Source organism: Acidiphilium sp. PA (assembly GCF_026191915.1).
Classification (GTDB): Bacteria; Pseudomonadota; Alphaproteobacteria; order Acetobacterales; family Acetobacteraceae; genus Acidiphilium.
The window spans coordinates 1-55345 of record NZ_JAIMBY010000001.1 but is presented as its reverse complement, the minus strand read 5'-3'; the positions used below and the strand labels follow the sequence as shown (position 1 = coordinate 55345).

At 65.0% G+C, this 55345-nt stretch carries 56 protein-coding genes and 1 tRNA gene (1 of these 57 cut by a window edge); 30 read left to right on the top strand and 27 right to left on the bottom strand.

The window, feature by feature from the left end; all coding sequences use genetic code 11:
* The 4 genes in view from ribB to thiL are tightly spaced (each overlapping or abutting the next) and all read left to right on the top strand, a layout consistent with a single transcriptional unit that may run on beyond the window.
* Positions 1-497, top strand: the final stretch of a protein-coding gene (gene ribB, locus AruPA_RS00285) for a 3,4-dihydroxy-2-butanone-4-phosphate synthase (RefSeq protein ID WP_265635094.1). The gene continues 631 nt to the left of window position 1, outside the view; 497 of the gene's 1128 nt are visible here — the last part of the coding sequence; the start codon falls outside the window, past its left edge; its stop codon occupies positions 495-497.
* Positions 494-976, top strand: a complete 483-nt coding sequence (ribH, locus tag AruPA_RS00280; protein WP_265634071.1) for a 6,7-dimethyl-8-ribityllumazine synthase — start codon at positions 494-496, stop codon at positions 974-976. The genes ribB and ribH overlap by 4 nt, the downstream gene beginning before the upstream one ends.
* Entirely contained in the window at positions 973-1467 is a 495-nt protein-coding gene (gene nusB / locus AruPA_RS00275; protein ID WP_265634070.1) for a transcription antitermination factor NusB, read from the top strand. The genes ribH and nusB overlap by 4 nt, the downstream gene beginning before the upstream one ends.
* Entirely contained in the window at positions 1464-2405 is a 942-nt protein-coding gene (gene thiL / locus AruPA_RS00270) for a thiamine-phosphate kinase (RefSeq protein ID WP_265634068.1), read from the top strand. Before nusB ends, thiL begins: the two co-directional genes overlap by 4 nt.
* A gap of 6 nt (positions 2406-2411) precedes the next feature.
* Here the strand turns inward: thiL and AruPA_RS00265 are convergent, their stop codons facing one another.
* Genes AruPA_RS00265 through AruPA_RS00255 form a run of 3 tightly spaced genes read right to left on the bottom strand, consistent with a single transcriptional unit; the run spans position 2412 to position 5541 of the window.
* The gene (locus AruPA_RS00265) at positions 2412-3287 is read right to left on the bottom strand and encodes an SDR family oxidoreductase (protein WP_265634066.1); all 876 of its coding nucleotides are present in this window, start codon (positions 3285-3287) and stop codon (positions 2412-2414) included.
* Entirely contained in the window at positions 3284-4258 is a 975-nt protein-coding gene (locus AruPA_RS00260) for an NADPH:quinone oxidoreductase family protein (protein ID WP_265634064.1), read from the bottom strand. Before AruPA_RS00260 ends, AruPA_RS00265 begins: the two co-directional genes overlap by 4 nt.
* Positions 4258-5541 (bottom strand): acyl-CoA dehydrogenase family protein, encoded by a 1284-nt coding sequence (locus AruPA_RS00255; protein WP_265634061.1) that lies wholly within the window; start codon positions 5539-5541, stop codon positions 4258-4260. The genes AruPA_RS00260 and AruPA_RS00255 overlap by 1 nt, the downstream gene beginning before the upstream one ends.
* Before the next feature lie 146 nt (positions 5542-5687).
* Between AruPA_RS00255 and AruPA_RS00250 the strand changes: the two genes are divergently transcribed.
* From AruPA_RS00250 to AruPA_RS00240, 3 genes are all read left to right on the top strand, one after another.
* Positions 5688-6761, top strand: coding sequence for a phosphotransferase family protein (locus AruPA_RS00250; protein WP_265634060.1), 1074 nt, complete (start codon positions 5688-5690; stop codon positions 6759-6761).
* Positions 6762-6875: 114 nt separating this feature from the next.
* Positions 6876-7367 carry a zinc-ribbon domain-containing protein gene (locus AruPA_RS00245; protein ID WP_265634057.1) on the top strand — a complete coding sequence of 164 codons (492 nt, stop codon included), beginning with the start codon at positions 6876-6878 and terminating at the stop codon, positions 7365-7367.
* A gap of 45 nt (positions 7368-7412) precedes the next feature.
* Positions 7413-8411: a dipeptidase gene (locus tag AruPA_RS00240; protein WP_265634056.1), complete on the top strand. Its 999-nt coding sequence runs from the start codon at positions 7413-7415 to the stop codon at positions 8409-8411.
* Between the two features lie 162 nt (positions 8412-8573).
* Here the strand turns inward: AruPA_RS00240 and htpG are convergent, their stop codons facing one another.
* The 3 genes from htpG to secD form a co-directional block, all read right to left on the bottom strand.
* Positions 8574-10385, bottom strand: a complete 1812-nt coding sequence (htpG, locus tag AruPA_RS00235; protein WP_265634054.1) for a molecular chaperone HtpG — start codon at positions 10383-10385, stop codon at positions 8574-8576.
* Positions 10386-10593: 208 nt separating this feature from the next.
* Positions 10594-11568, bottom strand: coding sequence for a protein translocase subunit SecF (gene secF / locus AruPA_RS00230; RefSeq protein ID WP_265634052.1), 975 nt, complete (start codon positions 11566-11568; stop codon positions 10594-10596).
* A gap of 10 nt (positions 11569-11578) precedes the next feature.
* The gene (gene secD, locus AruPA_RS00225) at positions 11579-13159 is read right to left on the bottom strand and encodes a protein translocase subunit SecD (protein WP_265634050.1); all 1581 of its coding nucleotides are present in this window, start codon (positions 13157-13159) and stop codon (positions 11579-11581) included.
* Between the two features lie 109 nt (positions 13160-13268).
* Between secD and AruPA_RS00220 the strand changes: the two genes are divergently transcribed.
* From AruPA_RS00220 to AruPA_RS00210, 3 genes are all read left to right on the top strand, one after another.
* The gene (locus tag AruPA_RS00220; RefSeq protein ID WP_265634048.1) at positions 13269-14237 is read left to right on the top strand and encodes a Gfo/Idh/MocA family protein; all 969 of its coding nucleotides are present in this window, start codon (positions 13269-13271) and stop codon (positions 14235-14237) included.
* 245 nt (positions 14238-14482) lie between these two features.
* A complete protein-coding gene (ada, locus tag AruPA_RS00215) occupies positions 14483-15544 on the top strand; it encodes a bifunctional DNA-binding transcriptional regulator/O6-methylguanine-DNA methyltransferase Ada (protein WP_265634047.1) in 1062 nt (353 codons plus the stop codon).
* Positions 15541-16233, top strand: a complete 693-nt coding sequence (locus AruPA_RS00210) for a 2OG-Fe(II) oxygenase (protein WP_265634045.1) — start codon at positions 15541-15543, stop codon at positions 16231-16233. The genes ada and AruPA_RS00210 overlap by 4 nt, the downstream gene beginning before the upstream one ends.
* 10 nt (positions 16234-16243) lie before the next feature.
* On the opposite strand, the gene AruPA_RS00205 is transcribed toward AruPA_RS00210, so the two are convergent.
* Both AruPA_RS00205 and AruPA_RS00200 read right to left on the bottom strand, forming a co-directional pair.
* The gene (locus AruPA_RS00205; RefSeq protein ID WP_265634043.1) at positions 16244-16582 is read right to left on the bottom strand and encodes a hypothetical protein; all 339 of its coding nucleotides are present in this window, start codon (positions 16580-16582) and stop codon (positions 16244-16246) included.
* Positions 16583-16782: 200 nt separating this feature from the next.
* On the bottom strand, positions 16783-17514 hold the full coding sequence (locus tag AruPA_RS00200; RefSeq protein ID WP_265634041.1) for a hypothetical protein: 732 nt from the start codon (positions 17512-17514) through the stop codon (positions 16783-16785).
* 379 nt (positions 17515-17893) lie between these two features.
* On the opposite strand from AruPA_RS00200, the gene minC reads away from it, so the two are divergent.
* The 7 genes from minC (at position 17894) to AruPA_RS00165 (ending at position 23615) form a co-directional block, all read left to right on the top strand.
* A complete protein-coding gene (minC, locus tag AruPA_RS00195) occupies positions 17894-18625 on the top strand; it encodes a septum site-determining protein MinC (RefSeq protein WP_265634038.1) in 732 nt (243 codons plus the stop codon).
* 71 nt (positions 18626-18696) lie between these two features.
* Positions 18697-19512, top strand: coding sequence for a septum site-determining protein MinD (minD, locus tag AruPA_RS00190; RefSeq protein ID WP_265634036.1), 816 nt, complete (start codon positions 18697-18699; stop codon positions 19510-19512).
* Positions 19509-19769, top strand: coding sequence for a cell division topological specificity factor MinE (minE, locus tag AruPA_RS00185; protein WP_265634035.1), 261 nt, complete (start codon positions 19509-19511; stop codon positions 19767-19769). Before minD ends, minE begins: the two co-directional genes overlap by 4 nt.
* Positions 19770-19868: 99 nt before the next feature.
* Positions 19869-19944 (top strand) — tRNA-Phe (locus AruPA_RS00180).
* Between the two features lie 41 nt (positions 19945-19985).
* A complete protein-coding gene (locus AruPA_RS00175) occupies positions 19986-20564 on the top strand; it encodes a DUF4337 domain-containing protein (RefSeq protein WP_265634033.1) in 579 nt (192 codons plus the stop codon).
* A 206-nt stretch (positions 20565-20770) separates the two neighbouring features.
* Positions 20771-21040, top strand: a complete 270-nt coding sequence (locus AruPA_RS00170; protein ID WP_265634031.1) for an HU family DNA-binding protein — start codon at positions 20771-20773, stop codon at positions 21038-21040.
* An 895-nt stretch (positions 21041-21935) separates the two neighbouring features.
* Complete coding sequence (locus AruPA_RS00165; RefSeq protein WP_265634029.1) at positions 21936-23615, top strand: Hint domain-containing protein; 1680 nt, start codon at positions 21936-21938, stop codon at positions 23613-23615.
* A 16-nt stretch (positions 23616-23631) separates the two neighbouring features.
* Here the strand turns inward: AruPA_RS00165 and AruPA_RS00160 are convergent, their stop codons facing one another.
* Positions 23632-25296 carry an NAD+ synthase gene (locus AruPA_RS00160; protein ID WP_265634027.1) on the bottom strand — a complete coding sequence of 555 codons (1665 nt, stop codon included), beginning with the start codon at positions 25294-25296 and terminating at the stop codon, positions 23632-23634.
* A gap of 171 nt (positions 25297-25467) precedes the next feature.
* On the opposite strand from AruPA_RS00160, the gene AruPA_RS00155 reads away from it, so the two are divergent.
* The 3 genes from AruPA_RS00155 to AruPA_RS00145 all read left to right on the top strand — a co-directional run bounded on the left by AruPA_RS00155 (position 25468) and on the right by AruPA_RS00145 (position 26793).
* Positions 25468-25782, top strand: a complete 315-nt coding sequence (locus AruPA_RS00155) for a hypothetical protein (protein WP_265634026.1) — start codon at positions 25468-25470, stop codon at positions 25780-25782.
* A gap of 82 nt (positions 25783-25864) precedes the next feature.
* On the top strand, positions 25865-26233 hold the full coding sequence (locus AruPA_RS00150; protein ID WP_265634024.1) for a YidB family protein: 369 nt from the start codon (positions 25865-25867) through the stop codon (positions 26231-26233).
* Positions 26227-26793 (top strand): NADPH-dependent FMN reductase, encoded by a 567-nt coding sequence (locus tag AruPA_RS00145; RefSeq protein ID WP_408858558.1) that lies wholly within the window; start codon positions 26227-26229, stop codon positions 26791-26793. The genes AruPA_RS00150 and AruPA_RS00145 overlap by 7 nt, the downstream gene beginning before the upstream one ends.
* A gap of 17 nt (positions 26794-26810) precedes the next feature.
* Here the strand turns inward: AruPA_RS00145 and AruPA_RS00140 are convergent, their stop codons facing one another.
* The 5 genes from AruPA_RS00140 to AruPA_RS00120 form a co-directional block, all read right to left on the bottom strand.
* Positions 26811-27593 carry a PEP-CTERM sorting domain-containing protein gene (locus AruPA_RS00140; protein ID WP_265634022.1) on the bottom strand — a complete coding sequence of 261 codons (783 nt, stop codon included), beginning with the start codon at positions 27591-27593 and terminating at the stop codon, positions 26811-26813.
* 180 nt (positions 27594-27773) lie between these two features.
* Complete coding sequence (locus AruPA_RS00135) at positions 27774-28937, bottom strand: nicotinate phosphoribosyltransferase (RefSeq protein ID WP_265634020.1); 1164 nt, start codon at positions 28935-28937, stop codon at positions 27774-27776.
* Positions 28937-30343, bottom strand: coding sequence for a class II 3-deoxy-7-phosphoheptulonate synthase (locus AruPA_RS00130; protein ID WP_265634019.1), 1407 nt, complete (start codon positions 30341-30343; stop codon positions 28937-28939). Before AruPA_RS00130 ends, AruPA_RS00135 begins: the two co-directional genes overlap by 1 nt.
* Before the next feature lie 48 nt (positions 30344-30391).
* Positions 30392-31765: a glutathione-disulfide reductase gene (gorA, locus tag AruPA_RS00125; RefSeq protein WP_265634016.1), complete on the bottom strand. Its 1374-nt coding sequence runs from the start codon at positions 31763-31765 to the stop codon at positions 30392-30394.
* Positions 31766-31947: 182 nt separating this feature from the next.
* Positions 31948-32949: an SDR family oxidoreductase gene (locus AruPA_RS00120; protein ID WP_265634014.1), complete on the bottom strand. Its 1002-nt coding sequence runs from the start codon at positions 32947-32949 to the stop codon at positions 31948-31950.
* Between the two features lie 153 nt (positions 32950-33102).
* Between AruPA_RS00120 and AruPA_RS00115 the strand changes: the two genes are divergently transcribed.
* Positions 33103-34908 (top strand): monovalent cation:proton antiporter-2 (CPA2) family protein, encoded by a 1806-nt coding sequence (locus AruPA_RS00115; RefSeq protein ID WP_265634013.1) that lies wholly within the window; start codon positions 33103-33105, stop codon positions 34906-34908.
* Between the two features lie 129 nt (positions 34909-35037).
* On the opposite strand, the gene AruPA_RS00110 is transcribed toward AruPA_RS00115, so the two are convergent.
* Both AruPA_RS00110 and gloB read right to left on the bottom strand, forming a co-directional pair.
* A complete protein-coding gene (locus tag AruPA_RS00110) occupies positions 35038-36219 on the bottom strand; it encodes a metallophosphoesterase (RefSeq protein ID WP_265634011.1) in 1182 nt (393 codons plus the stop codon).
* Positions 36220-36312: 93 nt separating this feature from the next.
* Complete coding sequence (gene gloB, locus AruPA_RS00105) at positions 36313-37044, bottom strand: hydroxyacylglutathione hydrolase (protein ID WP_265634008.1); 732 nt, start codon at positions 37042-37044, stop codon at positions 36313-36315.
* A gap of 32 nt (positions 37045-37076) precedes the next feature.
* On the opposite strand from gloB, the gene AruPA_RS00100 reads away from it, so the two are divergent.
* The gene (locus AruPA_RS00100; protein WP_265634006.1) at positions 37077-37784 is read left to right on the top strand and encodes a methyltransferase domain-containing protein; all 708 of its coding nucleotides are present in this window, start codon (positions 37077-37079) and stop codon (positions 37782-37784) included.
* A gap of 11 nt (positions 37785-37795) precedes the next feature.
* Here AruPA_RS00100 and AruPA_RS00095 read toward each other — a convergent pair whose 3' ends face one another.
* Positions 37796-38314, bottom strand: a complete 519-nt coding sequence (locus AruPA_RS00095; protein WP_265634005.1) for a Spy/CpxP family protein refolding chaperone — start codon at positions 38312-38314, stop codon at positions 37796-37798.
* A 227-nt stretch (positions 38315-38541) separates the two neighbouring features.
* Between AruPA_RS00095 and AruPA_RS00090 the strand changes: the two genes are divergently transcribed.
* Genes AruPA_RS00090 through AruPA_RS00075 form a run of 4 tightly spaced genes read left to right on the top strand, consistent with a single transcriptional unit; the run spans position 38542 to position 40779 of the window.
* A complete protein-coding gene (locus AruPA_RS00090; protein WP_265634002.1) occupies positions 38542-39099 on the top strand; it encodes a NifU family protein in 558 nt (185 codons plus the stop codon).
* Positions 39096-39689 (top strand): malonic semialdehyde reductase, encoded by a 594-nt coding sequence (locus AruPA_RS00085; protein WP_265634001.1) that lies wholly within the window; start codon positions 39096-39098, stop codon positions 39687-39689. The genes AruPA_RS00090 and AruPA_RS00085 overlap by 4 nt, the downstream gene beginning before the upstream one ends.
* Positions 39689-40348: a tRNA (adenosine(37)-N6)-threonylcarbamoyltransferase complex dimerization subunit type 1 TsaB gene (gene tsaB, locus AruPA_RS00080; RefSeq protein WP_265634000.1), complete on the top strand. Its 660-nt coding sequence runs from the start codon at positions 39689-39691 to the stop codon at positions 40346-40348. The genes AruPA_RS00085 and tsaB overlap by 1 nt, the downstream gene beginning before the upstream one ends.
* An 8-nt stretch (positions 40349-40356) precedes the next feature.
* A complete protein-coding gene (locus tag AruPA_RS00075) occupies positions 40357-40779 on the top strand; it encodes a GNAT family N-acetyltransferase (RefSeq protein ID WP_265633997.1) in 423 nt (140 codons plus the stop codon).
* Here AruPA_RS00075 and AruPA_RS00070 read toward each other — a convergent pair.
* Positions 40757-41020 (bottom strand): sulfurtransferase TusA family protein, encoded by a 264-nt coding sequence (locus AruPA_RS00070; RefSeq protein WP_265633995.1) that lies wholly within the window; start codon positions 41018-41020, stop codon positions 40757-40759. The two genes, AruPA_RS00075 and AruPA_RS00070, sit on opposite strands and share 23 nt — an antisense overlap.
* A 156-nt stretch (positions 41021-41176) precedes the next feature.
* On the opposite strand from AruPA_RS00070, the gene AruPA_RS00065 reads away from it, so the two are divergent.
* Positions 41177-41635 (top strand): MucR family transcriptional regulator, encoded by a 459-nt coding sequence (locus AruPA_RS00065; RefSeq protein ID WP_265633993.1) that lies wholly within the window; start codon positions 41177-41179, stop codon positions 41633-41635.
* A gap of 98 nt (positions 41636-41733) precedes the next feature.
* Here the strand turns inward: AruPA_RS00065 and AruPA_RS00060 are convergent, their stop codons facing one another.
* The 3 genes from AruPA_RS00060 to glpD all read right to left on the bottom strand — a co-directional run bounded on the left by AruPA_RS00060 (position 41734) and on the right by glpD (position 45937).
* Positions 41734-42750 carry an MIP/aquaporin family protein gene (locus tag AruPA_RS00060; protein WP_265633991.1) on the bottom strand — a complete coding sequence of 339 codons (1017 nt, stop codon included), beginning with the start codon at positions 42748-42750 and terminating at the stop codon, positions 41734-41736.
* A gap of 25 nt (positions 42751-42775) precedes the next feature.
* Positions 42776-44275 carry a glycerol kinase GlpK gene (glpK, locus tag AruPA_RS00055; RefSeq protein WP_265633990.1) on the bottom strand — a complete coding sequence of 500 codons (1500 nt, stop codon included), beginning with the start codon at positions 44273-44275 and terminating at the stop codon, positions 42776-42778.
* 138 nt (positions 44276-44413) lie between these two features.
* Positions 44414-45937: a glycerol-3-phosphate dehydrogenase gene (glpD, locus tag AruPA_RS00050; RefSeq protein ID WP_265633988.1), complete on the bottom strand. Its 1524-nt coding sequence runs from the start codon at positions 45935-45937 to the stop codon at positions 44414-44416.
* A 264-nt stretch (positions 45938-46201) separates the two neighbouring features.
* Here glpD and AruPA_RS00045 point away from each other — a divergent pair, with 264 nt between their 5' ends.
* From AruPA_RS00045 to AruPA_RS00035, 3 genes are read left to right on the top strand one after another with little or no spacing between them, the layout of a single operon-like run.
* Positions 46202-46996, top strand: a complete 795-nt coding sequence (locus AruPA_RS00045; protein ID WP_265635092.1) for a DeoR/GlpR family DNA-binding transcription regulator — start codon at positions 46202-46204, stop codon at positions 46994-46996.
* A complete protein-coding gene (locus AruPA_RS00040; RefSeq protein ID WP_265633986.1) occupies positions 46993-47742 on the top strand; it encodes a sulfite exporter TauE/SafE family protein in 750 nt (249 codons plus the stop codon). The genes AruPA_RS00045 and AruPA_RS00040 overlap by 4 nt, the downstream gene beginning before the upstream one ends.
* Before the next feature lie 14 nt (positions 47743-47756).
* Positions 47757-48425: an SDR family NAD(P)-dependent oxidoreductase gene (locus AruPA_RS00035; protein WP_265633984.1), complete on the top strand. Its 669-nt coding sequence runs from the start codon at positions 47757-47759 to the stop codon at positions 48423-48425.
* A 6-nt stretch (positions 48426-48431) separates the two neighbouring features.
* Here AruPA_RS00035 and AruPA_RS00030 read toward each other — a convergent pair whose 3' ends face one another.
* From AruPA_RS00030 to AruPA_RS00005, 6 genes are all read right to left on the bottom strand, one after another.
* Positions 48432-49628: a hypothetical protein gene (locus AruPA_RS00030; protein ID WP_265633983.1), complete on the bottom strand. Its 1197-nt coding sequence runs from the start codon at positions 49626-49628 to the stop codon at positions 48432-48434.
* 38 nt (positions 49629-49666) lie between these two features.
* Positions 49667-50776 carry a chorismate synthase gene (gene aroC, locus AruPA_RS00025; protein ID WP_265633981.1) on the bottom strand — a complete coding sequence of 370 codons (1110 nt, stop codon included), beginning with the start codon at positions 50774-50776 and terminating at the stop codon, positions 49667-49669.
* A gap of 6 nt (positions 50777-50782) precedes the next feature.
* Positions 50783-53380 (bottom strand): hypothetical protein, encoded by a 2598-nt coding sequence (locus AruPA_RS00020; protein ID WP_265633980.1) that lies wholly within the window; start codon positions 53378-53380, stop codon positions 50783-50785.
* A complete protein-coding gene (locus AruPA_RS00015; protein WP_265633979.1) occupies positions 53377-53895 on the bottom strand; it encodes a GNAT family N-acetyltransferase in 519 nt (172 codons plus the stop codon). The genes AruPA_RS00020 and AruPA_RS00015 overlap by 4 nt, the downstream gene beginning before the upstream one ends.
* A gap of 109 nt (positions 53896-54004) precedes the next feature.
* Positions 54005-54712, bottom strand: a complete 708-nt coding sequence (locus AruPA_RS00010; protein WP_265633978.1) for a PEP-CTERM sorting domain-containing protein — start codon at positions 54710-54712, stop codon at positions 54005-54007.
* Positions 54713-55121: 409 nt separating this feature from the next.
* Positions 55122-55345 (bottom strand): hypothetical protein (locus tag AruPA_RS00005; protein WP_265633975.1); only part of this gene is annotated, 224 nt, incomplete at its 5' end.

The window sequence follows — 55345 nt, the reverse complement described above, 5'->3', positions numbered from 1 at the left end:
GGGTCGAAAAACTGGTCCGCCGGACCGGCGACGGCGCGCTGACCGATGGTGCCGGCCAGCAATGGCGCATGGTCAGTTTCGAAAACACCATCGATCATGTCGAGCATCTCGCCCTGGTGAAGGGCGATGTCGCGGCCAACGAGCCGGTGTTGGTCCGCATGCACGCCATCAGCACGATCGACGATATTCTGGGCGGCGAACATATTCGCGATCTGCGCCGCGCGATGGCACAGATCGCCGAGGCGGGCAGGGGGGTCGTCGTGCTGATCCGCGAGGCAAGGCCCGATGCGATCTCGACCCGCCTCGCCCAGATCATGGGCGGCGCGCGCACCGGCACCGTGCTGCGCGACTACGGCATCGGCGCACAGATTCTGACCGATCTCGGCGTGCACGACATGATCCTGCTATCGAACCACAAACGCGCCGTTATCGGGCTGGAGGGCTACGGGTTGAACATCGTCGATCAACTGCCGATCGAGGGCAAGGCAATCCCATGAGCACCGCCGATGCAATGGCACCCATTGTGCCGGTCGTGCCGGGCAGCGCACCGCGCGTGCTGGTGATCCGCGCGCCGTATTACCGCGATATCGTTGACGGCATGACCACGGCGGCCGCGCTCCTGCTGGCCGAGGCCAACGCTACCGTCGAGACCATCGACGTCGCCGGCGCCTACGAACTTCCCCAGGCCCTGCGCATCGCGCTGCGCGGCAAACAAACCTTCGATGGTTTCGTCGTCCTCGGCTGCGTCGTGCGCGGCGAGACCGATCATTACGATTACATCTGCAGCACGGCCATGAACGGGCTGATGAACGTCGCCCTGCAATACGGCATCTGCCTCGGCACCGCGCTGCTCACGGTCGATACCATCGCCCAGGCCGAGGCGCGGTCGGCCGAGACCGGCTCTAACAAAGGTGCGGAAGCCGCCGCCGCCTGCCTCAGGCAGATCGCGCTCGCGCGCCAATTGGGGGCGGCATGACAGCCGCACCCGGCAAGGGCGTGCGGCCGCGCACACTGGCGCGTGTCGCCGCGGTGCAGGCTTTGTACCAATGCGAGCAGAACGGCGAAACCGCTGAAACCGTCATCGGACAATTCATCCGCCACCGCATCGGCGCGCTGCCCGGCAAGCCTGGCGTGGCCGATGGCCGGGTGCCGGAAGCGCACGCGCCGCTGTTCAGCCGCATCGTGCGCGTCGCGACCGAACAGCAGGATGTGATCGACCCGATGATCGTCAGCCTCCTGCCCGAAGCCTGGCCGATGGCGCGGCTCGACCCGGTGCTGCGCGCCCTGCTGCGCGCCGGCGGCGCCGAGTTGTGGATGACCGACGGGCCGCCGCCCCGCGTCGTGATCAATGAATATCTCGATGTCGCCCACGGATTCCTGAAGGAGGACGCCGTGCAGCTCGGCAACGCCGTGCTCGACCGCATGGCCCGCATGCTGCGCCCGAACGATTTCGCCGAAGCCGGGTGAGCGGCGGTGAGTTCGACCGGATCGCGCGTTATTTCGCACCCCTGGCGAACCAGGCGGCACTCGGACTGACCGATGACGCGGCGGTTTGGTCGCCGCCCCCCGGCCGCCAACTCGTGCTCACCGTCGATCAGATGATCGAAGGCATCCATTTCCTGCCCGACGACCCGCCCGATTGCGTCGCCCGCAAACTGCTCCGCCGCAACCTGTCCGATCTCGCCGCGATGGGTGCCACGCCGATCGGCTATCTGCTGACCACGGCGCTGCGCACGGCAACACCGCAGGCGTGGCTCGCTGAGTTTGCCGCCGGTCTGGCGCAGGATCAGCGCAGGTATGACATCACGCTGTTCGGCGGTGACAGCACCTCGACCACCGGCCCCATCATGACATCGGTCACCATGATCGGGCACGTAGCACCCGGCGCGGCGCTGCTGCGCACCGGGGCCCGGCCCGGTGATGCGATCTTCGTGACCGGCACGATCGGCGATGCGGCACTGGGGCTGGAGGCGGCCCGTGGCAACATCGCCGATCCGGGCGGGTTTTTTTCCACCCGCCGCCTGCTGCCCGAACCCCGGGTGGGCTTGCCGCTCGCGGGCCTCGCTCATGCCGCCATCGATGTATCGGACGGTCTGATCCAGGACCTCGGCCATCTCTGCACCAACGCGGGACTCGGCGCGGTGATCGAGGCGGCGCGGGTGCCGCACTCACCCGCCGCGCGCGCCGCCGGCAATGCCTGGCTCGAAACCCGGCTGACCGGCGGCGATGATTACGAGCTGATCCTGGCCGCACCCGCCGCCGCCGAGCCCGCGCTGCGGGCGGCCTGCGGCACCGTCCCGCTCACCCGCATCGGCATCATGACGGACGCGCACCGCGCTATCCGCATCAACGATGCCTCGGGCACCCCGCTACAATTCGCCCGGCAGGGCTGGCGGCATTTCTGAGCCGGTTCACGCCGGTGCGGTAAACGCCACGTCTTTCTTCAGCGAAAACGGATCGGTCGGGTTGCGCTGCGCGAGGATATCCGCGAGCCGCAACTCGACCGAACCCAGAATCCGCGGATGCGTCAGGCAGTAGAACTGCTCCGCCTCGATCGCCGCAAAGGTCCTTGCCGCGACATCTGCGGCACTCAGCCGCCCGGACGTCACCGCCTTGCGCGTCTGCTCCTCGGCAAGCCGCTGGCTCTCGGTCGCGGGCGTCGGGTTGGTCAGATCGGCCGGCCGGTTGCGCCCCGCATCCTTGATGCCGGTATCGACGAAGGCCGGGCACAGCACCGTGACGCCGAGCGTCGAACCGGTGATCCGCAAATCATGAAACAGCGTTTCGGACAGCGTGACCACGCCATGTTTCGAAACATTGTACGGCCCCATCGTCTGCGCCGAAAGCAATCCCGCGACCGAGGCGGTATTGATGATATGACCTTCCTGCTTACTCGCGATCATCCGCGGCACGAAGCAGCGCACACCGTGGATCACACCCCACAGATTAACGCCGAGCACCCATTGCCAATCCGCAACCGAATGCTCCCAGATCAAGCCGCCGGTACCGACGCCGGCATTGTTGAACAGCAGGTGCACATCGCCGAACGTCGCAAACACCCTGTCGGCAAACCCATCCATCGCCCCGGCGTCACTAACATCGAGCCGGTGCCCGATCACCTCGGCACCCGTGGCTGCAAGCTCGGCGATGACCGCATCGAGCGCGTCCTGCTGGATGTCCGCCAACGCCAGTTTCATCCCCCGCGCCGCCGCAATCCGGGCAAACTCGCGCCCGAACCCGCTGCCCGCACCGGTGATGACGGCGATACGATCCTTGAAAACCTTCATGGCACCACCACGATCTTTCCGGTCACCTTGCGGTCCGCCATGTCCTGCAGCGCCTGCGCCGTCTCGGCCAGCGGATAGGCTTTCGAAATCAGCGGACGGATCTGGCCGTTCTGCAACATCGCAAACAGATCCTGCATCATCGCAATCTGGTTCCCGGGCTCGCGCCGGGCGAACTCGCCCCAGAACACACCCACCACCGCAGCCCCTTTGAGCAACGGCAAATTGAGCGGCAGGCTGGGGATCTCACCATCCGCGAAGCCGATCACCAGATAGCGCCCGCGCCAGGCAATCGACCGAAACGCCGGCTCGGCAAATCGCCCGCCGACCGGGTCGAAAATAACATCGGGCCCGCGCCCCTCGGTATGAGTCTTGATCGCGGCGCGCAGATCCTCGGTGCTGTAGTTGATCGTCGCATCGGCGCCGCGCTCACGGCAGATCACCAATTTGGCATCGCTCGAAGCCGCCGCGATCACCTTCGCACCGCGTGCCTTCGCGATCTCGACCGCCGCCAGCCCCACGCCCCCGGCCGCACCCAGGACCAGCACGGTATCGCCCTGCTTGACGCCGCCCCGATCGATCAGCGCATGGTGCGACGTGCCGAACGCCAGAATGAACCCCGCGGCAACATCATAGGGCACATGGTCGGGAATCGGCACGCACAGATGCGCATTGAGCGCGATCTTCTCGGCAAACCCGCCGGTCGAGCACAAGGCCAGAACCCGGTCGCCGATCTTGAAGTCGGTCACGCCGTCGCCCACCGCCTCGATCTCGCCCGCCACCTCCGCACCCGGGGTGAACGGCAGGATCGGCTGGACCTGATATTTTTTCTGAATGATCAGCACATCGGGAAAATTCACGCCCGCGGCATGAATTCTGATGACGACCTCACCCTCGCGCGCGACCGGATCGGCAATCTCGCGGTGCTGCAGCGTCTCCGGCCCGCCCCACGCCGCGCAGACGATGGCCCGCATCAGACCGGCAACCCCGGTTCGGATAGTCCATCCGCGATCATCACGTTCGGATACCCGCCCGACCGTGCCGGATCGCTATTCTGGTAGCGCCGCTGCTCAAGCCGGGCCAGTTGATCGCGATGGACTTCATCCGGTCCATCGGCGAGCCGCAGCGTGCGCTGATGCGCGTAGGAACTCGACAGCCAGGTATCCGCCACGCCACCGCCGCCGAACGCCTGGATCGCCCAATCCACAATCTTGCACGCGACATTTGGTGCCACCACCTTGATCATCGCAATCTCGGCCCGCGCGCCCTTGTTGCCGACCGTATCCATCATCGATGCGGCCTTGAGCGTCAGCAGCCGCGCCTGATCGATCATGATGCGCGATTCCGCAATCCGCTCGCGCCATACGCTCTGCTCAACCACCGGCTTGCCGAACGCGGTGCGCGATTCCAACCGGCGGACCATGCGTTCCAGCGCCCGTTCGGCAACGCCGATCGAGCGCATGCAGTGGTGAATCCGTCCCGGCCCAAGCCGGCCCTGGGCAATTTCGAAGCCGCGCCCTTCCCCTAACAGAATGTTGGCGGCCGGCACGCGCACATTGTCGAAAATCAGCTCCGCATGCCCGTGCGGCGCATCGTCATCGCCGAATACCGGCAGCGCACGCTTCATCGTGACACCGGGATGGGGAAACGGCACCAGGATCATCGATTGCTGCTTGTGCCGATCCGGGTTGGCGGGGTCGGATTTTCCCATCACGATCAGCACGCGGCAGCGCGGATCGGGCGCGCCGGAAATCCACCATTTATGGCCGTTGATCACATACTCATCGCCATCGCGCCGGATCTCGGTCTCGATATTGGTCGCATCGGACGATGCCACACGCGGCTCGGTCATCGCGAAAGCCGAACGGATTTCCCCGGCCAGCAGCGGCTTCAGCCACCGCTCCTTGTGCTCCGCCGCCGCATAGCGCGTCAGGACTTCCATATTGCCGGTATCCGGCGCCGAACAATTGAACGCCTCTGGCCCGAACGGGCTGCGTCCCATGATTTCGGCAAGCGGCGCGTATTCCATATTGGTCAGCCCCGCGCCATGCTCGGACTGCGGCAGAAACAGATTCCACAACCCCTCGGCTTTCGCCTTCTGCTTGATCTCGCCTAACAGAGCGAGCGGCTGCCAGCGGTCCGCCTGGGTGTGCGCGGTGTGAAACAGCGCCTGTTCGTTGGGATAGATATGCGCCGCCATGAAATCCGCGACGCGCGCGCGCAAGGCCTCGGTCTTGGTGGAATAGGCGAAGTCCATGGCGGCATTTCCCTTATCATCGTGCGATTTTGCCCGATTGTGCGGCTTGCCCATGCGTTACGCAAGTCCCCCTTGCGGCATCGGCCCGCCGCTTGACAGGCCCCGGCGCGATCAGGATGCTCCGCCCCGAGTGGGGGAAATTCGGGATGAACGACGCATCGGCACCAAAACTGGTTGAGGTTCTGCCGCACCATCGCCTCGATGAGGCGCGGCTGATCGAATACCTCGCCCGCCACATCCCCGGTTTCACCCCGCCCGCCGTCATCCGCCAGTTCCAGGGCGGCCAATCCAACCCCACCTACCTGATCGAGGCGTCGGGCCAGCGCTACGTGCTGCGCAAAAAACCGCCCGGCACGCTGCTGCCCTCGGCCCACCAGATCGACCGTGAATACCGCATCCAGAGCGCGCTCGCCGCCACCGCCGTGCCGGTCGCACCGATGCTGCACTACTGCGAAGACGCAACGATCATCGGCACCAGCTTCTACCTCATGGCCCATGTCGCAGGCCGCGTCTTCCACGATGTCATGATGCCCGGCGTCAGCCCGCCCGATCGCGGCGCGGTCCAGCGCAACCTGATCGAGGCCATCGCCGCGCTGCACAGCGTCGACTATCGCGCGGTCGGGCTCGAAACCTTCGGCCGGCCCGATCACTACGTCGCCCGCCAGATCGATCGCTGGACCCGCCAGTACGAGGCCTCGAAAACCGAAGACCTCCCGGCCATGACCAATCTGATCGCCTGGCTGCGCGCCAACATCCCCGCGCGCGACGAAACCGCCATCGTGCACGGCGATTTCCGGCTCGGCAACATGGTCATCCATCAGGACGAGCCCCGCATCGTCGCCGTGCTCGACTGGGAATTGTCCACCCTCGGCCATCCGCTCGCCGATCTCGCCTATTGCTGCATGTCCTACCATCTGCCGCCCGGATCGGGTCCCGCAATGGCCGGGTACCAGGGCATCGATGTCGCGGCGATGGGCCTGATGAGCGAGGCCGAGGCGCTCGCCCTCTACGCCCGCCTGACCGGGCGCGCGGCGATCGAACACTGGCAATTCTTCATGGGTTTCTCGCTGTTCCGCTCCGCCGCGATCGTCGAAGGGGTCTACGCCCGTTCCCTCGCCGGCAACGCGGCGGACCAGCGCGCCGGACGGATGCACGACATGTGCATCGCCGTCGCGAATACGGGTTGGAATGTCGTGCGCGGTGCCACACCGTCCCGATAGCGCAAGCACGACCCGGCGCGACACAAATCCGGTTCGCACCCTAAAAAACGCCATCCGCCGTCCCGAACGTCACGCAGGTTGCACCCGGCCAATGAAAATGTCATTCGCTCCCTCATGCGAATAACCTGCCCGGAATGCGCTGCGCAGTATGAATTGCCGCCCCAGGCCCTGGCTCGCCTGCCCCGGCGCGTCCGCTGCGCCCAGTGCGGCACCGAATGGCAAGTCGAACCACCGCCCCCGGCCGAACCCGTCGCATCGCCCGGCGCCGACGACGATTTCGAATTCAAACCAATCCAGTCCCCCGCATCCGAGTCCGAGTCCGAGTCCGAGCCCGAATCTGAATCCAAATCCGAATCCGAAACCATCCCGCCCGCGCCGCCCGAACCGCCCCCGCCCGTCGAAACGCGGATCGAACCCCCGATCAGACAACCGGCGCCACGCTCCCCACCCGCGCCGCCGGCCGGCTCGCCCAGTGCCCGCACCCTGTGGATCGGCTCGATCGTCCTGTTGATCGCCCTGATCGCTCTCATCCTGGCCCTGCACGGCCCGATCAGCCGCATCTGGCCGCCCTCGCTGCGCCTGTTCGACGCCCTCGGCCTGTCCTGAGCCCGCCCCCTTGACCGCGAGCCCCCGCAGCGGCGAGGGTTGCGCATGGCACATGAACTGCACGACCGACTCCTGATTCTCGACACGCATGTCGACATCCCCTGGCCGAACGGCCCCGATTTCACCACCGATGGCCCGCGTTGCGTCGACCTGCCGAAAATCCGCCGCGGCGGCGTCGGCGCCATCTGCTTCGCGGCCTACGTGCCCCAGGGCAGGCGCGATGATGCCGGCAACACCGAAGCCCGCACCCGCGCGCTGGCCATGCTCGATACCATCGCCGCCATGGGCCGCGCCGCCGGCGCCGTACCCGCCCACACCGCCGCCGCGATCGAGGCCGCCCACCGCGCCGGCCAGGTCGCGGTCATCCCCGCGGTCGAAAACGGCACCGCCCTCGGCGGCGACCTCGCCGTGCTCGACGATTTCGCCGCCCGCGGCGTCCGCTACATCACCCTGACCCACAACGGCCACAATGCCTTGGCCGATGCCGCCATCCCCCGCGCCGACCTCGGCGATGCCCCCACCGAACATGGCGGCCTGTCCGCCCTTGGCCGCGCTGCCATCGCCCGCATGAACGACCTCGGCATCCTGATCGACGTCAGCCATGCCTCCAAATCCAGCATGATGCAGGCGGTCGGCCTGTCACGCACCCCTATCGTCGCCACCCATTCCTGCGTGCGCGCCCTGTGCGATCACCCCCGCAACCTCGATGATGAACAACTCGCCGCCCTGCGCGACACCGGCGGCCTGATCCAGATCACCATGGTCTCCGCCTTCCTCAAACGCAGCGCCAAACCTTCCGATATCGGCGTCGCCGCCATCGCCGATCACGTCGACTACGTGGCCCAACGCATCGGCATCGACCATGTCGGCATCGGCACCGATTTCGACGGCGGCGGCGGCGTCGCCGGCTACATGCACGCCGGCCAGACCCCCAGCCTCACCGAGGAACTGATCAAACGCGGCTACGACGAACCCGCCCTCGCCAAAATCTGGGGCGGCAATTTCCTGCGGCTGCTGCGGATCGCCGAAGACGTCAGCGTGTAGGGCAGGGAAGGGAAGCGCTGCTTTTTTGTAAAAAAGCAGCAAAAAACTTTTTTGAATCGGGGGCGCGGGCGGTTTGGTATTCACGCGCTCAATTGAGGGCGCTTCTTTGCTGCTTTTTTAACGAGGCCAGGGGGGTCGGCGCCCCCTGGCCTCGCCTACCCCTCAGCCCGCAACCTTCTCCGCCACCAGCCGCGCGAACCGTGCCGGGTCGATCGGCGCCTCACCGTCCTGAATGCGCGCGAGATCGAGCAGCAACGCCGCCCAATCCGTCATATCCTCACCGGCATCGGCGCGCGGTATCAGGCTCTCGATCAGCTTGTGCGAAGGGTTGAGTTCGAGCGCCGGTTTCGGCGCGTAGCTCTGCCGCCCGGCCCGGCGCATCAGCCGTTGCAGTGCAAGGTCGGGTTGCCCACCGGCGGCGGCGAGCGCGGCGGGGCTATCGGTCAGCCGCGATGATGCCACCACGTCCGAAACCTGTTCGCTCAGCGCCGATTTCAGCGCCGCGGCCAGCGTGCTCATCGCCGCCGGCATCGCGGCGGTTTCGAACACGTCGTTCGCAGCCCCGGCGTGGACCAGTTTTTTCTCGGCATAGGTCGCGAGCCGCTCGGGCCAGAAAAAATCGATCTGGTCGGACAGCAGCAGCACCTCGAACCCCTTGGCGCGCAACCCTTCGATCTGCGGTGACGTGCGGATACGCTCGGCATCCTCACCGGTGATGTAGTAAATATCCTTCTGCCCTTCGGGCATCCGCGCCACATACTCATCGAGCGAGGTGAGTTCATCGCCATGGGTCGAACGGAACCGCGCAAGCCCGGCAATCTCGGTCCGGTGCTCGCTGTCGTCGTAGATCCCTTCCTTCAGCACCGGCCCGAACTGCTCGATGAAGGGTTTATACGCCTCGGCATCCTTCGCACGGGTCTTCAACTCCGTGATCACCCGGTTGACCAGCGCCTTGCGAATGCGCGCCAGCACCGGTGTTGCCTGCAGCATCTCCCGCGACACGTTCAGCGGCAGATCCTCGGTATCGACCACGCCTTCAATGAAGCGCAGCCACCCCGGCAGCAATTTGGCGTCATCGGTAATGAACATCCGGCGCACATGCAGCCGCACATGGCTTTCACGGTCATCCTCGGTTACCGGAAACGGTGACCGGCCGGGGATGAACAACAGGGCCGAAAACGCGATCGAACCCTCCGCACTCCAATGGATCGTCGCCCAGGGCTGGTCGAACATATGGCCGAGGTGGCGATAGAACTCGGTATAATCCTGCTCGGAGACATCCGATTTCCGCTTGCGCCACAGCGCGGTACCCTCGTTGGCGGCCTGGAAACTGCCATCCCGCTCGATCTTGATCGGCACCGAAATATGATCGGCCCATTTCCGCAAAATCGTCTCGAGCCGCACCGGCTCAAGATATTCATCGGCGTCGGCCTTGATATGCAGCACCACGTCCGAACCCGGCGTCTCGCGCGTCGCCTCGCTGATCCGGTAGCCGCCCCGCCCGTCCGATGACCATTTATGCGCAATCTCGGTCCCGGCCCGGCGCGAAATCATCTCGACCGTATCGGCCACCATGAACGCCGAATAGAACCCGACGCCGAACTGCCCGATCAGGCTGGGCCGCTCCTCCGGCTTCGCATCCGCCAGCGTCTCGGTAAACGCGCGGGTGCCCGAGCGCGCAATCGTGCCCAAATGGCTCGCCAGATCCTCGGCGGTCATGCCAATCCCGTCATCGGCAATCGTAATCGTCCGCGCCGCCTTGTCGACGCTGATGCGGATCGAGGCATCCTCCGGCAGCGCCAGGCTCTCATCGGACAGCGCCAGAAACCGCCGGCGATCGATCGCATCGGCCGCGTTGGCGACCAGCTCACGGAGAAAAATCTCCCGCTCGGAGTACAACGAATGCACCACCAGATCGAGCAGGCGGCCCACTTCGGCATCGAACGGACGGGTCGTGTCAGTTGTCGAACTCATGATATTCCTCACTAAAAGAACGAACGGCGCCTTGAGATAGGTCACGGATTGCGCGGTTGCAATCCTGGGTTAAGGAAGGCAAGCACTTCTTTTTTTGTAAAAAAAGAAGCAAAAAAACTTTTGTTCGCTGGGTTTTCACCGTTGAAAAGCCGGCGACTCAATGACCGAAAGTTTTTTGCTGCTTTTTTACAAAAAAGCAGACCTTCCCTTACCGACCTCGCACTTGCGCCTTCGCCACCGTCGGGTCCTCGTTCGTCTTCGGCCCCCGCCGCAACCGGTGCTCGCCGAGCAGCAGCAGAATGGGTGCCGCGATATAAATGCTCGACGACGTGCCAACCACGATGCCGAACAGCATGATCCACGCAAACCCCGACAGCGAAGCCCCGCCGAACAGCGCCAGCGGCAGCGCCGCCAGAAACACCGTGCTCGATGTCCCCAACGTCCGGTTCAGCGTCTCATTGATCGAAAGGTCGATCAACTCGCGCAGCGGCATCGTCTTATACTTGCGCAAATTCTCCCGCATCCGGTCGTAAACCACCACCTTGTCGTTGGTCGAATAGCCGATCACTGTCAGAATCGCCGCAATCGTCACCAGGTCGAATGGAATCTGCGTGATCACCATGAACCCGACCGTCTTGGTCACATCCAGCACCAGCGTCGCCACCGCGCCCACCGCGAACTGCCATTCGAACCGGAACCAGATATAGACCAAAATCATCAGAAAGCTCAGCCCGAGCGCCACCAACCCCTGCTGGAACAGCGTATTCGACACCGAAGCCCCGATCGCCTGGGTCGATTCGATCGTCGCCCCCGGAATCGTCGCCTTCACCACGCCCTCCGCCGCCGTGAGCGATCGCTGGGTCGCGTTGGCATTGGCCTTGGATTCCAGGCTGATCAGCACGCCCTTGCCATTGCCGAACCCCTGCAGCGCCGCCCCCTGCAAATGCGCCGCATCCAACCCGCTCCGCAGCTTGCTGAAATCCGGCTTGCTCGGCGTCGCCACCTGGATCACCACGCCGCCCTTGAAATCCAACCCCAGGTTCAATCCCGGATGGAAAAACAGAATGATCGACGCGGTCGACAGCACGGCCGACACCATCAGGCCGATGAACCGCCCCTTCATGAAGCGGATGCGCGTGCCGTCCGGCACCAGGCGGAACGCGGGAGTGGTGATGAATTTCATCGGATGAGCCTCAAAAAACCGGCAAAGCGGCAGGACGGCGGGCAATGTACCAGCGCGCGGTGATCAACCGGACCAGCACGGTCGAGGTGAACAGCGTCGTCACAATGCCCACGCAGATCGTCACGGCAAACCCGCGCACAGGCGGCGAGCCGAAAATGAACAGCATGATATGAGCCAGCAGCGTCGTCACGTTGGAATCGATGATCGTGCCATACGCCCGCTTATACCCCGCTTCCAGCGCCGCCAGCGGCTTGCGCCCCAGCTTCACCTCCTCGCGCACACGCTCGTTGATCAGCACGTTGGCGTCCACCGCCATGCCCAGCGTCAGCAAAATCCCCGCCATGCCCGGCAAGGTCAGCGTCGCCCCCATCACCGACAGCACAGCCACCAGCAGCAGCAGATTGACCACCAGCGCGATGTTCGCGAACCAGCCGAACAGCCCGTAAAAACTCGCCATGAACAGAATGACCAGCACGAACCCGACCGCGAGCGACAAAATCCCCGCCCTTATCGCATCCGCGCCCAATTCCGGCCCGACGCTCTGCTGCTCCACCACCCGCAGCGGCGCCGGCAGCGCGCCCGCCCGCAGCAGCAACGCCAGATCCGTCGCCGATTGCGCGGTGAACCCACCGGTAATCTGCCCCTGACCACCAATGATCGGCGTCTGGATCACCGGCGCCTCGATAATCTTGTGATCCAGCTCGATCGCGAACAATTTGCCCACGTTCTTGGTGGTGATCTCGGCGAATTTGCGCGCCCCGGTGCCGTTGAACGTAAAATTCACCACCCAGCCGCCGGTCTGCGGGTCCTGCCCGGCCTGCGCATTGGTCAGGTCCGCGCCATCCACCGCCACCCGCGAGCGGATCGCCATCAACTGCGCCGGATCGTTCAGCATCGGCAGAATCTCGACCCCCGGCGGCGGCGTCTTGGTCTCCGGGTTCACATTCTGCGCCACCATATGAAACGTCATGTGCGCGGTCTTGCCCAGCAACCGCTTGATCCGGTTCGGGTCCGAAACCCCCGGCAACTGGATCACGATCTTGTCGCTGCCCTGCCGCGCAATCTGCGGATCGACCACGCCCGACCCATCGATGCGCCGCCCGATGATCGTGATCGACTGCGCGATCGCCTGGCTCTGCTTGGCAATCAGCCCCGCGCGCGACAAGGTGAGCGTCGCCGCCCCCGAAGGATCGATCCGCACATCGATATCCGGCGCCCCGCCCGCCGCCGCAACCGGGCTGATCAGCTTTTGCAGGATCGGCTTCGCCGCCGCCGCATCGGAGGGTTTCAACAGATTGAACTGCACCCGCTTCGCCGCGACATTCGCGCCAAGATCGGTATACCCGATATCCGCCTTCAGCAGCGCCTGGCGCACGTCGTCGGTCAGCCCGGTCAACTGCTCCTTCACCACCGCGTTCATATCCACCTGCATCAGCAGATACGACCCGCCGCGCAAATCGAGCCCCAGATGGATCTGCGGCCACGGCACCCCCGGCAGCGGCCGCTTGATCAGGTTCGGCACCGCCAGCAGCACCCCGATGGCGCAGAACAGCAGGATCATGGTGGTTTTCAGGCGCGTGAAATAAAGCATGGTCGGCAGTGGGTCCTTGAACGTGCCGCGACAGTGGGCGGGCGGGCGGGGGTGGTATGGCGGGGCCGGCTTGCGCGTGCAAGTGTGGCCCCAATTCGGGAGGATTGCGGTGGACAGGCTCAAGGTCGGTGTGATCGGTGCAGGACATTTCGGGCGGTTCCACGCCCTGAAAACGGCGGCGGCCGAACGCGCCGTCCTGGTCGGCCTGCACGATCCCGATGCCGCCCGCGCCACCCTCGTCGCGGCCGAGGCCAACTGCCCCGCCCTGCCGCTCGATGCCCTGATCGCAGCCGCCGACGCCCTGATCATCGCCGCTCCGGCCGATGCCCATTTCCCCCTCGCCATGCAATCCCTCGCGGCCGGCCGCCACGTCCTGATCGAAAAACCGATCGCGGCGACACTTCAGGAGGCCGATCAACTCGCCGCCGCCGCCACCGCCCGCGGCCTTGTCCTTCAGGTCGGCCACCTCGAGCGATTCTCCGCCGCCCACGGCGCCGTCGCCGCCCGCATGGGCCGCCCGCTCTATATCGAAGCCGTCCGCGTCGCCCCCTTCAAACCCCGCGGCACCGATGTCTCGGTCATCCTCGACCTCATGATCCACGACCTCGACCTCGTGCTCGCCCTGGTCGGTCAGAAAATCGACAGCGTCGATGCCGTCGGCGCCGCCGTCGCCAGCGCGCACGACGATATCGCCAACGCCCGCGTCCACTTCGCCGATGGCTGCGTCGCCACCATCACCGCCAGCCGCATCTCGCTGAAAACCGAACGAAAAATGCGCATCTTCGCCGAATCCGGCTACCTGACCGTCGATTTCGCCACCAAAAAACTCACCCTGATCGGCCGCGACCGCGGCATCGCACTCCCCGGCTTTGAGGAATTCGGCATCGAAACCGCAAGCTGGGACGAGCACGACGCCCTCGCCGCCGAACACGCCGCCTTCCACGCCGCCTGCCTCGACGGCGCCCCCGTCCTGGTCGACGCCGCCGCCGGCCGCCGCGCCCTCGAAGCCGCCATCGCCGTCGCCGCCTCGATCACCGCAAGCCGCGCCCGCGCCGTCGCCTCCGGGTTGATCCGCTGAAATCTGGATTCGAAAGCAGGGAACGGAGTTTCAGCGTGGCGCCGGTCTGGTTAAGTGAGCGCAAGGCAAGGGAGGACTTCTTTTTTGAAAAAAAGAAGCAAAAAACTTTTTGAATCTGGGGCACGGGCGTTTTCACGCGCTCAGTCCCAAATTAACAAAGTTTTTTTTGCTTCTTTTTTGTTCACAAAAAAGAAGACTTCCTTGTCCTCACCTACCTCATCGCCCCGATCTCCAGGACAAATACCATGCCGACCCACTTCAACCGTATCGTACAAGATCCCCGCCTCGCCCAGATCACCGTGCGTGACCGCACCGCCGATGGCACTTTCTGGTATTCCGTCGCCACCACCGGCGTCTATTGCCGCCCGTCGTGCCCGTCGCGCCACGCCAACCCCGCCAACATCGCCCTCCATGCCTCCCCATCCGCCGCCCGCGCCGCCGGCTTTCGCCCCTGCCTGCGCTGCCGGCCGGACGACCCCGGCCCCCGATCCGCCCTCGTCGCCCGTATCGAGGCCGCCTGCCGCCAGATCGAATCCGCCGCCGAACCGCCCAGCCTCACCCGGCTCGCCGCCGCCGCCGGCCTCAGCCCCGGGCATTTCCATCGCAGTTTCAAGGCGATCACCGGCCTCACCCCGAAACACTACGCCGAAGCCCGGCGCGCCGGCCGCCTGCGCGCCGCCTTGCCCAATGCCGGTGGCGTGACCGAGGCGATCTACGAGTCCGGTTTCCAATCCAGCGGTCGTTTCTACGCCCGATCCACCGCCCTGCTCGGCATGACCCCCACCCGCTACCGCGCTGGCGGCGCCAGCGAGACCATCCGCTTCGCCGTCGGCCAATGCAGCCTCGGTGCCATCCTGGTCGCCTCCAGCACCCAGGGCGTCGTCGCCATCCTGCTCGGGGACGAGCCCGAGGCGCTGATCCACGACCTTGAAACCCGGTTTCCCAACGCCACCCTTATCGGCGATGATCCCGCATACCAATCCCTCATCGCCCGCGTCGTCGGCCTGATTGAAACCCCGCGCCAGCCAGCCGACCTCGCGCTCGATATCCGCGGCACCGCCTTCCAGCAGCGCGTCTGGCAGGCCCTGCGCGCCATCCCGCCAGGCCAGACCGCAACCTATGCCGAGATCGCCCGCGCCATCGGCACCCCCAGCGCCACCCGCGCGGTCGCCGGGGCCTGCGCCGCGAATACCATCGCGATCGCCATCCCCTGCCATCGCGTCATCCGCACGGATGGCACTCTGTCCGGCTACCGCTGGGGCATCGAACGCAAACGCCGCCTGCTCGAACAGGAAACCACCGCATGACCGCCGCAATCGATTGGCAAGCCACTATCGCATCGCTCGACGAGCAAGGCTGGGCCGTCCTGCCGCGCCTGCTCAGCGCGGACGAATGCACCGAAACCGTCGCGCTTTACAGCGACCCGTCGCATTTCCGCAAACACGTCGTCATGGGCCGCCACGGCTATGGCGAAGGCGAATACCGCTACTTCGCCTACCAACTGCCCCCCTTGGTCGCCCGCCTGCGCCGCAGCCTTTACGCAGCCCTGGCCCCGCTCGCCAACCGCTGGCACGAGCGCCTCGCCATCGAAACCCGCTTCCCCGCCGACCATGCCGATTTCATCGCGAACTGCCACGCCGCCGGCCAGACCAAACCAACCCCGCTGCTGCTGCAATACCGTGCCGGCGACTACAACTGCCTCCACCAGGACATCTACGGCCCTCAAATCTTTCCGCTCCAGGTCGCAACCCTGCTCTCGACGCCGGGCACCGATTTCGAAGGCGGCGAATTCGTCCTCACCGAACAACGCCCCCGCCGGCAATCCCGGGCTGGCGTCGTTCCGCTCGGAAGGGGCGATGCGGTCGTCTTCGCGGTCAACAGCCGCCCGGTCCGCGGCAGCCGCGGCGATCACCGGGTCATCCTCCGCCACGGCGTCAGCACCATCCGCGCCGGCCAGCGCCACACCCTCGGCATCATCTTCCACGACGCCGCCTGACCGACGGCGTTCATGGTTCAAGGCAGGCGAAGCACTTCTTTTTTTGCAAAAAAAGAAGCAAAAAACTCTGGTCGATCTGGTCCGTGCCGGCGGCGCCCACATACTTCATGGGAAGGACCCTATGCTGCGAAACGATCGATCCCTTGGCATCAGAACCGACCTCCTGTTCCACCGCTTCGACGGCCAGGTGATCGAACGCGCCGACTACCTCGTCATCCGCACCCCAACCAACCCCGGCTTCTTCTTCGGCAATCTGCTGATCTTCAGCGCCCCACCCACCCCGCAAGACGCCATCGCCTGGCCCGCGCTGTGCCGGCAGGTTGATTTTACCGTGACTGAACGACACCATGCGGCGTTTCGGCGGGACCCCAAAAGACCAACCGATACCAACCGACCCAAAGCTTGATCGACGCCCGATACCCAGGTGTTTTCAAAAGCGCAGACCCAAATGAACAAAGTTTTTTTTGCTTCTTTTTTGTTCACAAAAAAGAAGAACTTCCCTTGGTTTTTGGGTGTATTGTTTCGTTTTCGTAACGATTTAGGCGTGCATCAGCCGCGCGGGCCTTTGCGCCACATTTTTTTGGCGTCGAAGGAGGGCACGAAAGGGTGGTGCCAGGGCGGGACGGGTGGTGGGGGTGGGCCGAGGATGTCGCGGAGTTGTTCGGGGGTGAAGTCGATGCTGCCGTCGGGGTTGACTTTGTATTGGGCCATGAAGTCGGGCTGGCGCTTGGGGCGGGGGCGTTTGGGGCGGGGTTTTGGTTCGCCTGTGGGTTCGCGCCGGGGTTTTCTGGGGCGTTTGATGATTTGGGGGGGACGCAGGCCGAGCATGGTGTGGAGGGGGCGGAGGATGCGGCCGAGGCTGGGGTGGGTGGCGAGCAGGTCCAGCACGATGGGGTCTTCCATGAAAAGCTGGAGATCGGCGCGGGCGGCGGCACCGCCGACGACGGTGGCGGGGCCGTTGGGGAGCAGGCGGATGAGCCAGGCGAAGCCGCGCGGGAGCGTGAGGGGTGGTTTGGGTTTGGGATTGGGGGTGGCGGTGGCGGGTTCGCGCTCGACCGGTTTGGGAGCGCGGGTGCGGATGCGGGGGGATTGGGGTGGGCGGGATGCGATGCGGGCGAAGCGGGCGATCTGGCGGGCGAGGTAGTTCCAGATCAGGACGATGAGCGGGCCGTGGATTTTGAGGCGGTAGCCGTTGTCGGCGACCGAGCGCTGCAGGGCACGGAAGATCACCGCGAAGCGCTCGGTCGGGTCGGCAGGCATGAACGGCGCGTTTGCGATCATGACCGCATATAAACCATGCGGGGTGGGGGGTGAGAAAGGGGTTTGTTAGGGGGTTTGTTAGATTCTTTGTTTGGGGGTTGGTTGGGGTGGATTGCGGTGTTGCGCTTGCGGGGACGGTGCGGGCTTGGGGCGGCTGATGGGCATCGCGCTTTTGGACGCGGGATCGCTGCCGGCGCTACACTGGCGACTGCGCCCGGCCGGTTCGTGACAGTATCGGCGCGTGGCCGGTCAGATCCGAGTCGCACCAACTGTCTCACCATCACGGCACTGTAATGGCCGCTTGCCAACAGTGCTGAATCCGCAAGCGAATTCGCCAGATCCACCGCCCGACCGCAATCATCGGTTGACGCGGTCGAGCACGGACCGCTAGGTGCTGATCGTGTCGAACACTACAGTCCCCTTACCGGCGATCCGGATTCGTGGCCGGTCGTTCATGGCGCTGATCGTAGTCCCCGAACCGCCGTTCGAGGCCTGGTTGACGGCGCTTGACCAACAGATGGCCCGGTCCGCCGGCTTTTTCGTCGACCGGCCGGTGGTGGTCAACCTGTCTGCCATGGCCGAAGCCGATGACGATCCCGCCCAGGTGCTCGCCGCCCTCGAAGCGCGCGACCTCCGGATTATCGGCGTTGAAGGTGTCGATATGGCCGCCCTGCGCGGCACACCCTGGTTCGGCGCCACGCTCGCCGCGCCTGGCCGCGAAGGCAAGCCGGACAAATTCATCGACCTCCCGGAAGCCGCCGCGCCAACCCCGCCCGAACCGCCACCGCCCGAACCCGTCCGCCGCCCTTCGCTGCTGATCAACCGGCCGGTCCGCTCCGGCCAGTCGATCGTGTTCGAGGAGGGTGATGTCACGGTGATCGGGCCGGTCTCGTCGGGGGCGGAAATCATCGCCGGCGGCTCGATCCATATTTATGGCACCCTGCGCGGCCGCGCCGTGGCCGGGCTGCTGGGTGGTGCCGAGGCGCGCATTTTCTGCACCAGGCTCGCCGCCGAGCTTCTCGCGATCGATGGGCTATACCGTACCGCGGACCATTGGGGCCACGGCCTGCAAGGCAAGCCGGTCCAGGTCTGGCTCGACGACAAGGAACTGCGTCTCGCGGCCCTCGAATAGGATGCCCGCGCCCTGCGGCATCATACTGGACTGTTTGCGCCCTGCGGGGCGGGATTGAAGGAAGAGAATACATGTCGAAGGTTCTGGTCGTTACATCGGGCAAGGGCGGGGTCGGTAAAACCACCTCGTCGGCCGCACTGGGTGCAGCGCTCGCCCAGGCCGGCAAAAACGTCGTCGTCGTCGATTTCGACGTCGGTCTGCGCAACCTCGACCTCATCATGGGGGCGGAGCGGCGCGTCGTGTTCGATCTGGTCAATGTCGTGCAGGGCGACGCCAAACTCGCCCAGGCCCTGATCCGCGACAAGCGGGTTGAAACCCTTTCGCTGCTGCCCGCCTCGCAGACCCGCGACAAGGACGCCCTGACCCCCGAAGGGGTGGAGCGGGTGATCGATGAATTGCGGGAAAAATTCGACTGGATCGTGTGTGACAGCCCGGCCGGCATCGAGCGTGGCGCGACACTCGCGATGCGCCATGCCGATATGGCCGTGGTGGTGACCAACCCCGAAGTCTCCTCGGTCCGCGACTCCGATCGTATCATCGGCCTGCTCGATTCCAAGACCGCCCGCGCCGAAGCCGGCGAGACGATCGAAAAACATCTTCTGCTCACCCGCTACGATGCCACCCGTGCCGCACGCGGTGAGATGCTCAAGGTTGAGGACGTCCTGGAAATCCTGGCGATCCCGCTGCTCGGCATCATCCCCGACAGCGAGGACGTGCTGAAAGCCTCCAACGTCGGCTGCCCGGTCACGCTGCACAACCCGCTCTCCGGCCCGGCCCGCGCCTATGCCGAAGCCGCCCGGCGCCTGCTGGGCGAGACCATCGCGGTCACCATGCCGGTCGAGAAAAAGAGTTTGATGAGCCGGTGGTTCGGCCGGAGTGTCGCATGAGCATTTTCGGGTTCTTCACGCGCACGCGCACCGCACCGGTGGCGCGCGAGCGCCTGCAGCTGCTGCTGGCCCACGAACGCGCGCTGTCCGGCAAGTCCGACCTCGCGGCGATCCTGCAGGAGGAGATTCTGGCGGTCATTGCCAAGCACATTGCGATCGACCGCGAGAAGGTCAAAGTCAAACTCGACCGCGACGGTACGATCTCCACCCTCGAAATCGACATCGAAATGCCTGAAGCGGTCGCCTTAAAAAACTGATTCATAAGTGTTTTTCGCGTCACTGCCATAAAACGGCAACACATCCCGCCTTGCTCTTGATGCCAAACCCCGCATCGGCTAGACCCCTCTTCACGCGCGGCCCAGGTAGCTCAGTTGGTAGAGCATGCGACTGAAAATCGCAGTGTCGGTGGTTCGATTCCGCCCCTGGGCACCATTTTCCTCCTAACCCGGCTTGGTCTGACAGGGCGAAACCTCATGGACGGAATTGAAACCGCGACGGACAGTCTGGAACGGCACCAGCATCTGAAGGAACACCCCGAAGCGCATCATGCCCGGCGGATGGCGCTGGTGATCGGCATTCTCGCGGCCGCCCTTGCGATCTGCGAAATGGGCGAAAAATCCGCGCAGAACGATTACATCGCCAAACAGATCGCGGTCAGCGATACCTGGGCATTCTACCAGGCGAAATCGATCAAGGCGGATATCGCGTCGAGCCAGGCCGCCACATTGTCCGCGCTCGCGACCCATGGCAGCGATGCGACGGCGCAGGCGCTGGCGCGCGCGGCGGAAGCCCGTGCCGCCAAGGAGGCATCCGACCCCGCCGGCCGGGAAGGCAAGGCGCAGCTCAAGCAACAGGCGCTGCGCCAGACCGAAGCGCGCGACCACCAGCTGGAACGCTATCATTTTCTGGAAATCGCGGTGGGCGCGCTGCAGATCGCCATCGTGCTCGCCTCGGTTTCGGTCGTGACCGAAATCGTCGCCTTCGGCTTCGCCGCCATCGGCCTTGGTGCGCTCGCGTTCGTTGGCGGCATCGGCGTGATGGCGTTCCTCTGACCGAGATCGCGGTGCGTGCTTGCGCCTATTTTGCAGCGCGCGCCATAAACCCCCTGTTCAACCTTGCCGTGAATCGCTAGAAGAATCGCGGCACGCCGATTCGTTGTTGATCGGCGCGTCAGAATCTTCAACCTGCCGGAAGCGCCGGCATCGGTTCGCCCGTCATCGCGCTGGGACCGATCAAGAACAGGAAAGAGGCTTCGACCATGTCGAAAGCGTTTCTCGCGGAAGTCATTCAGAAATCGGCCGAGATCACCGGCGTTGCCTCCAACCGGGCGGCGACCGACCTGATGGAGGCGATCGTCAAGGAACTGAAAAAGAACGGCAAATTCACCTTGCCGAGCTTCGGCACGTTCACGGTGCGCAAAACCAAGGCGCGCAAGGGCGTCAATCCGCGCACCGGCGAGGAAATCAAGGTCAAGGCCGGCAAGACGGTGCGTTTCAAGGCATCGCCCTCGCTGAAGAAAATGGTTTGAATCGGCCGCGAGCGGGATGACGGGTCGCTCTGCGGCACCCGTCATTCGGGGCGCGCGGAGAGACTGACAAGATGTGACTTCACCGACTGACGGGCCCGTTATAGCGGCGTGTCAGAAACGCAAGGCGACCCCCCCCCTGTTATGGTTGGATGTTGCGCGGTCGTGCGGTTGCGGCCGTGGGGTTTTCGGCGCGGAGACGCCCGGTGCGTTCGACCCGCGGGGCGATGCCGTCGCGGTGCGACCGGGGATCGCTCCACCGCGGCGATGAGATCCGGCGCTGGACCGGCGCCGTTGAGACCCCCGCCGCCGTGGCGGCCGGCGTCGCATACCGGGTTGCGGGTTGTTTGGATCACGCATGGACTTCCTGTTACTGACGGGGCGTCAAGGCGGGGCGTCAAGATGGGGCGTCAAGGCGGGTCGTCAAGATCGGGCGTCAAGATGGGGGGCAATCGGAAGATCCCGCGGGGGCCTGGTTCCGTATGCGTGGCGGTGGGGGCATCGTCGCGTGAAATTGATCGAGGAAAGATTAGGGTGAGCATCGCGCGGAGCCTTCAAGGCGCGCCAGGGGTTGCCACGCTGCCTGATCGTACCCTAACATTCGGTCCGGTTTTTGATCGGTCCGATCTTTAACCTGAGATGATTGCGCGGCTGATCGGGTCAGTCGGCGTGGCAATGAAATCAACGGCGTCGGCAACTGATTGATCTGATTTATTTTTATCGCGATTAGTTTGCTCACTGATTATCGGTGCGATAACGATATAAAGTTTTGTACGGTCATCTCTAAAAAAATATTATTTGCTTTATTTGGTTATTAACAAAAATTAAAAAGATTGAAACCGTTTCCCGTTCCTCGTACGTATTCCTGATACGGTTAAACATACTTCAGGAGCGCGCCATGAGCGGGACCACTTTAATCACGATCGCAGCACTCGGTACCGGTTCGATAACGACATCAGGAACCTATGATGTCTCGGTCGATCTGGGTGTCGGTGTGGGCGATACGCTTGACATCCAGGGCACCCCCGGAGCGGCCCCGATCCTCGCGAACGTCAGTGAATCCATCGCCGGGATCAGTGCGTTGACCACGACAAACATCGCCAACGCCGATGAAGTTCTGACGGGGCTGGTCGGTGTCTCGGCGTTGTCTGATTTCAATATCGGCGCCAACGGTCAGGGATCGGCGGTCGGCAACGGGACACTGGAACTGGGGTCCTCGATCGGCCTCGGTCTGCTCGACACCATCAATTTCGACGGCACCGGCAATAAATTGGTGGTCGACCCGGGCCTTAACATCAATCTGTTGGGCGCGCTCAACGGGTTCGGCGCGGGCGACCAGATCGAATTGAAAGGTGTGACCGCCACTTCCGCGACCTTCACCCAGAACACCGGCCTGCTGGGATCGCCGGCCCCGGGCGGCGTGGTCAAGCTGTTCGATAACGGCACGTTGGCGGGTTCCATCGACCTCTCCACCGGCACCTTCGCCTCCAACGCCTTTCAGGTCGCTGCCGATCCGAACGGGGGCGTCGATCTCACGGTCTGTTTCCTCGAGGGGACCCGTCTGCTCGGCCTGCACGGCGATATCGCGGTCGAGGAGATGGAACCCGGTGATCGGCTGATCACCGACAGCGGCGCGATGCGGCCGGTCAAATGGGTCGGCCACCGCACGATCGACGCCACCCGCCACCCGCGGCCGGAAACCGTCTGGCCGATCCGGATCGAAGCCGGCGCGATCGACCATGGCCTGCCGGAACGCACGCTGTATGTGTCGCCCGACCACGCCCTGTTCATCGATGGTTGCCTGATTCCCGCGAAAATATTGGTGAACGGGCGGTCGATCGTGCAGGAACCGCGGGACCGGATCAGCTATTTCCACGTCGAACTCGAAAGCCACGATATCCTGCTCGCGGAATCTCTGCCCGTGGAATCATACCTTGAAACCGGGAATCGCAGCTTCTTTGAAAACGGCGGCGCCCCGCTGGTTCTGCATCCGCATATGGCGCAGGCTAAACGCGAGGCGGAGGGGTGCGCGCCCTTCGTTGAGTCGGGCGATATCGTGACACGGGTGCGCGCCCGCCTGATCGAGCGCCTGCCAAAACTGCGCCAGACGCATGATTGCCGCCTGCGCGCTTTGACCGATCAAGGCGCCCTGCCGATTACTGTGATCGACAGCCTGACCTACCGGATCGATCTGATCCATCCGTCGGCCAACGTCATGCTGGTCTCCAACGCGATGGTGCCCGCGGAATACGACGCGGCCTCGCGCGATCGCCGCCGGCTGGGTCTCGACATCGCGTCGCTTGAAGTCGAGACCATGGGCGGCAGCCGGACCATCGGGCTCGGCGAGCCGCGCTTGCGGGCGGGCTGGCATGACGATGAGGAAACCCACCGCTGGACCAACGGCGAGGCGCTGGTTCCCGCCAGCCTGCTCGAAGGCGGCCAGGCGCTGATCATCCGCCTGAACGCGCTTGCGACCTATGCCGCCGATCCGGCGGCGGAGCGCGATGCCGCCCGCGTCGCTGATCTGGTCATGGTTCGCCAGATGACCGCGCTGCGCCGGCTCGGCCTGTTGGAATGAGCGACGACCAGCGCGATCAGGTCACCAGCGTGGTGAATCCGTTGGTGATCGGATAGCGCCGGTCGCGGCCGAACGCTCTGGGCGTTATCTTGACGCCCGGCGGTGCCTGGCGGCGCTTGTATTCGGCGCGGTCGAGCAGGCGCCAGACGCGCGCGACCGTTGCCTCGTCGTGGCCGGCCGCGACGACATCCTCGATCGCCGCTTCACCCTCGATCAGCGCCGCCAGTATCGCATCGAGCACCTCGTAGGGGGGCAGGCTGTCCTGGTCGGTCTGGTTGTCGCGCAATTCCGCACTCGGCGGTTTGCTGATCACCCGTTCGGGCATCACCGGCCCGGCCGGCCCGCGCGCGTTATCCGGCAGATGCGCGTTCCGCCAGCGGCACAAATCGAACACGGTGGTCTTGTAGACATCCTTGAGCACGGAATACCCGCCGCACATGTCGCCATACAGCGTGGCGTAGCCGACCGACATTTCCGATTTGTTGCCCGTGGTCAGCACCATCGCGCCCAGCTTGTTCGACAAGGCCATCAGGATCAGTCCGCGCGCGCGTGACTGGATGTTCTCCTCGGTGATATCCGGCGCCCGCCCCTCGAACAACGGTGCGAGCGCGGCTTCGAACGCGCCGGTCGCCGCGCTGATCGGCACGGTATCGCAGCGGATTCCGAGCAGCGCGGCGCAGGCGGCCGCATCCTCCAGACTATGCGCGCTGGTGTAGCGGCTCGGCATCATCACGGCCCGCACCCGGTCCGCCCCCAGCGCATCGACCGCGACGGCCGCGGACAAGGCGCTGTCGATCCCGCCGGAGAGGCCCAGGATCACGCCCGGAAAGGCGTTCTTGTTCACATAATCCGCAAGCCCCATCACCATCGCCCGGTAGACCAGGTCGAGCCGTTCGGGGTCGGGCGGTATAGGCTGCGGCGTACACGCGAGCCCGGCATTGCCGCGCCGCCATTGCGTCACCGCCAGGCCGGTCTCGAAATGCGCCATCCGCAGCGCGATCGAGCGATCGGCATTGAGCGCGAACGAAGCGCCGTCGAACACGATCTCGTCCTGCCCGCCCGTCAAGGCCGCAAAGATGAACGGCAACCCGGTCTCGACCACCCGGTTCAGCGCCAGCTGGATCCGGCGGCCCTGCTTGCCGTCCTCGAATGGTGAGGCGTTGGTCGAAATCAGGATTTCCGCCCCGGATTCCGCCAGGGTCTCCGGCACGGCGGGAAACCACCAATCCTCGCAGATCAGCAGGCCGAGCCGAAAGCCGCGAAACGGCACGGGGCCCGGCGCCGGGCCGGCGACGAAGACGCGTTTCTCGTCGAACACGCCGTAATTCGGCAGTTCGTGCTTGGCCCGCCGGGCGATGATCGCCCCGCCATCCATCACGAAGGCCGCGTTGTGCAGGCTTCCATCGGTCCGCCAGGGCAGGCCGGCCACGATGCCCGGACCGCCATCGGCGGTATCGGCCGCCAGCGCCTCGGCCGCCGCCTGACAGGCGGCGACGAACGCCGGTTTGAGCACCAGATCCTCCGGCGGATAGCCGGCGATGCTGAGTTCGGGCGTCACCAGCAGATCGGCCCCGGCCGCTGCGGCTTGCGCGCGGGCCGCCCGGATCGCGGCGAGATTTTTATCGATCGAGCCGACATGCAGGTCGAGCTGGGCGATCGCAATGGTGAGCGTTTCGGTCATGCGACGATGATAGGGTGAAACGCGCCTTCCGTCATGGGCGGCGGCGGGGACCCGCCTTGTTTTGGCCGCAACCCGGCGCTAATGCGGCTCACGCGCCTGTGAGGTCCCACCGATCCGCGGGCGCGGCGTGCAATCCTGCCCGGCTACCTGCAATTCACGGAGATGATCCCTATGACGATGACCAAAATGATGTGCGCGGCGGTCCCCGCTCTGGCACTCGCTTTCAGCATGAGCGCGATCGGCACCGCCCATGCCAGCACCAAGAAAAAGACCACCGAGAGCCACATGAGCCACAGCAAGCTGCCGGGCTACAAGACCGAAGCCGAGGCCAAGACTGCCTGCGGCATGGGCGGTGTCGTGTGGCACGCCACCGGCAGCAAGGCCTATCATACTGCGAAATCGAAATATTTCGGCAAGACGAAGCACGGCGCCTATGTCTGCGAAAAAGCGGCGATGGAAGATCATCTGCACGCCGCGAAGAATTAAGCACGACGGCGGCCGATTTTGTTGACTCGCGACCGGATTTCCCTGTCTGATCCGGTCGCGATTTCATTCATGGGGGGGGGTTATGGGCTTGTTCGATCAGATTTCCGGCATGGTCAGTTCCGCGCTCGGCGGCGGTGATGTCCAGGGTGGCGGTGTCCAGGGTGGCGATGTCCAGGCCCAGGTGATGAGCGTGTTGCAGCAGCATGGCATCGATGGCGTGTCCGGCGTGATGCAGCAATTCGAGCAATCGGGCATGGGTGCCCATGTCGCCTCGTGGATCGGCGACGGCCAGAACCTGCCGATTTCGGCCGATCAGGTGCAGCAGGCGCTCGGCAGCCCGGTCATCGCCTCGATCGCCGCGCGATTCGGCATCGATCCCACCACGGCGGCCAGCCTGCTGGCGCAACACCTGCCGGCGGCGGTCGATCAGGCGACGCCGGACGGATCGTAACGCGCGTGGCCGCGTTCAATATCGTGGGTCTGTGTGGCAGTCTGAGGCACGGATCGTTCAATATGGCCGCGCTCCGCGCGGCGGCCGATCTGGTGCCCGAGGGTGTCGCGATCGACATTGCCGGCATCGGCGACATTCCTCTCTATAATGATGATGTCCGCGTGATCGGCATGCCCGACCCGGTCCTGGCGCTCGCCGGCCGGATCGCCGCGGCGGATGCGGTGCTGATCGCGACGCCGGAATATAATTACTCGATCCCCGGCGTGCTCAAAAACACCATCGACTGGCTGTCCCGCTGCGAGCCGCAGCCCTTCCGCGGCAAGCCGGTTGCTATTATGGGCGCGAGCCCCGGCATGATCGGCACCGCGCGGGCCCAGTACGATCTGCGGAAAGTATTCGTCTTTCTCGATGCGCATGTGCTGAACAAGCCGGAAATCATGATCGGCGGCGCCGCCCAGAAATTCGACGGCGCCGGCATGCTGACCGATGCGACGACGCGGCAGTTCATCGGCCAGCAGGTCGCGGCGCTGCGGGACTGGGGCGTGCGTCTGCGCCCCTGAACCGGCGCAGCGACGCCTTACCGCAGCCTTAAAATCAAGGAGCGCGCCGCCCGGCGGCGGAGCCACCAGTTGATCAGCGCAAACATCAGAACGCCGCCGCCGAGCAGGATCAGGCTGCCCGGCTCAGGCACCGCGACCAGCGGCGATGCGATGCTGCCGCTACCGCCGGCGTTAACGTTCGCCTGAGGGTCGGGCAGCGACGGGGGCGTGTAACTGGCGATGCCGCCGGACAGAACCGAAAACGGCCCCGGCAGCATCGTCACGATCGCAGGTGTGCAGTAACTGCAGGGCCTGGGAGGGGCGGTCAGCGGATTGGCCACCAGGGGATCGCTCTCGGTGTATAGAAACTGATTGGCGATCATGGACAGCGCGTAGTGGTCGCCGCTCTGCAGCAATGAACCGATCGTGAGGAAGAACTGCGTCTGTTCGGTCTGCTGCACGACCCGACCGTTCGAGAAGGTCTGGATATACTGTCCAAGCAGTTCGAGCGTCGCGTTGCTGTAGTCAGTCGTGACGCCATTGTTGGTATAGGTGCCGCTTACGCCGGAAAAGGCCAGCCCGGTGCCGATACCGTCAGGCGCGTAGGATTGCGCGGGCAGCGTGGCCGTGAATGAGAATGGTGAGGCGGCGAAAGGCGCCGTCGCCGGTGAGGGGGTAATGTAACTGCCGCTGTAACTGATGGTCGCGGTGGTGTTGGTCGATGGCACCGTGGGATAGAACCGGATTACGACACTGGCCGATGCCGCCACCGGAAGACTGAGGGCGGTGATCAGGAGCAGCGGGACAAATGGCGTTTTCATGGATCATCTCCGGATGTTGCATGGTCATTACGCGATCGCCGTTTGAACATGCAAAACCGATGCCAACCCGTAATTTCAATAACTTAACCCGTTCGACATCTGCCAAGTGTAAAATTTTCTGACAATTTCGTGAACCTTGATCGCACGATCAGGCCGCGCCGCGGAGAACGGGCCGCTCGATCAGACCCGGTCGCGCAGCAGGAATTCCCGGCCGATCTTTACCCGCGGCGCCCCGTCATAGGCGACGATGTCGGCGGTCGCGTAGGTCTCGCCCCAGGTCTCGGGGATGAAGCTGCCGGTGCCGACCACGTCGATCGGCGTATGGGCATCGGCCAGCACGCTGCATTTCTCGACGCCGAACCCCGATGACGCCACGATTTTCACCCGGATGAACCCGGCCTCGTCGAGCGCCTCGCGCATCCGCCAGATCGCCGCGGCCGATACGCCGGTGCCGATCAGGTAGCGCAGCTCGTTATGGCTGCGATAGCGGCGGATCGCCCCCGGCGCGTGGCGTTCCATGACAGCGTAGCTAGCCTGCGGATCGAGCCCTTCGAGGAACCGACCGCCATGGGTGTCGAGTCGCACTGAGAGCCTGCCGGCCGCCGCCAGATCGGGAAAACGCTGGCAGACCGCCAGCGCATCGGTGATTTCCATGCCGAAATAATCGGTCAGCACGGTCAGATCGGTGTCGGGGAAGGTGTCGCGGAACATTTCGGCGGCGCGCAGCGTCGAGCCGGCATAGCCGATCAGGGCGTGCGGCATGGTGCCGTAGCCGTGCGGCGCGCCGAAATAATGCGCCGTCGCGTCATTGGCGTTACCGATAAAGCCACGCGCGCCTTCGGCCTGCGCCGCGCGCGAGCCGACCGCGGCGGCATAGGCCATCATGTCCTGCATCTCCGCCCCGGCGCAATGGCGCGCCTCCATTGCGAGAAAGGCGGATTTCGGCAGCGCGGCGCACATCTGGTAGGCGTTATGGGCGGCGACACAGGCGGGGCCGAGTTTCTGCAGCAGAATGGTCTCGAGATCGACCAGCGTGATGAAACTGCCGGTGATGTAGGCGATCGGTTCGCCCGCGCCGACCCAGGCGCCTTCGGGGTGCGGCAGTTCGATGTCGATCCGCTCGCCCCGGGCGGCCACGACCTCGTTCAACCAGCGCAGCATCAACGCCGGGGCGGAGACCACCGGGCGGCGCAGAAAATAGGCGTAGGTCACCCGGCTGTCGCCGAATTTCTCGACGATCGCTTTGGTGCGGTTGAAATACGCATCGGTGCGCGCTGCGATCGTGGCATCGAGCGCGGCCCGCGTGCCGGTGCCAGCAGCGCTCCGGCGGATGACCCGGCTCATTATTCCGCGGCGATCTCGGTGCTGCGCGGCGCCCGGCGGGCTTTCAACTCGGCCGCGATCAGGAAGGCGAGTTCGAGCGATTGCTCGGCGTTCAGCCGGGGATCGCAGAAGGTTTCATAGCGCGAAGACAAATCGGCCTCCGACAGCTGGCGCGCGCCGCCGACGCATTCCGTGACGTCCTGGCCGGTCATTTCGACATGCACGCCGCCGGGGATGGTGCCCTCCGCCTCGTGAATGTCGAAAAACCCGCGCACTTCGGACAGGATCGCATCGAAACGCCTGGTCTTGATCCGCCCGGCGGTGGTGATCGTGTTGCCGTGCATCGGGTCGCACAGCCAGGCGTTGCGCCGCCCCTCGCGCTTGGCGGCGCGCAGCAGTTTCGGCAGTTTCGCCGCGACATGATCGACGCCCATGCGGGCGATCAGGGTCAGCCGGCCTGGTTCATTGTCAGGGTCGAGCCGGTCGATCAGGCGGAGCATGTCGTCCTCCTCCATGCTCGGCCCGATTTTCATGCCGATGGGATTTTTCACGCCGCGCATGAATTCGACATGCGCGCCATCGAGTTGCCGGGTGCGATCGCCGATCCACAGGAAATGCGCCGAACAGGCATAATAATCGCCGGTGGTGGAATCGATCCGGGTCAACGCCTGCTCATAGGGCAGCAGCAGGGATTCGTGGCTGGTGTAGAATTCGGTCTCGTGGATCTGCGGTGTGGATTGGCTGGTCATGCCGCAGGCGGCCATGAATTGCAGGGTTTCATCGATGCGCGAGGACAGATCGCGGTAACGCTCCGCCAGCGGCGAGCGGCGCACGAAATCGAGGTTCCAGCGATGCACCTGATGCAGATCGGCATAGCCGCCGGAGGCGAAGGCGCGCAGCAGGTTGAGCGTGCCGGCGGATTGGAAATAGCCGAACTCCATCCGCGCCGGGTCGGGGATGCGGGCTTGCGGGCTGAAATCCGGCCCGTTGACGATGTCGCCCCGGTAAGATGGCAGGGTGACACCGCCGATCGTCTCGGTATCGGAACTGCGCGGCTTGGCGAATTGCCCGGCCATGCGGCCGAGTTTCACCACCGGCACCGATCCACCATAGGTCAGCACCACGGCCATCTGCAGCAGGACGCGGAACGTGTCGCGGATGATGTTGGCGGTGAAATCGCCGAAGCTTTCCGCGCAATCGCCGCCGTGCAGCACGAAGGCGCGGCCTTCGGCGGCGAGGCCGAGGGCGGTTTTCAGCCGGCGCGCTTCGCCCGCGAACACCAGGGGCGGAAACCGGTGCAGCCGTGCTTCCATCGCGGCGAGCTTATCCTGGTCCGGATAGCTCGGAACCTGCAAAATCGGTTTCGCGCGCCAGGACTCCGGCGTCCACGGTGCAAGAGCGGTTTGAGTCACGGTCGTTGCTGGCATGGCGATCTCCTCGAAGGCATCGCTATAATCCGGAAACGCCGCAACATGCTACTCCGCTGCTTTCGCATCGGCCGTGCCGGTCAGGCGGGTCTGGGTCCGCAGGGTGACGAATTCCTCGGCGGCGGTCGGGTGGATGCCGATGGTCCGGTCGAAATCCGCCTTGGTCGCGCCGGCGGTGATGGCAATCGCGATGCCCTGCATGATCTCGGCGGCATCTTCGCCCAGCATATGCGCGCCGATCACCCGGTCGGTCGTGGCATCGACGATCAGTTTCATCAGCGTCTTGCGCGCCCGGCCGCTGAGCGCGTGGCGCATGGCGGTGAACCGCGTCAGGAAAATGCGCGACCCCGGCGGGGCCTCGTCCTCGGTGACGCCGATGGTCGCGAGCGGCGGGATCGAGAACACGGCGCTCGCGACGTTGTTCAGCGAGACCGCGCGTGGTTTGTTGCCGAACAACGTGTCGGCCAGCGCATGGCCTTCGGCGGTGGCGACGGGGGTGAGGTTCAGCCGGTCGGTGACGTCGCCGAGGGCGAAAATATGCGGGATATTGGTATGAAACCCCTCATCGATCGGGATAGCGCCGCTCGGTGCCAGGGCGACGCCGGCCCGTTCGAGGCCAAGGCCCGCGGTGTTGGGGGCGCGGCCGGTCGCGAAAAAGATGCAATCCGCATCGATATGCTGTCCGTTCGAGAGATGCAGCCGCCGGGCGTCGCCCCGATCCTCGATCCGCAGCGGCGCGTGGCCCGGATGCAGGGTGATGCCGTTGGCATCGAGCGCTTCGGCCAGACTGTAGCGCAGATCGGCATCGAAACCGCGCAGCGGCAGCGGCTGGCGATAGACCAGATCGACCTTTGCGCCGAGTCCATTGAAAATACCGGCGAATTCGACGCCGATATAGCCGCCGCCGATCATGACGACGCGGTTGGGGCGTTCGGGCAGATAGAACGCATCGTCGGAAATGATGCCGAGTTCGCCACCGGGGATGTCCGGGCGGATCGGATGGCCGCCGGTCGCGATGGCGATGCGGGCTGCGGTATGGTTGGTGCCGCCGACATCGATCGTATGGGCGTCGAGCATGGTGGCGCGGGCGTTGAAGATCGTCGCACCGGCGCGTTCCAGCAGCCCGGTGTAGGCTCCGTTGAGCCGGGCGATTTCGGCATTCTTGGCGCGGATGAAGCCGGGCCAGTCATGCGTGCCCCTGGCCATGCGCCAGCCGAACCCGGTGGCGTCATCGGCGGCGAGGCCGTATTCCGCGGCCATCACCATCAGTTTTTTCGGCACGCAGCCGATGTTGACGCAGGTTCCGCCCCAGAACCGATCTTCGGCGATGGCGACTTTCGCGCCATGCCCGGCGGCGATCCGTGCCAGGCGGACACCGGCCGAACCGCCGCCGATCACGAACAGGTCGAAATCAAAGGTCATGCGAACACAATGCTCCTGAAAACTTAACACTGTGTTTCGCATGGGAGCGGCAGGAATGAAATAAACCATGATGCACGGCGGCCAATAATCTGTACGGGCGTGTCCCGCACCCGCACCCTAAGCGACCGGGCGTTTTCTGCGTCCTTTTTGCAGGAAAGTAGGCCTTCCTTAACTATTGCCGCCTAGAAATCATACTTCTTGGCGAGCTGATGCAACCCGGTGATCGCTGCGGCGCCGGCAACCGCAAGGAGGGTAAGGGCGGTGGCTTTATGACGGTCGGTGAACATTTCCAGGCTGCCGCGACGCGAGCGGTCCGTGAATCGGCCACGGGCACCGCGCCGGCCGGGCACCGGCTCGAACAGATTGGCGGGCGCGTCGGGCGGGAGCGGCTGGTTCGACATCTGGGTCGAATAGCCATGGGTGGCGAGGTATCGGTCTGCAAAACCAGGCGCGATACGGTTGGCCATGATGGCGACCACGGTCGGCATGCCGACCCAGATTTCGCGGCGGTGGTGAAAGGCGGCGAACACGATTGCCTTGGCCGGAACCTCGGGGTCGTAGATCGGAGGCACCGGCTGGGCGCGGCGGCCCATTTTGTTGAGCGCCCAATCGAATTGCGGCGTGTTCACCGCCGGCAGGTGGACCATGCTCAGTTTGATCGCGCTGCGGTCGTGGATGAGCTCGCTGCGCAGACTGTCGGTAAACCCCTTGATCGCGGCTTTCGCGCCGCAATAGGGCGATTGCAGGGGCACCGAGCGGTAGGCGAGGGCGGAGCCGACATTGATGATGGTTCCCTGATCGCGCCGCTTCATGGCGCGCAGGGCGGTCATGACGCCGTGCACGGTGCCGAGGTAGGTCGCCTCGGTCGCGCGCTTGAATTCGGCCGGCGTGATCTCGGAAACCGGCGCGAAAATCGTCGCCATCGCGTTGTTGACCCAGATATCGATCGGGCCCAGCGCGGCCTCGATCGTGTCGGCGGCGCGGTCGACCGCCTCGGCATCGGCCATGTCGGCCGGGGCGACGCAGGCGCGGATTCCGAGTGTGCGCAGCTCGGCGGCGGCGGTTTCCAACCGGTCGCGATCGCGGCCGATCAGGCCGATATCGCAGCCGGCGTGCGCGAATTGTTGGGCGGTGGCGCGGCCCACGCCGGCACCGGCGCCCGTGATGACGGCTATTTTACGCATTCTCAAACTCCTTGATGATCTGAGCCGATGTTGGAACGCCGACGCTGCGATAGCAGGGTGGTTGAGATGACGATCTGTCCATCCGGCGCAATCCGCTTGACAGGCGCGGGCCGGGGCTGGTCGTGTGGTCCTTCACAAACAGGACATCGACCGATGATAGAGACGCTGGTGGCCTTGCTGGCCGCGACGGTGATCATGGTGCCGATTGCCCGGCGCCTCGGTGTCGGCAGCATCGTCGGCTATCTGGTGGCCGGTCTCGCGATCGGGCCGGACGGGTTGCGGCTGGTCACCGGGGTTTCGCAGATCCAGAACATATCGGAACTCGGCGTCATCATGCTGCTGTTCCTGATCGGGTTGGAAATCAGGCCGCATCGGCTGTGGATTCTGCGCAAGACCATCCTGGGGCTCGGCTTTGGTCAGATGGTGCCGAGTGCGGCATTGCTGGCGGTGCTGGCCCATTGGGCCGGGTTGAGCTGGACGGCGGCGGCGCTGGTCGGGCTGGGTCTCGCGCTGTCTTCGACCGCCATCGTGCTGCCGATGCTGGGCGAGCGGAGTTTGCTGAGTGCGGCGTCCGGGCGCGATGCGTTCGCGGTGCTGCTGTTTCAGGACATGGCGTTCATTCCCCTGGTAGCACTGGTGCCGCTGTTCGCGAGCGGGCACCTGCCGAACCATCTGCCCAGCCATGTGCCGTGGTTCGCGGTAGGCCGGGCGTTGATCGCGGTGGTCGCGATCCTGGCTGGCGGGATCTATCTGGTGGAGCGGATTTTTCGCCTGGTCGGGGGCACGCGTACGCCGGAAGTGTTCACCGCGATGACGCTGCTGATCGTGGTCGGCACGGCAGCGCTCGCGCATTGGGCCGGGCTGTCCGCCTCGCTGGGGGCGTTCATGGCCGGGGCGCTGCTGTCGGATTCCGAGTTTCGCCATGCGATTCAGGCCGATGTCGAGCCGTTCGAGGGGTTGCTGCTCGGGTTCTTTTTCATCTCGGTCGGCATGTCGGTCGATTTTTCATTGCTGCTGGCCCAGCCCTTGACCATTGTGGCGGCGGTCGCGGCGACGCTGGCCGTGAAGATCGTGGTCGGGTTCGTCGTCTCATTCATCAAGCGGCGGAGTGCCGCGACGGCGCTGCGGTTCGCGGTGGCGCTGCCGGAGGGCAGCGAGTTCAGTTTCGTGCTGTTCGGGGCCGCGGTGACGGCGGGGGCGCTATCGAAAACCCAGGCGGGGTTGGCGACGCTGACCGTGGCGCTGTCGATGCTGGTGGTGCCGCTGCTGTTCGCCGGGATCGAGCGGTTCGCCATCCCGCGGATGAACAAGCGTCAGGTCGCTTCGGTGGCGATCGCGCCAGACCGGCCGACGCCGGTGCTGATCTGCGGGTTCGGCCGGGTCGGGCAGATCGTGGGGCGGCTGCTGTCGGTGCGGCGTATCGCTTTCACGGCGCTCGATCAGAATGCCGAGCATGTCGCCTTCGTGCGCCGGTTTGGCGCGCGCGCCTATTTCGGCGACCCGACGCGGATCACGGTGTTGCGCGCGGCCGGGGCGGAGTCGGCCAAGGTGCTGGTCATCGCGCTCGACGATGCCGAGGCGGCGCTGAAACTGGCCGAACTCGCACTGCGGCATCTGCCGCACCTTGTGATCCTGGCACGCGCCCGCAATCGGCGGCATGCCCAGCTGCTGATGGATCTGGGCGTCACGCTGATCGTGCGCGAGACGCTGTTGTCGAGCCTGAAACTGGGCGAGATGGCGCTGACGGCGCTTGCGATCGAGCCCGACGATGCGGCGCGAACCGTTGCGGAATTCGCCGCGCGTGATGAGGCGCTGCTGAGCGAGACGCTCGGCTTTGCCGGCGATGAGCCGCGGGTCATCGCCGGTCTGCAGCAGAGTGTCACCGAGTTGCAGGAACTCTTCGAAGCTGACCGCGAGGCGTCCGGCGCCGGGGGGGCACGCAGGGCCGTTCAGGGCTGAGTGTGCCTTCGAGCACGATGACCGGGGCGCGAGACGACATGAGGGTGGATCGATTGCGGATACCCAGATGACCAGCGCGACCGGTCAGACGGGGTCGGACCGTCAGATCGCTCGCGCTCGTCTGTGTGTTCACGCGACCAGGCGGCGGTTCTTCCAGTCGAGTTTCATGGTATCGCGCAGGCGGGGTGGCGCGCGGTATGACTCCTGCGGGCGGGGGACGGAGTAGGTTTTCACGGTGATCGTGGTCTCGTCGATTTCGAGGCGGAGGAAGCCGAACCGATCGTCGACGAAACTCTCCAGCGTGACATTGGGCTGGTCGGGCGGGGTGAACGGGGCGACGATGTCCTGGCCGCCGTTTGTCTCCATGCGGTGCAGATTATGGTAGCCGCCGAAACCGGCGACGAAGAAGGGTTTCTGATTGCCGGCGTCATCGGTCTCGGTGAACCGCTGGTAGTTATGAACATGCCCGGCGAACACCATGTGGGCGGCGACGCCCGCGGTGGTTTCGGCTTCGGTGAGGACGGCGGCCATGGTCTTGCTGCCGGAATGGTATGCATCGAGCGAGTGGATCGGGTGGTGCATGCAGACGATGATCGGTTTCGCCGGGTCGGCGGCTTTGAGCTCGGCGGCGAACCAGTCGCGCTGGTCCTGATGGACCTCGCCGCCTTCGGGGACGTTGGTGTAGAGGCCGATGAAGGTCGCGAAGGGCGTTTCCAGCGTGAAATAGACGTTGGGCTGGGTCATCGCGGTGCGGGGAATGTCCATCGCTTCGGGCGTGTGCGTGCCGGGTTGGGCGGCGCAGAAATTATTGACGAAGGCGGTGAGCGAGGGGACGGTATCGACCAGTGTGCCGTTGTCGTAGATGTCGCCGTCGTGATTGCCGGGGATGCCGAGAATCGGGATCGGGTAGAACTCGTAGGGCAGGTAGAACTGGGCGTAATACCGGCTCGCCTGGCCATCGAAATAGATCACGTCGCCGCAGTGATAGGCAAAGGCCGGTTTGCCGTAAGGGCCGGCGAGGCCGGCATCGGTGATCATGCCGGCGGCGACGAGTTCCTGCGGCGTCGGGTCGAGCACGCCGCCGGTATCGGCGATCAGGTGCATGCTCATGCCGCCGGCCAATTTCATCGCCGCGACCTGATCGGGGATGATGCTCGCAAGGTCGAGCCGGTAGGGGTACGGGCCGGTCGGCGCGGGCAGGGGCTGAAAGCCGGAGCCCTTGCTCAGCGGCGCCATCTGCGAATGGACGCCGTGGTGTTCCGCCATCGGCGCACCGAACTGGTGCGCCTTGCCGTGGTGATGTTTGCTCATGCAACCCTCTATTTAAAGTCGTGTTTCGTGCCGAGTTCAGGTAGCGCGAAGCCGGGGGGGTGAGAAAGATTTATTCATGACATGCGCGTGACATCAGAAATTATCCTTGGCCGTGCGCAGGCGGGCGAATTCTTCCGGCGTCTGGGCGCGCAGGAACGGGTTGGTCAGCAGCTCATCGGCCAGGCGCACCGGCAGGGTGGCCTGGCCCTCGGCGCGAAGGCGTTCGACCTCGTTGGCGCGGGCCATCAGCGCCTCGTTGTCGGGGTCGACGCTGCGGGCGAAGCGGGCGTTGGACAGGGTATATTCATGGCCGCACAGCAGCATGGTGTCGGGTGACAGCGTCGCGATCCGGTGCAGGCTGGTGTGGAACGCCTCCGCCGTGCCCTCGAACATGCGCCCGCAGCCGAGGCTGAACAGCGTATCGCCGACGGCGGCGATTTCATCGCCGAACAGGTAGGTGACATGGCCGGTGGTGTGGCCGGGTGTCGTGATCATTTTCAGCCTGGCACCACCGAAATCGACGGTTTCGTTGTCTTTCAACGCGATGTCGAGCGGCGGCAGGCGGCTGGCATCGGCCGCGTTGCCGACGATCTTGGCATCGAACCGGGCAGCGAGGGCGCGGGCGCCGGCGATATGATCGTCGTGATGGTGGGTGAGCAGGACATAGTCGAGCTTCGAGCCTTCGCGGTCGACCGCGAAAATGGCGGCTTCGGCATCGGCCGGATCGATGAAGGCGGTGGCGCCGTCGTGCGCGACGAACCAGGCGTAGTTATCGGTCAGCATGGGCACGCGGGTGATGGTGAAGCCGGCGTAGGCGATGGACATGATCGATCCTTCAGAAGTGCTATAGAGCGTGGATGACTATAGATGCGACGGCGATGGCCGATTTCTATGCCACGCGGCACGGTGTGATGGCAGCCCGGCAGATTCGCGCGCGCCTTGCTTCACTCTGGCCGGATCTGACGGGCATGGAGGTGCTGGGCGTGGGCTATCCGGCGCCCTACCTGCGGGTGTGGCGCGAGCAGGCGGCGCGCTGTGTCGTGATCACGCCGGCGCAGATGGGCGTGACACGATGGCCGGCATCGCGGCTCAACCTGAGCGCGACGGCGGAGGAGGACAGTCTGCCGCTGGCCGATGTCAGCATCGACCGGTTGCTGATGATCCATGGGCTGGAACACGCCGAGACGGCCCGGCGCATGTTGCGCGAGGCGTGGCGCGTCCTGCGGCCGGAAGGGCGGATGATCGTGGTGGTGCCGAACCGGGCATCGCCCTGGGCGTATCTGGAGCGCACGCCGTTCGGTCATGGCCAGCCCTACAGCGCGGCACAGCTGGGCCGGGTGCTGGCAGGCTCGATGTTTCGGGTGGAGCGGCGGGATATGGCTTTGCTGATGCCGCCCCTGGGTCTGGGCAAGGATCTGAGCACGGCCGATCTGCTCGAGCGGATCGGCCGGCGCGCGGTGCCGCAGCTCGGCGGGGTCGTGCTGGCCGAGGCGATCAAGGATGTCGCCGGCGTGATCCCGCTGATGCGGGGACGCCGGCGGCTGGTGTTTGCGGAATCCCGCTGACGGCGGCGGGATCAGCTATGTTTGAGTTTCTTGAGGTGCTTTTTGGTCATGGCCTCGGCCTTGGCGCGAAACGCGGCGTCGATCTTTTTCTGCTGGGCCGGTGAGAGCTTGGCGTACAGGGTCTGAAAGGCGGCGGACAAGGCGTTCATGTCGTCCGCGTTCTTGGCCGAGATGGCCGCGTAGGATTCCATGTTCTGCACGGCATTCATGGTCGAGAGCGTCTTGGCGCGCTGTTCATACATCGCCGAAAGGTTGAGCGCATTAGCGCGCGACACCTGGGTGAAGCCGTGCCAGCTCGATTCCTCGGCCGTGGTGATGCCGATCGATTTCTTCAGCGTGGCGAGCCGGGCATCGACATGAGCGATGATGGCTTTTTGCGCCGGGGTCATCGCGGTGGTGGTGCTGGCGGTTGCGCCGGGTGCCGCCGTCGTGGTGGTGGCGGCGTGGGTGGCACCGATGGCGGCCAGGCCGAGGCCGGTGGTCAGAGCCAGGGCGGCCAGGGTGGGTTTGCGATGGAACATCGAAGGCATGTGTGGTCTCCGTTACAGGTGGTCGGGCAGATCGCTGCCGTCTTATACGGTTTGCGCGATGACGGGATACTGGCGGGGCGGTGTCGGAATCATGGCCTACGGTTGTTTAATGCGCGCGACAGCGCCGCGTGATCCGGCGGTTGTGTTTTGCGATCGCGATCACGATGGTGTAGAGCGGACCGGAGTTGTCCGGTTTAAGGGTACTCATTTTCCTGAGGAGTTCTGCCATGTTCATCGAGACGGATGTCACGCCCAACCCCGCAACCCTGAAGTTTCTGCCGGGCCGGACGGTGCTGGAGCAGGGGTCGGCCGATTTTGATCGTGCCGAGGCGGCATCGATCAGCCCGCTCGCCGCGGCCCTGTTTGAGCTGCCGGCGGTCGAGCGCGTGTTTCTCGGCACCGATTTCATCTCCGTGACCAAGAGCGACGCGATGGACTGGCCCGCGCTGAAGCCGCAGGTGCTCGGCGCGATCATGGAGCATTTCCTGTCGGGCCGGCCGGTGATGGCGAGCGATGCCCGGCTCGCCGATGAGGACGTCGATCCTGCCGATCGTGAAATTGCAGATCAGATCAAGGAATTGCTCGATGCGCGGGTGCGCCCGGCCGTCGCCGGCGATGGCGGTGACATCGTGTTCCGCGGTTTCCGCGCCGGTGTGGTGACGCTGCATATGCAGGGTGCCTGCTCGGGGTGCCCGTCTTCGACCGCGACGTTGAAAATGGGCATCGAGAACCTGTTGCGGCATTATGTGCCGGAGGTCACGTCGGTCGAGCAGGTCGCCGCGTGAGCCGGTCTCCCGTGGATGACGCGGCGCTCGATGTTCTGTTCCGCACCGCACGGACCAAGAACGCATGGACCGACGAGCCCGTTGGCGACGATGTGTTGCAGGCGTTGTACGAGGTTCTGAAATTCGGCCCGACCTCGGCCAATTGCTCGCCGGCGCGGTTCGTGTTTCTGCGCACGCCGGAGGCGCGGGAAAAGCTCAAGCCGGCGCTGAACCCCGGCAATATCGACAAGACCATGACCGCGCCGGTGACCGTGATCGTCGCCTACGATCCGCAGTTCTACGAGAAACTGCCGGTTTTGTTTCCGCATGCCGATGCGCGGTCCTGGTTTTCCGGCAATCCCGATCTGGCCGATGAGACGGCGATGCGCAACGGCACGCTGCAAGGCGCCTATCTCATGATCGCGGCCCGCGCCCTGGGGCTGGATTGTGGCCCGATGTCCGGGTTCGACCGGCACAAGGTGGATCAGCTGTTTCTGTCCGAGCAGGGCTGGCGGTCGAATTTCCTGGTCAATCTGGGTCACGGGGTGGCGGCCGACCCGTTCGAGCGGTCGCCGCGCCTGACGTTCGAGGAGGCGTGCGTCCTGGCGTGATGCCCCACCGGATTCTGGCGATCGATGCCGCGCAGCGCCATGCGTCGGTCACGCTGCTGGATGATGGTGCGGTTTTGGCCGCGCGGGCCGGTGCGCCGGAGACGGGGCTTGCCGAGCTCCTGGCGGTCTGGGTCAGCGAATGCCTCACCGAGGCTGCCATCGAACCCGGCGCGCTCGATGCGATCGGCGTGACGATCGGGCCGGGCAGTTTTACCGGCCTGCGCGCCTCGATCGCGCTCGCGCAGGGGGTGGGGCTGGCCGCCGATGTGCCGGTGCACGGCATTTCGATGGGTGAAGCGTTCGGGGCGGCGCTGCCGCTGCTGCAGCGGCCGCTCTGGGTTGCGCTGACGGCGCGGCGCGGCCGGGTTTTCCTGGAGCGGGATGGCGTTGCCGCCGGTTTCGATGAGGCGGATCTGCCGCAACCGGCAGGCCCGATCGCCCTGGCCGGTGAACAGGCCGGTGCCGTCGCGGCAAGGCTGGCTGCCCGGGGTGCGAATGTGATGCTGACCGATGCGCGCTATTGTTCGGGCACGGCGATTGCGGCAGCGCTGCGCCGCCGCGTGGCGGCAGGGCTGCCGGTGCGGCCGGCGATGCCGCTGTACGTCGACCCGCCGGAAGCGAAACTGCCGGCGGGCGGGTTGCGTCCCGCACCGATTTGACCGCGCCGGTGATCACCGCATCGCCCCTCTGTGCCGATCTCCTGGCCGGGGTGCATCGGGCATGTTTCGGCCCCGCGGCATGGTCGGCCGCCAGCATCGCGGCGTTGTTCACAACCGGGCTGGTATTCGGCTACGCCCTCGAACCCGGGGGGATGGTTCTGGCGCGCGCGGTGGCTGACGAGGCCGAGATCTTGACGATCGGCGTGGTTCCGGCGGCGCGCCGGCAGGGCCTGGCCCGGCGGTTGCTCGGGCTGGCGGCGGCCGAGGCGGGGCGGCGGGGCGCGGCGACGCTGTTTCTGGAAGTCGCCGCCGACAACGAGCCGGCGCTTTGTCTCTATCGCGCCTTTGGGTTCGCGGATTGCGCTATCCGCCGCGATTACTACGGGCGCGGCCGCGATGCGCTCCTGCTCAAGCGCCCGCTTTGCGAATGACCAGTATCGCACTGCCATCGTCGAGGTCGAACATGTCGAGCAGATCATGCCCCTGATCGGCCGCGGCGCGCGGCACATTCGCGCGCGGATCGTCTCCTTTCAGCCGCACCAATAGAACCGCGCCCGCCGGCAGCGAATCGAGTGCGAGTCGGGTGCGGACGAAAGTCATCGGGCAGGTTTCGGCAGTAATATCGATCGCGCGGTCGTGCGCGGGCAGGTCTAGGATTTTCATGTCCTGCATTGAAGCTTTCCAATCATGGCCGGAGTTTTGACCAATTGTCGCATGATATCGTCTGACGTGCCCCTGGTTTTTTCATGCCGTTTGTTGCAATCGTCCCAAAAATCGGTCAAATGGGTCGATAGTCATCCTGCAACAACGATTTCCGAAGGACTAATGATGTCTGAGTCACAATCCAACAGCCAGCTACTGCAACTGACCGCGCAGATTATTGCGGCACATGTTTCGCATAATTCGGTCACGACGGATATGCTGCCAACGCTCATTCGTGAAGTCTACCAGAGCCTGAGCGGCACCGAAACCCCGGTTGCCGAGGTCAGCCCGCCGCCGGAACCTGCGGTCAATCCGAAGAAGTCGGTGTTCAACGACTACATCATCTGTCTTGAAGACGGCAAGAAACTGAAAATGCTGCGCCGTCATTTGAAATCGGCGTATAATCTGACGCCGGAACAGTATCGTGAGCGTTGGCAGCTGCCGGCCGAATACCCGATGGTCGCCCCGAGCTATGCCAAGCAGCGCTCGAACCTGGCGAAGAAAATCGGCCTCGGCACCAAGCCGGCCGCCGCCGCCGCACCGGCGCCCGCCACCCCCGCCACACGGGGCAAAAAGAGCGCCTGATTGTCTGGTATGGCATAACCGGGTCGCTGCCGGTCGGATCGTGAAAAAAAGGCCGGTCAGGTGTGACCGGCCTTTTCCATGTCGCTGCGAACCCGATGTCAGTTCAGGCTGGGTGCGTGCGCTTTCTTGGCTTTGTCGAGGGCGGCCTGCAGCTGTTCAAGACTGTAGCCGATGCCTTCCTGCGGCGGCATCGGGTGCTCGGATTTCAGCAGCTCGTTGCGCGCGACCAGGGTGAGGCCGATCGCCCATTTGTAGACATAGACCGCGAGCACCGCACCGATCATGGGGCCCAGGACCGGCACCCACCAATAGCCGTGCGGACCCGGGAAAGCGTTCGGGCCCCAGCCGGCGACCCAGGTGAACAGCCGCGGGCCGAAGTCGCGGGCCGGGTTGATTGCATACCCGGCGTCGACACCGTACGACATGCCGATGGCGGCGACCGCGATGCCGACCAGGAACGGACCCATATTCGACTGCGGGCTGAGGTTCAGATTGTCCGAGATCGCGAGAATGAACAAAAGCAGGAAGAACGTGCCGATGATCTGGTCGAGCAGGGCCAGACCCATATGCGCGCCGAGGTAGGAGGCGGGGAAGGTGGCGAAGATGCTGAACGTCGTCAGCCCGCCCTTGGCCGCGTAGGAGGCGACGTGGTGTGCGGCGTTCCACGCATCGATTGCGCGGAAGTAGTCGGCATAGACCAGCGCGGCGCCGACGAAGCACCCCGCGATCTGGGCGACCCAATAGGGCAGCACCTTGCGCCAGGGAAAGTCGCCCTTGACCGCGAAGGCCAGGCTGACCGCCGGGTTGAGATGCGCGCCGGTGACGCCGCCGGCGACATAGACCGCGAGCGTGACCGCAAACGCCCAGCCCCAGGTGATCAACAGCCAGCCGCCCGCGCCGTTGAAAATGACGGCGGTGCGGCCCGATTCCGTAAGGCCGACCACGGCGACGGCAACCACGCCGGCACCGAATGCGATCAGCACGATGCAGCCGAGGAACTCGGCGATCATTTCCGCATAGATCGATGTGGCACGCCAGCCGGATTTGACGCCCATGCGTGCGGGCGAGCGCGATGGCGTGATGACTTGAGATGTATATTCGGATGTGTTGGACATCGTTCAATTTCCCCCAATATTGCGCTCAGTCGACCCAGGCGAACGAGCGCTGAACGGCTTTTTTCCAGGATTTATAGTGATGGTCGCGGCGTTCGCCGCTCATTTTCGGCTCCCAGGTCTTGTCGATCCCCCAGTTGGCGCGGAGATCCTCGACATTGGCCCAGTATCCGACCGCGAGACCCGCGGCGTAGGCGGCGCCGAGCGCGGTGGTTTCGGTCATTTTCGGGCGCACCACCGGCGCATCGAGAATGTCGGACTGGAACTGCATCAGCAGTTCGTTGGCGACCATGCCGCCATCGGTCTTCAGCGCCGCGAGGGTGATGCCGCTGTCGGCCTGCATCGCCTCGACCACGTCGCGCACCTGATAGGCGGTGGATTCGAGGGCGGCACGGGCAAGATGGGCGCGGGTGGCATAGCGGGTAAGGCCGGCGATGACACCGCGGGCATCGTCCTTCCAATATGGTGCATAAAGCCCCGAAAAGGCGGGCACGATATAGACATCGCCATTCTCCTCGACACTGGCGGCGAGCGGTTCGATTTGCGGCGCGACATCGAATAGTTTCAGATTGTCGCGCAGCCATTGCACTAGGGCGCCGGTGATGGCGATGGCGCCTTCGAGCGCGTAATGCGGCTTTTCATCGCCGAATTGATAGGCGAGCGTGGTGAGCAGCCCGGCCTTGGACTGAACCGGCTCGGTGCCGGTGTTCATCAGCATGAACGAGCCCGTGCCGTAGGTGTTTTTGGCTTCGCCGGGCGAAAAACAGGTCTGCCCGACCAGGGCGGCCTGTTGATCGCCGAGAATGCCGGCAAGGCTGGTGCCGCGCAGCGGGGCCGTGTGGATTTCGCCATAGACCGCCGAGGAGGGTACGATTTTCGGCAGGCAGGCACGAGGGATGTTGAAATGCCCGAGCATCGTCTCGTCCCAGTCGCAGGTGGCGAGGTCGATCAGCATGGTGCGGCTGGCGTTGGTGACATCGGTGAGGTGGATGCCACCATTGACGCCGCCGGTGAGGTTCCAGGCCATCCAGCTGTCGATCGTGCCGAACAGCGCGTCACCCGCTTCCGCCTTGGCGCGCGCGCCTTCGACGTTTTCGAGAATCCAGAGCAGTTTCAGGCCCGAAAAGTAGGTCGCGAGCGGCAGGCCGGTCTTGGCGCGGAACCGGTCCTGCCCGCCATCCCGGGTGAAGCGCTGGACCAGCTGGTCGGTACGGGTGTCCATCCAGACCAGAGCGTTGCAGAGCGGCTGGCCGGTTTTCCTGTCCCACAGCAAGGTGGTTTCGCGCTGGTTGGTGATGCCGACCGCGACCAGATCGGTCGCGGTGAGGTTGGCGCGGGCGAGGGCGGCGCCGATGACTTCGTTGGTATTGGCCATGATTTCCAGCGGATCGTGCTCGACCCAGCCGGGCTTGGGATAGATCTGCCTGTGTTCCTTCTGCGCGACGGAGACGATGTTGCCGCCTTTGTCGAACACGATGAAGCGTGAACTGGTGGTGCCCTGGTCGATGGCACCGACGTATCGTGACATTATGATTTCCTCCTTTGTTGCATTTCCTCGGGAAGCACGGTCTTCTTTTTCAAGAAAAAAGAAGTAAAAATTATTGTATTGTGTACGGTCTCCCGGTTTCCCGGGGACCCAAATCAATAAAAGTCTTTTGCGTCTCTTTTACAGCAAAGAGGCGCTTTCCTTGACTTTCGTTCTCTGCAGATAGGCGGCGACCCGCGTTGCCGTGTCTTCGGGCACGTGCAACGCGAGCTTCGAGCGCCGCCAGAGAACATCTTCAACCGCGCGCACCCATTCGTGGGCGACGAGGTAATCAAGCTCGGCCGCGGTGAGGCCGCCGCCGAAATCGGTGCCGAGATCGGCGATGGTGGTTGCGTTGCCCAGCACGCGCTCGGCGCGGGTGCCGTAGGCGCGGGCGAGGCGGTGGAGCAGGGGCGCCGGCAGGGCGGGATATTTTCGCGCAAGACTCGCGAGATAGGCATCGAAATTCGCGCCCGGCATGTCGCCGCCCGGCAGCGCGGCGCCGGCGGTCCAGCCGGTGCCGATCGGGCGGCCCATCGCGGGCAGGAGTTTTTCGAGCGCGTGTTCCGCGAGCCTGCGGTAGGTGGTGATCTTGCCGCCGAACACCGAGAGCAACGCCGGTTTACCGTCCCCGCCTTCGACATCGAGCACGTAGTCGCGCGTCACGGCGGAGGCATTCTCGGCGTGATCATCATACAGCGGGCGCACACCGGAATAGCTGCGCACGACATCCGCCGCGGTGATTTGGGTGCGGAAATAGCGCGAGATGCTTTCGCAGAGATAATCGGTCTCGGCCGGGGTGATCTCGACCTTGGACGGATCGGCCTCGTAGGGGATGTCGGTCGTGCCGATCAGCGTGAAATCGTGCTCGTAAGGCACCGCGAAGATGATGCGCTTGTCCGGGTTCTGCAGAATGAAAGCGAACTCGCCATCGTAGAGTTTGCGGGTGATGATGTGGCTGCCCTTGATCATCCGCACGGTTTTCTGGGTGTTGCGGCCGAGCTTGGCGCTCAGCACCTCGCCCACCCAGGGGCCGGCGGCGTTGACCATGGCGTGCGCGGTGATCGACTCGCGCGCGCCGGTGGCACCGTCTTCGATTTCGGCGCGCCAGAGCGCACCATCCGGGCGGGCGGTGATCAGTTTTGTTCGGGTTCGAACATCGGCGCCGCGTTCGGCGGCGTCCATCGCGTTGAGCACGACGAGGCGGCTGTCTTCGACCCAGCAATCGGCATAGGTGAAGCCCCGGCGGTTCTGCGGTTTCAGCACGGCGGCGGCCGGATGCGGGCCGAACGTGACGGCGCGCGACGCCGGCAGGCGTTTGCGGCTGGCCAGATGATCATACAGGAATAGGCCGGCGCGGATCATCCAGGCGGGGCGCTGGTCGGCCGAGTGGGGCAGGACGAATTCGAGCGGCCAGATGATGTGCGGGGCGATGCCGAGCAGGCGTTCGCGCTCCATCAGCGCTTCGCGGACCAGGCGGAACTCGTAGTATTCGAGGTAACGCAGCCCGCCGTGGATCAGCTTGGTGCTGGCCGAGGACGTGTGGGATGCGAGATCGTCCTGTTCGACCAGCAGGACCGACAAGCCCCGTCCGGCGGCATCGCGCGCGATGCCGGTCCCGTTGATGCCCCCGCCGATGATCAGCAGATCGACCGGGGTGCTCATGGGCGCACGCCGCCGGGTCGAACAATGAAACATTCGGAATGTGTCATGGAATTCACCATGTGCGAACCATTTCCTCAAGGTTATTGTTGAATTGCTCCTATCAGGCCCGTGCAATGTTCGCAAGCGAAAAAAACACCGGGATCGGTGACTGGCGACGCGCTTTGTACGGCCATCAAACCCGCGCCGGTTTGCCAAGACGGTGCGGGCGCGGCATCTGTCGCCCTTCCGGCGGTCGTGTGCCGCCGTTGATCGCAGGAGACGACACTGTCCGACCGACCGACCACTTCGAACCGGCTGAGCGAGATCGTCGCCTTGGTCGGGTCGCGCGGTTTTCAGACGATCGACGCCTTGGCCCAGCATTTCGATGTGACGGTGCAGACCATCCGGCGCGACCTGAACACCCTGGCCGCCGAGGGGCGGATCAGCCGCTATCGCGGCGGCGCCGGCCTGCCGTCGAGCATCGAGAACATGGAATATGCCCGGCGCAAAGTGGTCAATCTGGCCGCCAAGCGGCGGATCGCGATCAGGGTGGCGGCGGATGTGCCCGAGCGCGCGTCGCTGTTCATCAACATCGGTTCGACCACCGAGCAGGTGGCGCGCGCGCTGCTCGATCACCAGCATCTGCGCATCATCACCAACAATCTGAACGTCGCGCGCATCCTGAGCGAGAACACCGATTTTCGCATCGTGCTGACCGGCGGCATGGTGCGGAACGGCGACGGCGGCATCACCGGGCAGGCGACTCGGGACATGCTGGACCAGTTCCGCGCCGATATCGGCATCATCGGCATTTCCGGAATCGATGCCGATGGCGGTTTGTATGATTACGATATGGATGAGGTGATTTGTTCGCAAGCGATCATCCGCAACGCCCGCCGTGTTCTTTTGGTGACGGATCATACCAAGTTCGGTCGCCCGGCGTTGATGCGGGTGGGTACGCTGGCGCAGATCTCGGCCCTCTATACCGATCAGCCGCCGCCGGCGGCGATGATCGCGCTGCTCGCTTCCCTCGGGGTCGAATTGCACATTGCGCCGCCGGAGGCGGGTGGCGCGGAATGAACTGGCGTGACCTCGTGCTCGTGGCCGTGTCGTTCGTCGCCGGTGCGCAGAATGCGCTGGCCGGCGGCGGCTCGTTCCTGACCTTTCCGGCGCTGCTGCTCGCCGGACTCGATCCGCGGGCCGCGAACATCACCTCCACCATCGCGCTGTTCCCGGGGCAGGTCACCACCGGCATCGCCGGGCGCAATCTGGTAACCGGCGCGGCGGGATTGGGATTTGCCACGTTGTTCGGCATCAGCCTCATCGGCGGCGCGCTCGGGGCGGTGCTGCTGCTGACCACGCCGGCCGGCGTGTTCGCGCACATGGTGCCGTTTCTGGTGCTGTTCGCGACGAGCGTGTTCGCCTGGGGCAGTTTCGGCCGGCGCCCGGATACGGCGATGGCGGCACGGCTCGGCGTGCGGGGTGCTGCGGCGGCGCAGTTCCTGATCTCGATCTACGGCGGATATTTCGGCGGCGGCATCGGTATTCTGATGCTCGCGGCGCTGACCGCGACGGGTGTTGCGGTGCGCCAGGCCGGGGCGACCAAGAACGTGCTGGCCGGGGTGATGAACGCGGCCGCCGTCGTGGTGTTTCTGGCCCGTGCCCACATCGCATGGGGGCTGGTGCTTTACGTGGCGATCGCGGCGGTGCTGGGCGGGCAGGCGGGTGTGTTCCTGCTGCGCCGGATCAACGAGCGCATCCTGCGCGCGGGCGTGGTTCTGGTCGGACTCGGGCTGACAATTGGCTTGTTCATCGACATGCGCTGACCCATAATCGGGCGATGGATGAACCGAGCACACAGATATTGAGCGGCACCGTCGCGCTGGTGACCGGGGCCAGCCGCGGGATCGGTGCGGCCACGGCGGCCGGCCTCGCCCGGCTTGGTGCCCATGTCGTGATCGCGGCGCGCGACGACGCCGGGCTCGCCGCCACCGATGACGCGATCCGTGCGCAGGGCGGCGAAGCGACGCTGCTGCCGGCGGATCTGACCAAGGGCGACGTGACCGATCAGATCGGCATCAGCCTGTATGAGCGGTTCGGCCGGCTGGATATTCTGGTCCACGCCGCCGCGACGGTCGGCCGGTCGATGCCGGTCGGCCAGGTCGAGCAGAGCGACTGGGAGCCCGCGTTCGGCATCAATGCAACCGCGACATGGCGCTTGATCCGCGCCTGCGGCGGTTTGCTGCGCGATGCGCCCTATGGGCGGGCGGTGGTGTTGATCCGCAAGGGCGCGCCAGCCGCCTATGCGGGCGTGGTCAGCGCATCGATGGCGGCGCGGCGTGCTCTGGTTTTGTCCTGGGCAGCGGAAGTCGCGCGCACCCGGCTACGGGTCAATCTGTTCGACCCGGCGATGCTCTCGTCGGACATGGCCGCGGCGCGCCTGATCGCGATGAGCCTGCCGGCTGAAATGCGCCACGGCGCGGTCGTGACCGGGCAGATCGGCGCGTAACCGTCCTTACATCGTCGAGAGGATCGCCGGTGCGAGCGCTGGCAGCTTGGCGGCGGGGTGCGATGGATTGCGAAAGCGCATGGCACTGTCGGCACCGATTTCGGCATACAGCTCGAACCGCGAGGCGCAGGTGACCGCGACGACGATGCGGGCTTCCGGGAACGTCAGGAACTGCCGTGCCTCACCTTCCAGGGTCAGATGGTCGCGCAGCAGGGTCCATTCCAGGCGATCGGTGTCTTCGATGAACATGGCCAGAATGCCTGGCCGGGTGCCGGTCAGCCGGGCCGGCGCCAGGGCGGCGAGGCGTTTGCGCATGGCGACCGCGATTTCATTCTCGCTGCCGGCCCGCGCGGCGAGCACGAAAATGCCGTTGCCGGCGCCGGTGACCGCGAGATTAGCTTCCGGGCCGAACTCGCGGCGCAGCTTGTTCATCAGCCCGTTCTCGCCCGCCTGCGCGGCCGCGAGCATCAGCGGGTCGAGGCGCAGCACCGCCGCTTCGTCATGATCGGAGCGTTTGGCGGTCGAGAGCATGGTGTTGATGCGCTCATGCAGCGCGGCGAGAGCGTTGGTGCCATCGGCTGCCGCGGCATCGCGCAAACCCTGCGGCAGCGTCATTTTCAGGAGGTAGCGGCCGGGGTGGGCGGAAAGCCAGGTCTGCAGGTCGGGGTCGATCCGGTCCATCAGGCGCATCCAGGCGGATTGATGGACCAGCCGGCCCTCTTCGGCCGAGAGCGTGTCGCAGGCGATCTCGGCGGTGACGCCGTCGCGCGTGATCAGCAGGTCGAACGGGGCGCCATCCTCGAATCCGGCGAACTGAACCTCGAAACCGGCGGCTTCGTGCAAGATGGCGGTGCGATGAAGATGTAGTAATGGTATCAGCGTCGCCTCGCCGGTCAGTGCGGCGGTGAGCGCGGCGCGGAACCGGACCTTGCCGGCGGCATTCAGCCTTGCATCGAGCGCGGAAAGCCCGGCGACGCGGCTGGCGAGGCTGGTTTCAAGCGGCGACATCTCCCGCCCGAGGCGGCATTTTTCTGCCGCGAATTCAGCGGCATAGCGTTTGGCAACCAGCTTGCCATAGCGCGCGCCGGCCCCGACTTTGGCCTGCAATGCCACCAGCCGATCGGCCCAGAATTTTCGACCGGCGACCGAAATGATCGACTTGATGTCCTTGGTGCGCTGGGTCGGCGTGCGTGTCATATTCATGATACGCGCATACTACAGGTCGGACGGTCGTCCTGCTATCACATTGTTGTGATAGGTAACCGCGCCGGTACGAATGCGCCGCATTGGGCGCGGTGGCGCAGCCAATGATCGGCGAGGACGCAGGCCATCATCGCCTCGCCGACCGGCACGGCCCGGATGCCGACGCAGGGGTCGTGCCGGCCTTTGGTCTGGATATCGACCTCGGCGCCTTCGGCATCGACGCTCGCGACCTCGGTCAGGATCGAACTGGTCGGCTTGACCGCGAAGCGCACCACGATCGGCTGGCCGGTCGAAATGCCGCCCAGCACGCCGCCGGCGTGGTTCGCGAGGAAACGCACCGTGCCATCAGGGTTCATGCGCATCTCGTCCGCGTTCTCTTCGCCGCGCAGGGCGGCGGCGGCGAACCCATCGCCGATCTCGACCGCCTTGACGGCGTTGATGCTCATCATCGCACCCGCCAGATCGGCATCGAGTTTGGCATAGACCGGCGCGCCGAGGCCGGGCGGCGCACCGCGCGCGGTGATTTCGACCACCGCACCGACCGAGGAGCCGGATTTGCGGACGGCATCGAGTTCGGTCTCCCACAGACGGGCGGCGAGCGGGTCCGGGCAGAAGAAATCGTTGCGATCGATCTCGGCATCGTCGAAGCGGCTGCGGTCGATGGCGTGGGGTCCCATCTGCACCAAAGCGCCGCGGATGATGATGCCATCACCGAGGATCTTGCGGGCGATGGCACCGGCGGCGACGCGCATGGCGGTCTCGCGCGCCGAGGATCGTCCGCCGCCGCGCGGGTCGCGGATACCGTATTTCCAGTGATAGGCGATATCGGCATGGCCGGGACGGAACCGGTCGGCGATGTTGGCGTAGTCCTTGCTCCGCTGATCGGTGTTTTCGATCATCAGCGCGATCGGCGTGCCGGTGGTCTGGCCCTGATAGACGCCGGAGAGGATTTTCACGGTGTCAGGCTCGCGGCGCTGGGTGGTGAAGCGCGACTGGCCGGGGCGGCGGCGATCGAGAAACGGCTGGATATCGGCCTCGGACAGGGCGATGCGGGGCGGCACGCCATCGACCACGCAGCCGATCGCGGGGCCGTGGCTCTCGCCCCAGGTGGTGACACGGAACAGATGGCCGAAGCTGTTATGCGACATGCGGGTTTATAGGCGTGCGCCCGCGCCGCCGCCAAGCCGGCCCCGTGTTTGCAGCACAACCGCGAGACCGAGGGCGGCAAGGGCGAGCAGGCAGGCGAGGCGGGTGTGGCGCGGGCGGTAGAAAAACCGGATGCGGCTGCGCCCTGCGGGCAGCGCGATCGCCTGGAACAGCGGACCGTGCCGGGCGATGACGACGGCGCGATCGCCGATGACCGCGTGCCATCCGCCGAACCACGCTTCGCGGCGGATCAGTGTTGCGGGTGCCGCGCAATCTGTAATGACGCGGTTCAGGCTGGCGTTCGATATCGTGCAGCCGGGTGCGGTGTAGAAGGGCGCGGCCCCCGGCAGGTGGTAGATCCACATGGCGCGATCGCGATAGATCAGGCGCGGCGCCGGGGTTGGTTTCGGCCCATCGAAGCGCAGGTACGGCGCGATGATGGTGGTGCCGGCGATCCGGCCCCTCCAGATCATCACGGCGTTGCCGGCGTGGTGGCTGAATTTGTAATGCAGCGCCGCGTGGGGCGGGATGCGCAGCGGGTGGGTCAGGGTGATAGGCAGGCTCGCGTCATCGGCGGCGTGATCCAGGCTGGCCTGGCCGGTCGCGCAATCGCTGCCGGCGCAGAGCGTTACGTTCAACCGGCCGGTCGAGGCGCCGTCATAGGTGCCGATCCGGACGCCGATGGCGCTGATCCGCCGGGGGAGGGGGGTGGATGCCGGCAGGCTGCCCTGGATTGTCGCGCTGCCCTGGAGCGAGACACCGGGCGCGCTGGCATCGAGCGTCAGGCTCGTGCTGTCGCGAAAGGGATCGAGGCCCGGCGGGGTCAGGATGGTGGTGACGCCCACCGCGCGGAAGCCAGCGAGGTGGTCGCGCAGGGCTGCGGCCTGGCCGGCAAGCGGTGCGGTGGGTTGCAGGCCGAGTGCGGTATTGCCGAAGCCGATCCAGGAGGCGGCGACCGGCAACTGGTTGGTGTTGATCGAGGCGAGGCGATCGGCGGCGGGGTAATCCGGGCCGAAGGGTCCCAGCGTGAAGAACCGCCCTAGTTTTTGATGTGTCTGCAGAAAGCGGATGCCGCCGGTCGCCTGTTCGCCCGACCACGCGGCGGCAGCCTGACCGGATGCCATGGTCGCCGTGGCATCGCCCAGGGCGAGGCATGCGAGCATGGTTGTGGCAAGCCGGCCTGGTCGCCCGGTCAGGAGCGCGAGGCAGGCCAGTGCGGCGGCGAGTTCGGTGCCGCAGGCGATCAGGACGACGTGGTGATCGAATGGGCTCGCGCGGTACCAGGCGCGCAGTTGCGCGCGGTGGGGCAGGGTCACGATCAGGATCAGGCCGAGGCAAGTCGCCCCGGCGATCGCCGCGGCGCGGCGGGGCAGGGCACCGCGGCGCTGCCAGTGATCGAGCGCGAGGCCGACCATGATCAGCAGTGCGAGGTCGAGCGCGGGGGTGACGAAGCGGATCGCATCCGTGGTGCCGACGAAGGGGATCAGATTGAACGCTTCGCGCGCACGATTGATCCCCTCGATCCGCAGCATTCCGAATGTGATGATGCAGCCGAGCAGGATGGCGCGGCCGCGTTCACGATGGCGCGCAATGACCGCCATCAGCGCGATGGCGATGGCGATGATGCCGAACCAGGTGCCGGTCTGCCACCAGGCATTGTCGATCGGGCCCGCTGCGGCGGCGGCGAGCGCGGGCGGGATCGGCCCCGCGATCGGGCCGACGATGAAGGGCAACACCGACAGCATGGCCGAGGCGGGCCATGCGATCAGCGAAAAATATCCATCGTGCGGGCCGTAGTAGGACACCCGGACGTAATCGGCGAAGGGGATCAGCAACGGGGCGGCGAGGGCGGGCGCGAGGATCAGCCCGAGCATGATCTTGCCCGCGAGGCGGATGCGCGCCGCACCGGCTAGGGCGAGGGCGCGCAGCGTCCACGCGGCGGCGAGCAGGCCGCCGAAATAGGCGGTTTCCGGGTAGCCCGCATAGATCATCGCGGCGGTGGCCGCGGCGATCAGACCCCAGCCGCACGGGGTGCCGCTTCGGGCGGCGCGTGTCGCGCGTTCGATGCCGAGCAGCAGCAGCGGCATGAACGGCAGCGGGCCGGCGGCGTGGGGCACGAGGAAGAAAATGCCGCTCAGCCCATAGAGCGCACCAGCGATGAAAGCGGCGAACCGCGTGGTGCCGAGGTCGAGCAGCAGAGCATAGAGCGCGGCGCCGCTGAGGCTTTGCAGCACCAGCCGCAGGATCAGCCAGCCATGGGCGAGGCGGAGCAGCAGGACGAAGGGCAGAAAGAACGACAAGGTCTGCATTTCGGCCGCGAGCGGCATACCGACCCCGGTATAGGGGTTCCACCAGGGGATGATGCCGGCAAGCCAGTCCTTCGCGCTCAGCATGCCCTGCGCCTGGGTGATCAGGCCGATCGTCGGGTCCGCCCAGGTTGGTGAGCCGGGTGCGGGGAACGGGCCGGTGCGCAGATCGACGGTGAGACCGCGATAGAACAGCGCGGGGTCGGCATGCATGACGCCCAGGATCAGCAACAGGTTCGCAAGGCAGGGCAGGGCGATGAGGCCGATGAGCGGCCCGGCGTGCCGTGCGGCCGCTTTCATGGCGATGGGGCGGGATGGATTCGGGCCATTGAAAGGGAATCGATCAGCACACCATCGCGCAGCGCATAGGCGCGCTGGCGCCCTTCGATCATGAAGCCGAACTTCTCATAGAGTGCGATGGCGCGGCGGTTATCGGTGAACACGTTGAGTTCGATCCGCACTAGGCCCAGCCAGTTGTCGGCCAGGTCGATCAGCGCGGACATCAGTGCGGTGCCGGCGCCCTTTCCTTGCCAGGGATCGGCGATGCTGATGCCAAGGCCCGCGACATGCGCGCGGCGGCCCGTATGGCGGTTCAGACTTGCGGTACCGACCAGTTCGGTGCCCGCTTCGGCCACGAGGAGATGATTATCTGGTCCGAGCTTTTCGAGGTAGGCGATGCTGGCGGCTGTCTGGCCGAATGGCACTGCGAGGGTGCCGTGCCGGACGCCGGGCATGTTTCGCAACGCGGTGATCGCGAGAGCATCGTCCTTTCGGGCGGCGCGGATCGTAAAGCTGGGCGGTTCGGCGGGGTTCATGGAGCGGGGCTATCGGGCGGCCGCGCGGTCGTCAATGTGGTGGAAACGAAAACGCCTCCGGCGAACCGGAGGCGTTGGGTCCCCACCCATTTTTAGCCGGATTGCGGTTTCAGGCGCGGTTGCGGCGACGCAGAACGAGGCCGAGGCCGATCAGCGCGGTGCCGAACAGAGCGAGCGAGCCGGGTTCCGGCACGCTGACAGTGCCGGGGACGACGAAGATCCGATCAACCAGGATATCTTTGGCAGTGACGCCGCCGCCGGTGAAGCTGAAATTGACTTTGTATGAGCCGGCGGTTGCGATGTCGGCTGTACCGTAAACCAGCGTCCATGTGTTGGTGCCATCGGCCGCACCGATTGCGGCGACACTGGCGGAGGAGATCAGGTTGGTACCGACGACGCTGCCGCTGAAGGTCGCATCGTTCGGGTTGGCATAGCCGTTGGCCGGGACGTAGACGTCGAACCCGATGCTGTAGGTGCCGGCGTTCAGAGCAATGGTCTGCGAGAGGGTCTCGGTGCCCGTATCCGTCGAGAAATAGGCAGCGTAACCGCTGCTGGCATCCGGACTGCCAGAGGTCAGCATATCTCTCGCGACGGCCTGGCCGTAGGCGCCCTGCGGGTAGTTGCGAGCAACGTTATCGGTCGCGATGACCTGTTCGGCGCTGTTGACTGGTGGGACGGTGCCCATGTTCCAGCCGGTGAAATCGCCCGTGCCGAACGTGCCGTTCTGGACCAGATTAATGGGCGACGCGTGGGCTGTGCCAAAGGATAGTAGCGCTGCGGCGACCGAGCCGGTGAGGAGGAAAGTTTTGAATGACATGCTGGACTCCATGATCGAGATAATTGACGCAGGGTTACTAACTGCTGGTGAAAAATATGCATGTTTCATGCCAAAAAAAATTATATAATTAATTCAAATAGATACAGGATATCATGCAAAGCGTGTCTTCCAATGTGTAAAATTTCCTGACACTTTTGACCTGCGAGCGGCCGCTGCGGCGCGAGGCGATATGACGCGCCTGCGCGATCTGCACCACGCTTGACCGGGCGCGTCAGGCCGGGCGACGCCGCTGATCGGGCATGAGGGTATGATAAATCCGGGCATGCTGAAGATCCTTTGGGGTTTTGCGGAAGGGAAGGCTTCTTTTTTGAAAAAAAGAAGCAAAAAACTTTCTTTAATCTGGGTCACGGGCGTTTTCACCGGCACGGACCCAGATTAACAAAGTTTTTTAATCTGGGTCACGGGCGTTTTCACAGCCGCAGACCCAAATTAACAAAGTTTTTTTTGCTTCTTTTTTGTTCACAAAAAAGAAGGGCTTCCCTTGCTTTTTTGGGTATATTGTTTCGTTATCGTAACGAATTAGGCGTGCATCAGCCCCGCGGGCCTTTGCGCCACATTTTTTTGGCGTCGAACGAGGGCACGAAGGGGTGGTGCCAGGGCGGGACGGGTGGT

Bases quoted from the DNA above. Each gene is read 5' to 3' on its own strand.
- AruPA_RS00260 (WP_265634064.1), bottom strand. From the start codon at position 4,258: ATGCGGGCCATCGTCTGCGCGGCGTGGGGCGGGCCGGAGACGCTGCAG.
- AruPA_RS00110 (WP_265634011.1), bottom strand. From the start codon at position 36,219: ATGAGCAAACATCACCACGGCAAGGCGCACCAGTTCGGTGCGCCGATG.
- AruPA_RS00115 (WP_265634013.1), top strand. From the start codon at position 33,103: ATGATAGAGACGCTGGTGGCCTTGCTGGCCGCGACGGTGATCATGGTG.
- minE (WP_265634035.1), top strand. From the start codon at position 19,509: ATGAGCATTTTCGGGTTCTTCACGCGCACGCGCACCGCACCGGTGGCG.
- AruPA_RS00245 (WP_265634057.1), top strand. From the start codon at position 6,876: ATGCGAATAACCTGCCCGGAATGCGCTGCGCAGTATGAATTGCCGCCC.
- AruPA_RS00060 (WP_265633991.1), bottom strand. From the start codon at position 42,750: ATGTCCAACACATCCGAATATACATCTCAAGTCATCACGCCATCGCGC.
- AruPA_RS00070 (WP_265633995.1), bottom strand. From the start codon at position 41,020: ATGCAGGACATGAAAATCCTAGACCTGCCCGCGCACGACCGCGCGATC.
- AruPA_RS00155 (WP_265634026.1), top strand. From the start codon at position 25,468: ATGACGATGACCAAAATGATGTGCGCGGCGGTCCCCGCTCTGGCACTC.
- ribH (WP_265634071.1), top strand. From the start codon at position 494: ATGAGCACCGCCGATGCAATGGCACCCATTGTGCCGGTCGTGCCGGGC.
- AruPA_RS00095 (WP_265634005.1), bottom strand. From the start codon at position 38,314: ATGCCTTCGATGTTCCATCGCAAACCCACCCTGGCCGCCCTGGCTCTG.
- AruPA_RS00035 (WP_265633984.1), top strand. From the start codon at position 47,757: ATGGATGAACCGAGCACACAGATATTGAGCGGCACCGTCGCGCTGGTG.
- nusB (WP_265634070.1), top strand. From the start codon at position 973: ATGACAGCCGCACCCGGCAAGGGCGTGCGGCCGCGCACACTGGCGCGT.
- AruPA_RS00135 (WP_265634020.1), bottom strand. From the start codon at position 28,937: ATGAGCCGGGTCATCCGCCGGAGCGCTGCTGGCACCGGCACGCGGGCC.
- secF (WP_265634052.1), bottom strand. From the start codon at position 11,568: ATGAAATTCATCACCACTCCCGCGTTCCGCCTGGTGCCGGACGGCACG.
- glpK (WP_265633990.1), bottom strand. From the start codon at position 44,275: ATGTCACGATACGTCGGTGCCATCGACCAGGGCACCACCAGTTCACGC.
- tsaB (WP_265634000.1), top strand. From the start codon at position 39,689: ATGCCCCACCGGATTCTGGCGATCGATGCCGCGCAGCGCCATGCGTCG.
- AruPA_RS00140 (WP_265634022.1), bottom strand. From the start codon at position 27,593: ATGAAAACGCCATTTGTCCCGCTGCTCCTGATCACCGCCCTCAGTCTT.
- gorA (WP_265634016.1), bottom strand. From the start codon at position 31,765: ATGACCTTTGATTTCGACCTGTTCGTGATCGGCGGCGGTTCGGCCGGT.
- AruPA_RS00020 (WP_265633980.1), bottom strand. From the start codon at position 53,380: ATGAAAGCGGCCGCACGGCACGCCGGGCCGCTCATCGGCCTCATCGCC.
- AruPA_RS00100 (WP_265634006.1), top strand. From the start codon at position 37,077: ATGACTATAGATGCGACGGCGATGGCCGATTTCTATGCCACGCGGCAC.
- AruPA_RS00120 (WP_265634014.1), bottom strand. From the start codon at position 32,949: ATGCGTAAAATAGCCGTCATCACGGGCGCCGGTGCCGGCGTGGGCCGC.
- AruPA_RS00090 (WP_265634002.1), top strand. From the start codon at position 38,542: ATGTTCATCGAGACGGATGTCACGCCCAACCCCGCAACCCTGAAGTTT.
- AruPA_RS00030 (WP_265633983.1), bottom strand. From the start codon at position 49,628: ATGAATATGACACGCACGCCGACCCAGCGCACCAAGGACATCAAGTCG.
- htpG (WP_265634054.1), bottom strand. From the start codon at position 10,385: ATGAGTTCGACAACTGACACGACCCGTCCGTTCGATGCCGAAGTGGGC.
- AruPA_RS00240 (WP_265634056.1), top strand. From the start codon at position 7,413: ATGGCACATGAACTGCACGACCGACTCCTGATTCTCGACACGCATGTC.
- AruPA_RS00040 (WP_265633986.1), top strand. From the start codon at position 46,993: ATGAACTGGCGTGACCTCGTGCTCGTGGCCGTGTCGTTCGTCGCCGGT.
- minD (WP_265634036.1), top strand. From the start codon at position 18,697: ATGTCGAAGGTTCTGGTCGTTACATCGGGCAAGGGCGGGGTCGGTAAA.
- AruPA_RS00255 (WP_265634061.1), bottom strand. From the start codon at position 5,541: ATGGACTTCGCCTATTCCACCAAGACCGAGGCCTTGCGCGCGCGCGTC.
- AruPA_RS00205 (WP_265634043.1), bottom strand. From the start codon at position 16,582: ATGGTGTCGTTCAGTCACGGTAAAATCAACCTGCCGGCACAGCGCGGG.
- AruPA_RS00175 (WP_265634033.1), top strand. From the start codon at position 19,986: ATGGACGGAATTGAAACCGCGACGGACAGTCTGGAACGGCACCAGCAT.
- AruPA_RS00170 (WP_265634031.1), top strand. From the start codon at position 20,771: ATGTCGAAAGCGTTTCTCGCGGAAGTCATTCAGAAATCGGCCGAGATC.
- gloB (WP_265634008.1), bottom strand. From the start codon at position 37,044: ATGTCCATCGCCTACGCCGGCTTCACCATCACCCGCGTGCCCATGCTG.
- AruPA_RS00265 (WP_265634066.1), bottom strand. From the start codon at position 3,287: ATGAAGGTTTTCAAGGATCGTATCGCCGTCATCACCGGTGCGGGCAGC.
- AruPA_RS00010 (WP_265633978.1), bottom strand. From the start codon at position 54,712: ATGTCATTCAAAACTTTCCTCCTCACCGGCTCGGTCGCCGCAGCGCTA.
- AruPA_RS00210 (WP_265634045.1), top strand. From the start codon at position 15,541: ATGACCGCCGCAATCGATTGGCAAGCCACTATCGCATCGCTCGACGAG.
- AruPA_RS00150 (WP_265634024.1), top strand. From the start codon at position 25,865: ATGGGCTTGTTCGATCAGATTTCCGGCATGGTCAGTTCCGCGCTCGGC.
- AruPA_RS00130 (WP_265634019.1), bottom strand. From the start codon at position 30,343: ATGCCAGCAACGACCGTGACTCAAACCGCTCTTGCACCGTGGACGCCG.
- AruPA_RS00165 (WP_265634029.1), top strand. From the start codon at position 21,936: ATGAGCGGGACCACTTTAATCACGATCGCAGCACTCGGTACCGGTTCG.
- secD (WP_265634050.1), bottom strand. From the start codon at position 13,159: ATGCTTTATTTCACGCGCCTGAAAACCACCATGATCCTGCTGTTCTGC.
- AruPA_RS00015 (WP_265633979.1), bottom strand. From the start codon at position 53,895: ATGAACCCCGCCGAACCGCCCAGCTTTACGATCCGCGCCGCCCGAAAG.
- glpD (WP_265633988.1), bottom strand. From the start codon at position 45,937: ATGAGCACCCCGGTCGATCTGCTGATCATCGGCGGGGGCATCAACGGG.
- AruPA_RS00250 (WP_265634060.1), top strand. From the start codon at position 5,688: ATGAACGACGCATCGGCACCAAAACTGGTTGAGGTTCTGCCGCACCAT.
- AruPA_RS00065 (WP_265633993.1), top strand. From the start codon at position 41,177: ATGTCTGAGTCACAATCCAACAGCCAGCTACTGCAACTGACCGCGCAG.
- ada (WP_265634047.1), top strand. From the start codon at position 14,483: ATGCCGACCCACTTCAACCGTATCGTACAAGATCCCCGCCTCGCCCAG.
- AruPA_RS00200 (WP_265634041.1), bottom strand. From the start codon at position 17,514: ATGATCGCAAACGCGCCGTTCATGCCTGCCGACCCGACCGAGCGCTTC.
- aroC (WP_265633981.1), bottom strand. From the start codon at position 50,776: ATGTCGCATAACAGCTTCGGCCATCTGTTCCGTGTCACCACCTGGGGC.
- AruPA_RS00160 (WP_265634027.1), bottom strand. From the start codon at position 25,296: ATGACCGAAACGCTCACCATTGCGATCGCCCAGCTCGACCTGCATGTC.